We start from the raw sequence: 55353 nt of genomic DNA on the forward strand, positions 1-55353 counted from the left end.
GAAGCCATCCAGCTGGTGCTGGCCGGCGCGAAGAACCATGAACAGGGCCGCATCGCCACCCTCATCGCCAGCGCCCTGCTGCTGTTTGGCGCCACCAGCGTGTTTGCCGAACTGAAGGCGAGCCTCGATGAAATCTGGCAAGTCCCCCCCCTGAAGGAAGCGGGTGCCTGGGACATGGTCCGCACGCGCCTGCTGTCGTTCGGCCTCGTGCTGGTGCTGGCCTTCCTGCTGATGGTGTCGCTGGTGGTGAACGCCGCCATGGCCATCCTCGCCAATTTCTGGGAAGGCGTGTGGAAGGACACGGCCGTTCTGTTTACCATCCTGTCGAACCTGATCGGCTTTGCCGTCATCGCCAGCCTGTTTGCCGTCATCTACAAGATGCTGCCGCGCGTGCGCCTGTCCTGGCGCGACGTGCTGATCGGCGCCATCGGCACGGCTTTCATGTTTTCTCTGGGAAAATACGCGATCGGCGTGTATATCGGCAATAGCGGCGTGGCCAGCAGCTATGGCGCGGCCGGTTCGCTGGTGGCCCTGCTGCTGTGGGTATATTACTCGGCGCAAATCTTCTTCCTCGGCGCCGAATTCACGCGCCAGTTCGCCCTGCAGCTGGGCAGCATGAAGGACATGCCGAAGACGGCGGACGGCGATGTGCAAGTGAAGATATTGAAACGCCACCAGTCCTGAGCTCCTGCTCCGCATGCAACAACGGCGCCCGCGGGCGCCGTTTTCTTTGCGTTGCCGCAAGCTACTCGCCCAGCAGCTCGGCCACCACTTCCATGCCCTGCACGCGCTCGGCGACGACTTTCACGATGACGATGATGGGCACGCCCAGCAGCAAGCCCCAGACGCCCCACAGCCAGCCCCAGAACAGCAGGCTGATGAAGACGGCCGTGGGATTCATGCGCGCGATGCGGCCCGTCATCCAGGTGGTGACGAAGGTGCCGACGAGGGTGGCGATGGCCATGGAAGTGCCCGTCACCAGCAAGACCATTTCCAGCGATTCGAACTGCAGGAAAGCCACCAGTCCCGTGGCGATGGTGATCAGGAGCGGGCCGAAATACGGCATGATGTGCAGCAAGCCAGCCACGATGGCCCAGGCACCCGCGTTTTCCAGGCCGATCATGCGCAGGGCGATCCACATCAGCAGCGCCAGCAAGCCATTCGTGACCAGCAACATGAACATATAGTTCTGGATCGAGGTATTGATGTCTTCCAGGATATGCACGGTGACCTTCTTGCGGCTCAGCGACGGCCCCGTCAGCTTGACGAGCTTGCGCTTGAAGGTATCGCCCGACAGCAGCAGGAAGAAGACGAGGAAGATGACCATGGTGGCCTGGCTGAGGAAACCCACGAGGCCCAGCGAACCGGCCCAGACCCAGTCCATGATCTTGAAGTTCGGTGCCTCGGCGGCCGCCGCGCGGCGGTTGTTGCGGCGCGTCTCGGCGCCGGCGGCCACCTGTTCGATTTCATTGGCCACGGCCTGCATCTTCTGGAAGGTGCTGTTCTTGCCGCCCGTATTGGCGGCGATCAGGCGCGACAGCTTGTGCGTGGCGGCGGGCAACTCTTCGACGATGGACTCGAATTCGCCCTGCACCCGCTCGACGACGACGAGCGAGCCGAACAGGATCAGGGCCGTCACGGCCGTGGCGCCGATGGCGCGCGGCACGCGCAGTTTTTCCAGCCAGGCGACGACGGGGTTGAGGGTATAGGCAATGAAGATGCCAAAAATGACGGGAATGAGGAATTTCTGCGCCCATTGCAGCGCATAGATGAAGCTGACGGTGGCGATGATGCCCAGCGCCAGGCCGCGCGCATTGACATGCAGCGGCAGGCGCAAGGTGGGATCCGCCTCCGCGGGCGCACTCGGTGAGGGCGCCACGGCGTCGCTCGATGCCAGCTCTACCGGCTCGGGCGGGATATCTGAAGGCTGGGTATGCATGAGAATCCCGCTACGGTCGGTGGAGGGCCACAGCGCCAGCCCATGGGCCGGACGCTGCGGCAGGTCGTGCCATTACTTGACGCGGATATCGTTTTTCACCGATTTCACGCCTTTGACGCCGCGGGCGACTTCGCCAGCCTTGGCGGCATCCGACGGCTGGGCCACGAAGCCGCTCAGCTGAACCACGCCCTTGAAGGTTTCAACGTTGATTTCCGTCGATTTCAGGGTCGGCTCATTGAAGATGCTGGCCTTGACTTTGGTGGTGATCGCAGCGTCGTCGATGTATTCGCCCGTGCCTTCTTTGGTCGGGGTCGAAGCGCAACCTGCCACAGCGAACAGGGAAGCGACGAAGAGGCCAGTAGCGATAGATTTAGTGAATTTCATGGTTTTTTCCTTAGGAGTGGTCAATCAACGTGCTCACAATGAGCTTCTTATACCAGTCTGGTGACAGCGCGCCGAGTCGGCGTTCAGTAGCCAAACTGGGTTTTTGCAGCCTTGACACAGTCGTCTTTGGCTGCGCCGGCTAATGCATCGCATTTTTCTGCTGCGACCTTGTACTCGGCTTTTCTTTTTGCTTCACGCGCATCGCTGCGCGCTTCGATGACTTTCTTGTCCGCCTTGGCATCGGCCAGGGCCGCCACCTTGGTGGACTTGGCCAGCTTGACGCAGACATCCTTGTCGTTGCCCGTCAGCGCATTGCAGCGCGCCAGGTCGACGTCGTAGTTGGCATCGGCAATCTTGATGCGCGCCTTGGTGTAGGCACGCAGGGTATTCGTGTATTGCGCCTGGGCCACCGCTTCATCGTAGGCGCGCACGGCCTTCGCTTCGGCGATGCAGACATCCTTCGGGTTGCCCGTGATCTTGTCGCATTCGGCGTGCGCCTGCTTGTAGTTCAGGGCTGCCTGTTCATTGGCCGCCTTGTAGGCCGCCTTCGCTTCCGGGCTGGCCGCCATGGCCTGGCCGCCCCATGCCGCACAGGCCAGACCGATGACGATGGCGGCGTAGCGTTTATGGTTCTGCATCTTCTTGTTCATCTGCTGCTCCCTGGTGGTGACAAGCATGTCTGCTTGGCATGACTACCGTTTTACGTGGATAGTCGCCACTCTTCTGTACGCTGCCGTACACAAGCAATTTATTTTGAAACAAGCAGGCCAGTAAGGAGAAATAACAACGTTTCTGCGGAAATCGGGCGCCGGCGTGACCGTCCACACGCCAATAAGTGCGTGCGGCAGCGTACAGACCGGGCATGGGGCCGTGGCTAAGATGGCGCTACACCCTCACCACGTCAGGAGAATAAAATGAAAACCAACGCCACCTTGGCTGCACTGATGCTCGCCGCCACCGCTGTCCTCAGCGGTTGCGCCAACACCGGACCATCGCAGTCGCAGTATTACCCGGCCAATCAGCCTGAGTCCGCCAGTTACGGCACCGTCGATTCCATCCAGCTGGTGCAGGGCGGTGGACAAACCAGCGGCGCCGGCGCCGTGGTCGGCGGCATCGCCGGCGCCCTGCTGGGCAACACCATCGGTTCGGGCGGCGGCCGCACGGCGGCCACCGTGGCGGGCGCCGTTGCCGGCGGCGTCGTCGGCAACCAGGTGGAGGGGCGCCGCCAGCAAGCGCAGAACTACCAGATCAGCGTGCGCCTGGACAACGGCGAATACCGCACGGTAGTGCAGGACAGCGCCCAGGACTTGCGCCCAGGCAGCCGCGTGCGCGTCGTCGACGGCCGCGTCTACCGCTATTGATCATTCGGCGCGGCGGGTACGCCAGCCCGCGCCCCAGTTGCACCACATGCAAGACTACAAGGAGATACCATGGGCACCATCATTCTGGTCATTTTGATCCTGGCCCTGGTCGGCGTCCTGCCCACCTGGCCGCACAGCCGCAACTGGGGCTACGGCCCCAGCGGAATCGCCGGCCTCGTCGTTGTGATACTGATCCTGCTGCTACTCACGGGCAGGCTGTAAAAAGAGGCGCTACGGCGCCTTTTTTATTTCAAGGAGGAAATATCATGACTATCCACACCACATTCCTGGCCGCCGTGCTGGCCTGCAGCCTGTCGCCATTCGCGCTGGCACAGACGGCCAGCCCGCAACCGGGCGACCCGGCCCGCTGGTACCAGGAAGACAGCACGGCCCAGGCCCAGCTGCGCACCTTGCGCAAGGAAATCGCCGCCGCCCTGGCCGAAGCCAAAAAAGCCTGTCGCCTGGAACCGTCCGCCACGCGCACCGCCTGCCTGAAGGACGCACAGGACACTTACCGGCAAGACATGGCCAACGCGGAAAAACTGCGCGTAGCGGCCCATCCGCAGTGAGGGGCTGTTGCGACGCTGGACAAAACCGTCGCGGGCGGAAGAGAGAGGTGGCCAAGTAGCGCAACCGTACTAAGAGTCTATCCCGCTAGGGAGCGTCTTCTGCTGGCAGCGTATCAGGAGCGCGGACAAGGCGTGAGGAGGACGTGTGGCGAGCCACGCGACGACGATCAACGCAGCCCCCCCCTTCTGAGGGGCGGCAGCAGGGGATGTATTCATCTACCGGGATAAGCTCCAAGTACGGGGGCGCCGAGCCGGTGAGCATCGCAGGCCGCCCATACCCACGCGCGACAGGGGTGGACGGGTGTCGCTAGGCAACGTCGCGCTCGTAGGGCGGCAACTCGTGCACCACGAGCGGCGTGTCTTCCGTGACAAACGCCAGCCAGCCGGCCGCCTTGATCGCGCGCAAGGCATCCTGGTAGCCCTGTTCCCAGCGCCACTCGATGGAGCCCTTGGAGAAATTGATGTCCTTGGCCGCCATGTGCCAGTCGCGGCCCGCGTACGGCAGGCGCACGATGTGCATGGTGCTGTCGCAGCCGAGCGCCACCAGCTCTTCCGCCTGCCGGTGGCTGTGCGCGTCGTCGGGCAGCCGGGCATACAGTTCACGCAATTTATGCTGCAGGGTATGCGTGTTGACGTAGTCTTCGATATGGCGCTTCGAGCGCGAGGCGAACGTGACGTCCTTTTGCCGCGTCTGCACTTCATCGAGCGTGGTCGGCTCCGGCCCTTCCGAGCTCCACAAATCGACCATGAAGACCAGCGTGTCGACGTGGGGAGTATCGTCGAGCACGGTTTCCAGCGGCGTATTCGAATACAGGCCGCCATCCCAGTACAGGTCGCCATCGACGCGCACGCCGGCAAAGCCGGGCGGCAAGGCGCCGCTGGCGCGGATGTGGTCGGCCGTCAGGCGCTGCTTCTGGCTGTCAAAGCTGGTCAGGCTGCCGCATTTCACGCGCAGGGCATTGACGGTCAGGCGCATGCCGCCGGGCTGGTTCAGGTAATCGAAGTCGACCAGGTCCTCGAGCGTCCCGGCCAGCTCGCTCGTGTCGTAGAAACTCGCTTCCTCCGGCTTGACGGCGATTCCGGCAGGAAACAGGCTGAACGCGCGTGGCTTGAAGAAGCCGGGCACGCCGCGCATGATGGTGTCGAGGGTGGCCAGCCAGATGTTCGAGCGGCGCTGCTGGTCGGACACGAGGTTCATGTCGATGCTGTCGCGGTGCGCGATGCGCTGCCAGAACTGTTTCAGGCGCACGAGGCGGTCTTCCTGTTTGTTGCCAGCCAGAATGGCCGCATTGATGGCGCCGATCGACGTGCCCACCACCCAGTCGGGCGCCAGCCCATGTTCGTGCAGCGCATGGTAGACGCCGGCCTGGTAGGCGCCCAGCGCGCCGCCGCCCTGCAGCACCAGCACGATGCGCAGGCGCGAAGGATTCAAGGAATTGACCGGTGTCTTCGAATGCATCATCAAGATAGCCCCTGTGTCCGCCGCGCGGAATGCGGCGTGAATCATTGTAAGGGATTGTGGCCCGCACTTGTGCGCGCGCTGGCGCCCGCGCGCGCAGGATGCCGGATGCGGGCAAAAAAAAGGCTCTGTCCTCGGTAAATAGGGGAAATGATGGAATCATTCCCCGGCTGCGCTGTCTGACTCTGCAGACTCACCATGCAGGGAGCAGATCATGCAGCCAGCCGAATGGATCAGCTTTATCGCGCAGTTTGCTCATCTGAGCAGACGCCAGCGGCAGGCTGGAATCGCCTTGTTGCAGGGCAATACATCCCACGACGCGACCGTGGCGCTGCTTGAAAAGGTCGCGCAGGCGCGCTTGGCCTGTCCCGCCTGCCGCTCGGCTCACCTGCACCGACATGGCCATGCGCACGGCCTGCAGCGCTACCGCTGCGTGCCCTGCGGCCGCACCTTCAATGCCTTGACGAGCACGCCGCTTGCCCGCTTGCGCCACAAGGCGCTATGGCTCGAGTATGCCGATTGCCTGCTCGACTCCGCCTCGGTGCGCCAGGCCGCTCTACAGCTGGGATTGCACCGCAACACGACGTTTCGCTGGCGCCACCGCTTTCTCAGCATAGCGAAGACGGACCGGCCGCATGGCTTGCATGGCATCGCCGAAGCTGACGAGCTCTACGTGCTGGAGTCGGAAAAAGGGGCGCGACAGATGACGCGTCCGGCCCGCCACCGGGGTGGCCGTGCGCACAAACGCGGCATATCCAATGAACAAGTCTGCATCCTGGTGGCGCGCGACCGCACCGGGCAAACCCTGGATTTCGTCACGGGCAAAGGGGCGTTGACGAAGGCACAGCTGCACCGCTGCCTATCGCCCGTGATCGACAAGGATATCCTGCTGGTCACCGATGAGCATGCGGCCTACCGGGCTTTTGCCAGCGAAGCGGGCATCAGCCACCAGACTGTCAACTTGCGCGCCGGCATCCGCGTGCAAGGCGCCGCCCACGTGCAGAACGTCAACGCCTATCACAGCCGCTTGCGGCAATGGCTACGGCCATTTCACGGCGTGGCGACGCGCTACCTGCCGAATTATCTGGGATGGCGCTGGATACTCGACGCCAGGCGCATCCGTTCACCCGAAACGTTATTGAAAGCAACGTTGGGTGCATTCCCACACTTGACAGTGACATAGCCAAAAAAAACGCCGTCGATGACGGCGTTCCTGCGCAACGGAGGCTGGCGATCAGCGCTTGCGGCGCAGCCAGCCCGTGGCTATGGCGGCCACGGCCACCAGTATCAGGGCCGGCTTGACCAGCTTCTTGCGGCCGATGAAGGACAGCGCCGTCAGCACATACGGCATCGCACCTTGCAGGCGCATGCCGCCCGGCGCCAGCAGGGATTCGACGCGGTGGCCGGCAAAGCCGACAGCCGTCTCGACCACGCCCTGCAGCAGCGAATCGGGGCGCAGCGCGTAGCCCACATTGGCGCGCGCATGCACGATGCCCACGCGATACATCTCGCCCTGGGCAATGAGCAGGCGCTTGCGGGCGGCTTGCGCCGCCAGTTTGTCGTTATCCGACATGAATTCTCCTCGTAAGGCAGTGCGGAGCGGGCGGGCGCGGCGCCGGGACGCATCCGCGCGCTGCCCGCCAGCCGCCTACATCAGCATGTCACGGTCAGCCTTCAATTCCGCCATGGTGGCCGGCATGGACAACTTTCCTTGACGCAGCATGGCGCGCGCATACATGACCAGACCGATGGCCAGCAGCACGAACACGACCGTCATGATCGCCAGGATCTTCCAGCCCAGGCTATCCCAGGCGAGGAAAACGACCAGCACGCTGCCGTAAGCGATGGCAAACAAGCCTGCCACCGTCGCCAGCGCGAAAATGACAATCAGCTGTAACACGTGATTGCGCACTTCCGACAGTTCGATGGTGGCCAGTTCCAGCCGCGACAACATCAGTCCGACGGCGTTTTTGGCCAGGCCGGCAACCGAGCCGATCAATCCCGGCCCCTGGTGAGACGTAGCAGACTTGTCCATATCGCTCCTGACAGTGGATTACTTGCGGCCCAGGATGAAGCCGACCAGCACGCCGACGCCAGCGGCAACGGCCACCGTGCGCCATGGGTTTTCCTTGACATAACCATCCGCCTGGGCAGCGATCTGCTTGGTGGCAACGATAGCCGATGCTTGCGCTTCATGCGCCTTGGCCAGCGCGGCATCCAGGGTCTTCATGCCCTTGACGCGGACTTCATCGGCTTTTTCGCCCGTCAGCGCGGCAGCGGCGCTGAACAGGGCTTGTGCATCCTTGACCAAGGTTTTGACATCGTTATTAACGGTGGTGATATTGTTTTCCAACATGGTTTAGCTCCTTAGCTGTGGATGAATGTGGTTACTATACCTACTTTACTCAAAAACACTATTCCATTAGATCGCGCATATCATCGGCGTGCTCTTCCTCGACAGCCATGATCTTGATCAACAAATGGCGTGTCGTCGGGTCGCTGTCGCCAATTTTCACGATCATCTGGCGGTATGACTCGATCGCCACTCGTTCCGCGATCAGGTTGGCACGCACCATGCTTTGCACGTCCTCGGAGTCATCATACTCGGCATGGCTACGCGCGAGCAATGTTGCCGGATTAAAATCTGGCTTGCCATTCAATTGCACGATGCGCTCGGCCAGCCAGTCCGCATGCTCCTGTTCCTGCTGCGCATGCTCGAGGAACTCGGCCTTGATGGTGCCATTGTCGCGTCCGCTCACGGTGTAGTAATGGCGTTTATAGCGCGCAATACACACGAGTTCCGTGGCCAGCGCCCCATTCAACAGGGTAATCAATTCCTGCCGGTTGCCCTGGTAGCCGGCCGTCACGGCGCCGTCATCGAGGTTTTTGGCGGCGGCGCGGATGGCCGCCGTGTCGATGCCCGACGGAATATCAACAGATGTTTGGGTCATGATGCTTCCTTTCAAGTCTTACGTGGGTATCCACCGGCCAGGAAGCGGCCGGTGCTGCCTTTCTATGCCGCGCCAGGCGGCGCAGCTCAACGGCGGGCGGGAATCGCCGTGTTATCTTCCGACAAGACGATTTCCACCCGGCGATTCAACTGGCGGTTGGCCGCGCTGTCATTGCCGGCTGCCGGATACGCGGCGCCATAGCCCTTGGTGGCGATGCGGTCGCGGCTGATGCCCTGCTCCAGCAGCGCATTGCGCACGGATTCGGCGCGGCGTTGCGACAGTTCCAGGTTGTGCGCGGAGCCGCCCGTACTATCCGTGAAACCTTCGATCAGCACGGTACGCTGGGGATTGTTTTTCAGCACGTCGGCCAGCTTGCGCGCCGTGTTCGCGCCATCGGCCGTCAAGTTCGCCTTGTCCGTACCAAACAGCACGTCGCCCAGCGTTATCACCATGCCGCGTTCGGTTTTCTTGGCGGCCAGGTCGGCCAGCTGCACTTCCAGCGCGGCGGCGCGCGCCTGCGCATCGCGGGCCGACGCTTCCGCCGTCTGCGCCTGGGCCTTGGCCGCTTCCGCATCCGCTTGCGCCGCCTGGGCCCGTGCCGTCGCCTGGTCAGCCTGCTGCGTGCGCGCATCGAGGCGCAGCTGGTCGCGCTGCTTGCCTGCATTGGCGATGTCCGCCTCGGCCGCCTTTTGTTTGGCTACCTCTTGTGCGGTCGCAATTTTTTGCTTGGCCAGGTAGGCCAGCTTGTCGACTTTCTCGCTATCGTCCTGGCGCGTGGCGGCCGCGTTGGCCGCATCGAGCGCGGCGCTCGCTTCGCGGAATTCGCGTGGCGCATAGGTCGACACCATCGGATTCGACTGCGCCGCCATGTAGTCGCCGCGCGTCTGGTCGAGCAGGCTGGTGGTGGTCGGCGCGGAGCTGCAGGCGGCAACGAGGGCGGCCATGGCCAGCAGGCCGGGGATGGTGGTGTAGGTAGCTTTTTTCATGATGGAATCCTGTTCTTATTGTTTCGGGGCTTGCTGGTTGGCACGGTCGAGCTCTTCGCGCATGACGCGGATGTTCTCGTTGATTTCATCGGCGGCCGTGGTGGCCTTGGCCGAATTGGCCTTGCTTTGCGCCAGCTTGGCATCCGCCTGCGCCTGGTCAGCCAGGTCGCGCGCCGTCTTGTAGTCGCGGTCCTTCAAGGCCTGGTTGGCCATGCGCATCTTTTCGCGGGCCGAACGCATTTCATCGGGTGCCAGGTCGGCGGCGCCGGCGCTGGCGGCATTGTCGACGGCGGCGCGCGAAACGGCCACATCGGCCGTGGCCGGCGTTTTCAGGCTGGAGCAGCCCGTCATGAAGACGAGGGCGGCGGCGCAGGCGGCCAGTGCGGCCAAGGGGGTTTTCAAGGAATCTCGGTTTGTCATTTTTCTTCTCCTGGAGAATGTATAAGCGGTGGGTACCATGTGCATCTGAAATCAGGAACTGCGTTTGATGTATGACGTTATAGGCCCGGCCTCTGCGCATATCCGTTCGGTGCCGCACATAGGGTAGGAAATCGACAATACTCTCCGCGGCAACGTGCGCCAGCGCACGTGCCCGCTAGCAATACATGAAACGAACCCGGCTTTGGAGCGATTCCTGTAGCATCGCAAATACTTGTCCAGAAAGAATCGCCCGATGCCACGCACTATCTCGCTCTCCCGCCGCCAGAAAATCGCCCTCGCCAGCGCCGCCGTACTAGTCGCCCTGCCCGTCGCTGCCGCCGTCACTCTCCTGAACATGGATTGGAACCGCGCCAAGCCGTGGCTCAATGCGCGCGCCAGCGAAGCGCTGGGTAGGCCGTTCGCCATCGCGGGCGACCTGTCGCTGACATGGCGGCAGCCGGCCCGCAACGTGGCAGAACGCACGTGGCGCGATTCCCTGCCATGGCCCCATCTGCAGGCACAGGATGTGCGCCTGGGTAACCCGAGCACCCTGGCGGACGCGGACGGCGGGGAGCCGCTGGCCAGCGTCGGCCAGCTGGCGTTCTCGCTCAATCCCCTGGCCCTGCTCGACAAGAAAATCGTCATTCCCGAATTACGCTTCGACACGCCGCAGGTGCGCTTGCTGCGCAGCAAGGACGGCAAGAACAACTGGACCTTCGACCCGCAGGACCAGCCGTCGCCATGGAAGCTCGACTTGCAAAGCGTGGTCTTCAGCAAGGGCACCGTGGTCCTGACGGATGGCCTCACGCACACGGCGATGCGCGCCGATGTCGATACGCTCGCGGACGATAAACGCTATGGCATCGCCTGGAAGCTGTCGGGCACCTACCGTGGCGAAACCGTCCAGGGCGGCGGCAAGGCGGGCGGCGTGCTGTCGCTGCAACAGCAAGGCACGCCCTTCCCCATCCAGGCCGACATGCGCGCGGGCGGCAGCAGCGTGGCCATCGAAGGCACGCTGACGCGCCCGGCCAGCCTGGCCGCGCTCGACGTACGCCTGAAGCTGTCCGGCCCCAGCATGGCGCGTTTGTATCCATTGACGGGCGTGCTGCTGCCGGAGACGCCGCGCTTCAGCACGGAAGGCCATCTGACGGGCACCCTGGCGCCCGGCGGCGGCGAATGGGTGTACGAGCAGTTCAGCGGCAAGGTCGGCTCGAGCGACATCAGCGGCAAGCTGGCCTTTTCCGCCAGCAAGCCGCGCAAGCGCCTGACGGGCGACGTCCACTCGCGCCTGCTGCAGTTTTCCGACCTGGGACCGCTCGTGGGCGCCGATTCCAGCGCCAGCAAGAAGGAGCGCGGCGTGCCCTCGACGCAGCCGGCCGGCCGCGTGCTGCCGGTGGAAACCTTCAAGACGGAGCGCTGGACCAGCCTGGACGCGGACGTGCGCTACACGGCCGACAAGATCACGCGCGACGCCGAATTGCCGATCAGCAAGCTCGACACGCATGTGGTGCTGACGGACGGCGTGCTGTCGCTGACGCCGCTCAACTTCAATGTGGCGGGCGGCACCCTGACGTCGCAGATCAAGCTTGACGGCAGCGGCAAGGTCATCGCCAATGGCATCGCCGCCGAGCTCAAGGCCAGCGCCCGCCATCTGCACATCAAGCAGCTGTTCCCCCGCCTGCCGGCGCTGCAGGCCAGCGTGGGCGAGATCAATGGCGACGCCTCGCTGTCGGCCACGGGCAATTCCGTCGCCACCTTGCTGGGCACGTCGAATGGCGAAGTGCGCGCGCTGATCAACCGGGGCAGCATCAGCAAGCTGTTGCTCGAGGAAATGGGCTTGAATATCGGCAGCATCGTGCTCACCAAGCTGGCCGGCGACAAGCAGGTCAAGCTCAATTGCATGGCCGCCGATTTCGTCGTCAACAAGGGGCTGATGCGCACGCGCCAGTTCATCGTCGACACCGATGACGCCATCCTGCATGTCGACGGCACGGTGAACCTGGCCGATGAACGGCTGGACCTGACCTTGCAGCCGGACAGCAAGGGGCTGCGCATCTTTTCGCTGCGCTCGCCCCTGTATGTGCACGGCACCTTCAGCAAGCCGGACGTGAGCGTCGACAAGGGCGTGCTGGCCCTGCGCGCGGGCGGCGCGCTGGCCTTGGCCGTGGTGGCGCCCGTGGCGGCCCTGCTGCCGCTCGTCAATGCCGGCCCCGGCGAGGACAGCGAATGCGCGGCGCTGCTGGCGCAGGCGCGCGTCAAGCCGGTGGCGCCGAAGCCGGGCAAGAGCGTGCGCAAAGGCCGCCAATAAGCTGCGCCTGGGTGCATTTACAATTGTTACACACCTATGTGCGTTGCCGAACAGACCCTATCTTGTCGCAATCCTATCCTGTGATCGTGCCTGAAACACCCAAGACGTGGCGTCACGAACTACCTTCCGGCCCCTACCTTGCCGGCGCCACGAGGTCCGAATTCACAGGAGATTTATCATGCAAACCATCAAAAAACTCGCCGCTACCACTTCCGTCGCTGCTCTGCTGCTGAGCCTTACCGCCTGCGCCAACATGTCAGGCCAGGATAAAAACACGGCCATCGGCGCCGGTGTCGGCGCCGTCGCCGGTTCCGTGCTGACGGGTGGCAGCGCCGTCGGCGCCGTCGGCGGCGCCGCCGTCGGTGGCGTGATCGGCAATCAGGTCAAGCCGAAGTAATCGGCAGGCAAAAAGCGGGGTGGGTGCGCAGGCGCCCGCCCCGCTTTTTTGCGTCCAGGTCCTGTCGGGAAAGTTTCGAATGGCTTGCCGAAGGCAGCGATTAAACGAAGACGTTGGCCATGCCGATGGCGCCCGTATCCTTGACCAGCTCGTAGCAGCGGCAAGACACGGCTTCCAGGCCGGCCGAATCGAGGATCTCGATATTGCCGCGGCTGTAGGTGATCAGTTTTTGCTGTTGCAGCGCGCTGGCCGCCTTGGTCACGCCGACGCGCCGCACGCCCAGGGTATGGGCGAGGAATTCATGCGTCAGGTGGAACTTTTCGGACTGCAGGCGGTCGCGCGTGATCAGCAGCGAACGCGCCAGGCGCGCCTCGAGCACGTGGAAACGGCTGCACACGGCGATCTGGATGGCTTGCGCCAGCAAGGTGTCGGTGTAGCGGTACAGCAGGCGCTGCAGGGAGTCGAGCTGGGCGAATTCGGCGCAAAAGTCGCTGCGCGCGATGCGGCTGGCCGTGCCGGAACGTTGCACCACGGCACGCACTTGCGCCAGGTCATGCCCCAGCGCGACGGATGCGCCCAGCACGCCTTCGCGGCCGACGGAACCCACTTCCAGGGTCATGCGGCCTTCCGCCACGGCCAGCAGCGAGATCAGGCAATCGCCGGGAAAATAAATGTAGCCGATGGGCTGGCCCGGCTCGTACAGCACGTCGCCCACGTCGACCGTGACGGTGTCGAACAGCGCCGTCAGGTGCCGAAGGTCGGACTCGGGCAGGCTGGCCAGCAAGCGGTTGCTTGCGGCGGGCGTGCTCAAGCCGGAACGGCCTGTGTCGCGGGACAGGTTCATGCTGGCGGTCATGGGTGGCATTGCCTTTTCCTGGGTGTCGTTACAACTCGACATAATTTTTACCTAGCCTACGGTGCGCCACCGGTCCTGTATGTACGGTGACGCACGGAAGCGAAGGAGACAGCACCGCACACTGGCCTGACTGGCCTGCGGCAGCGCATGCGGACGGCCTGCATCACTGATTTGCATCACTTATTTATATGCAGCACCCATTATTAAAAACCAAGGAGCACTCCATGACTACCACCACCAAATCCCTCCATCCGCTGGTGCTTGCCGCCGCCGTCGCGGTCCTGCTGTTCTGCGGCGTCGGCACGGCCGCCCTGATGGGCTGGCTGCCCTCGTCGCAGGGCGATGCCCAGCCCCTGAGCGGCAATGCCTCGGCGGAACAGCTGGCCAGCCTGCAGGCGAACCAGCCGAACCAGCCGGCAGCGGGCATGCAGCCGCTGGCCGCCCTGCCGCCGCAGCAACAGCAGCCACAGCCGCAAATGCAGCAGCCCGTGCGCCAGCCGCAGCCACAGCCACAGCCACAGCCACAATATGTGGCGGCAGCGCCGGCGCCGCAGGTGTGCGGCAATTGCGGCGTGATCGAAGCCATCCATGAAGTCAATACGCGCGCCGAAGGCAGCGGCGTGGGCGCGGCCGGCGGCGCCGTCGTCGGCGGCTTGCTGGGCAATCAGGTTGGCGGCGGTCACGGCAGGCAGCTGGCCACCGTGCTGGGCGCCGTGGGCGGTGCCGTCGCCGGCAACCAGATCGAAGGCAGCGTGCGCGCCACGCGCAGCTACAACATCGTCGTACGCCTCGACAACGGCAAGACGCGCACCGTGCACCAGAGCGCCGCGCCGAACTGGCGCCAGGGCGACCGCGTGCGCGTCGTCAACGGCGGCTTGCGCGCCATCGGCTAAGCCCGCCACGGCGACAACATGCGCGCAGCGCCGCCACGCAACTGAATGTTGCCAATTCAACACACGCCCGGCCCGTCCGGGCGTTTTCTTTTTGATAATGTTCGTTGGCGTACAGATGAGCTACCCGTGGCGCGAGATGATGCATTCAGGAAAGTTCAACGGATGTCCCATCACCACAGGAGAAGCTATGGATAGCGACAAGACAGGCGGCAACAGGATCTGGCTGGGCTTTATCGGTGGCGGCATGCTGGCCACCGCGCTCGGCTTCTGCGCGCTGGACCTGGCGCCCGCGTCCGCCAGCGCGCCCGTGTTCGGCGTCATGCTGCTGCTTACCGGCGGCCTGCTCAGCTGCCTGGCCGGCGCCGTCGGCATGGCCGGCATGCTGGCCTGGATACCGGGCATGGCCAGCGAGCCGGAACGGGCCGCGCGCCGCGCGCCGGCCGGGCACCGGACTAAATAGGTGTTGTGTACGGCAGCGTACAGATCATTTCAGAAATAAACTAGACAATAAGTCATGGCATCAACGTTGCGCGATCAACATGGCAACGTGAATGGCAAACATATGATGGCAGCGCCCGCAGCTACCGGCTTGCAAGCCGGAATCAGGCCGGCGCCGCCATCCACACACTACTCTCGGAGGACGCATCATGCTCTATACAATCGCAGTAGTACTCATCATTCTCTGGCTGCTGGGCCTGGTTACTTCCTATACCATCGGCGGCTTCATCCACATCCTGCTGGTCGTCGCCGTGATCATGGTCCTGTTGCGCCTGATCAGCGGACGCGGACTATAGACATGCCGGCTGATGCAGGCTGACGGTGGCGGCGCGCGTGCAAACGGGCGCCGCCCTTTTGCGTGCCGCTTGTGCCTGCCTTGCGCGCGATTTTCCGCGCGCTGGCAAACCGGCCCATTTTGCAGTAACGTGTGCAGGTAGTTTGCAGATAGTTCCTGGGTATGTCCCAATAACAAAACAAGGAGAAAATCCATGAAAGCATACAAAAACGGCCCTGGCGCCAAATCCCTGATCGGCATGCTGGTCCTCGCGCTGGCCGCCACGGGCTGTGCTGATATGTCCTCCACACAACGTGGCACGGCCACCGGCGCCGGCGTTGGCGCCGGCCTGGGCGCGCTGATCGGCGGCACCACGGGCGGTGGTGGCGGCGGACGTACGGCCGGCGGCGCCCTGCTCGGTGCCGCAGCCGGTGCCGTGGTCGGCAATATCTGGTCGAACCGCATGGAAAACCAGAAGCGCGCGATGGAGCAAGCCACGCAAGGCACGGGCGTGCAAGTGACGCAGACGGCCGATAACCGCCTGAAAATGGAAATCCCCAGCGATATCTCGTTCGACACCAACCGCGCCGACATCAAGGGCAACTTCCGCCCGATTCTCGACCGCTTTGCCGCGACCCTGAATGAAAACCCGAACACCACGGTCAGCATCATCGGCCACACGGACAGCACGGGCAGCGATTCGATCAACGAACCGCTGTCGGTGGAACGCGCCGCCCACACGCGCGACTACCTGTCCATGCGCGGCGTCTCACCGACCCGCATCGTCACCGAAGGCCGCGGCGCGCGCGAGCCGATCGCCTCGAACGCCGATGCGTCGGGCCGGGCGCGCAATCGCCGCGTCGAGATCTACGTCGCCGAAATGGCTCCACGGGGGTAACACCTGTCCAAACCTGCTGCGCGTAGCGACTTGCGGCCTGCGATGCTCACCGTACCTCCGTACGGTTGCGCTTCTCGGCCACAATTCGCAGACGCTCGCGAGGTTTTGTCAGGCGGTGTAACGTTCAGGCCAAAATCAACATCGCAGAATAAGAAAAGCCCGCTGGCAAGGTGACTTGCCAGCGGGCTTTTCTATGTACGGCTAAGGTTTACTTCGACGTCGTCGCCTTGGCGCCGCTCTCGCCCTCTTTCGCCACCTTGGCGAAGTCGCCGGCCGTCACGATCGAGACGGCGGCGGGTTTCAGGTGCTCGCGCAAGCCCTGGTTCACTTGCGCCAGGGTCAGGGCGGCCACCTTGGCTTCCAGGTCCTTGTCGTAGGCCATGGTGCGGTCCTGCGCCAGGTAGCCGGCCAGTTCGCGCGCCAGGCCGGCGTCCTGCGTGCGGCCCACTTCTTCCGATTGCAGCCAGCCCTTCTTCGCTTCGGCCAGTTCCTCTTGCGTGAAGCCGTCGGCCAGCACCTTGGCGATTTCCTCGCGCAGGGCCGCTTCCACCTTGCCCGTGTTTTGCGGCGCGCTGATGGCGTAGGCCATCCAGTAGCCGGCCGGCTCGCGCGACGGCACGGCCACTTGCGAACCGACGCCGTACGACAGGCCTTCCTTCTGGCGGATGCGGTCGGCCAGGCGGCTGCGCAAGGCGCCGCCGCCGAGCATGTGGTTGGCTATCAGCAAGGCCGGATAGCTGGCGGCGTCATCCTTGAGGGGGATCGGCTGGATGGCGAACAGCACGCTGTTGGCCTTGTCCGGGGTTTCCAGCGTCACTTTCTCGCCGCTGACGGCTTTGACGGCGTCGGGAATGCGCACATACGGCTGCTGCGCCTTCCAGTTGCCGTACAGGCTGGCCACTTGCGCCTTCAGCGCGGCCGCATCGAAATCGCCCACGGCGGCAAACGTGGCGTTGGCGGCGCCATAATAAGCCGCGTGGAAAGCCTTCACATCGGCAACCTTGATGGCCTTCCATTGCGCCAGTTCGGCCGGCAAGGTGGCCACGTGGCGCACATGGCCTTCCGGCGTGGCGTCGAGCAGGCGGCGGAAGGCGTTCACGGCCAGCGGTTGCGGCTCGGGCAATTCCTGCTCGGCGCGGCCGACGCGCTCGCGCTGCAACTCGAGGAATTCCGTTTCGCTCAGGGCCGGCTGTTGCAGCACTTGCGCCAGCAGGTCCATGGCGGCCGGCAAGTTCTCGCGCTTGCCCGTGAGCATTGCCGTCACGCCCTCGGCGCCGCCCGCAATCGCCACCTGCATGCCCAGCTGGTCGAACTTGTCCTTCACTTCCTGGCGCGACAGCTTGTCCGTGCCGCGCGACAGCAGGTTGGCCGTGTAGCTGCCGACGGCTGCCTTGCCGCGCAGGCTGTCCTCGCTGCCGATCTGCAGTTTCAACACGACGCTGACCGTGCTGCCCTTGGTTTTCTTCGGCAGCAAGGCGCCCTTCAAGCCGTTCGGCAAGGTGAAGCGCGTCGTGCGCGCCTCGATATTATCGGGGCTGGGGTCGAACGCCTCGCCCTGCGCCACGACGGCGCGGCCCGTGTAGCCGGCCAGCTGCGGCGCCACGTCGGCATAGGCCGGCACCACCGTGCGGTCCGGCGCGTCGGTGGGGATGAAGCGTCCCAGCGTGCGGTTCGACGTCTTCAGGTATTTCTCGGCCGCCGCCTGCACCTGCGCCGCCGTCAGCTTGTCGAGCTGATCGCGCTGCAGGAAGAACAGGCGCCAGTCGCCGGCCGCCAGCGATTCCGTCAGGGCGATCGTCAGGCTCGCCGTGTTCGAGGTGGCCAGTTCGATCTGCTTGTTCAGCTGCTGCTTGACGCGCGCCACTTCCGCTTCCGTGACGGGCTGCGACTTCAAGTCTTCCAGCACTTTCAGCATGGCGTCTTGCGCCGCATCGAGGTTGCCATCGACGGGGACGAGCGCGCCAAACAGGTTGTAGCCCGGCTCCAGGTTGCTCACGGAGTTGTATTCGATCTTGCTGGCCAGCTTGGTTTCCACCAGCGCCTTGTGCAGGCGGCCGGCCGGCGCGTCCGTCAGCACGTGGCCCAGCACTTCGATGGCGACGGCGTCCGGATTGCCGGACGGCGCCACGTGGTAGCCGGCGCCGACGAATTGCGTGCCGCCGCTGCGGCGCACCGTCACGGCGCGCTCGCCATCCTGCACGGGTTCGGCCGTGTAGGTCGGTTCGATCACGCGCGTCGGTTTCGGGATCTTGCCGAACAGTTCATTGATCTGCTTCAAGACTTTTGCTTCATCGAAGCGGCCCGCCACCATCAGCACGGCGTTATCTGGCTGGTAATATTTATGATAGAACGCGCGCAGGCGGGGAATGTTGACCTGCTCGATATCGGAACGGGCGCCGATGGTCGACTTGCCATAGTTGTGCCAATCGTAGGCGATGGCCTGGATGCGTTCGCTGGTGACGCCGATCGGGTCGCTCTCGCCCATCTCGAACTCGTTGCGCACCACCGTCATCTCGCCCTTCTGCGTCTTCGGATTCCACAGGTCGTTCTGGTCGATGGCCGCGTTGACCATGCGATCCGCTTCCATGGCCAGCATCTGGCGCAGGTTGTCGTCGTTGGCGGGGAAGGTGGCGTAGTAATTGGTGCGGTCATACCAGGTGGTGCCGTTGAACTGGGCGCCCGTCGAGTTCAGGATCTCGACCGGGGTCTTGCTGCCCTTCTTCACGCCGAAGTTGGCGCTGGGCTTGAACAGCAAGTGCTCGAGCAAATGGGCCATGCCCGTTTCGCCATAGTTTTCATGGCGCGAACCGACCAAATAGACGATATTCGTCGTCAGCGTGGGTTTGCTGGCATCGGGAAACAGCAGCACGCGCAAGCCATTAGCCAGCCGGTATTCGGTGATGCCTTCGACGGACGTGACTTTGACGGCGGCGCGGGCGGAGGCAGGCTGGGCGGTTTTCTGGGTCGGCGCGGCTTGCACCGGGGTGGCGGCAAAGGCCAGCGAAGGCGACAGGATGCCGGCGGCAAGCAGGAGGGCGGGAATGGGTTTCAAGGCGGAGTCCTGGTAACACTACGTTATAGACGCGCGCAAGCTGGAAGTGCCAGCGCGATGCAATACGAACGCAAGAATGCTCACGGGGCCCGCGCTGCGTCTTCGCCGCCACGTGAAATAATTGCTCTCATAATTTACGACATGCTTGTCACTTGCGCAAGCCCCTGTCATCAAGCTGCCATACGGGCGTGTTATACTCGACCGTTCCAGAACTATCTGCCTGTATATGAGACGAGCTCTCGTCCTGCTCTGCCTTTTTGTTTTCATCGCTTTACCCCAGGCGTTTGCCAGCATGGCTTACGCCAGCCCTTCCCCATTCCAGCATGCAATCGCGGCCGGCGCTACCGCCACGCCCGCCTTCGGCATCGATTGTCCGGACGCCAGCATCCATGCGGGACTGCCCGCCGACAGCTGCGATACCGAAGAATGCGACAACGACCCCATCACGCTGTACCCGAGCTCGCGCCAGGCCGTGCCGTTTTACGCCATCATTTGGCAAGCGGGACCGGGCGCACTTGCCGAAGCGGACGTGCGGCTGGCCACACAGCCGCCGCGCGTCCGCCACTGAATACATGCATGCTGCACCCACGCGCCCGGGGCAATTAGCCATCGGGCACGCTTTACACTGATCGACTTTACAAGGTTACACACATGGAATGGTTATTTGACCCGACAATCTGGGTCGGCCTGCTGACGCTGGTCGTACTGGAAATCGTACTGGGTATCGACAACCTGATTTTCATCGCCATCCTGGCCGAGAAGCTGCCACCGCACCAGCGCGACAAGGCGCGCGTGCTGGGCCTGACCCTGGCCCTCGTCATGCGCCTGGGCCTGCTCTCGCTGATTTCCTGGCTGGTCACGCTGACCACGCCGCTGTTTTTTGTCTGGCAATTCTCGTTCTCGGGGCGCGACCTGATCCTGCTCGTGGGCGGCCTGTTCCTGCTGTTCAAGGCCACCACCGAGCTGCATGAACGGCTCGAGGGCGTCACGCACGCACAGACGGGTCCCAAGGTGTATGCCGGTTTCGGCCTGGTGGTGGCGCAGATCGTCGTGCTCGACGCCGTCTTCTCGCTCGACGCCGTCATCACGGCCGTCGGCATGGTGGAAAACCTGTACGTGATGATGGCCGCCGTCGTCATTTCCATCGTCGTCATGATGCTGGCCTCGAAGGTGCTGACGCGCTTCGTCAACGCCCACCCGACCGTCGTCGTGCTGTGCCTGAGCTTCTTGCTGATGATCGGCCTGTCGCTGGTGGCCGAAGGCCTGGGCTTCCACATTCCGAAAGGCTATCTGTACGCCGCTATCGGTTTCTCGATTGTCATCGAGTTCTTCAATCAGCTGGCGCGCCGCAACTTCCTCAAGCTGCAATCGAACGCGCCGCTGCGCGACCGTACGGCGCAAGCCGTGCTGAGCCTGCTGGGCGGGCGCAAGGGCCGCGAAGCCGTCGAAGAGCACGAAGTCAAGGAACTGCCGGACGTCTCGGCCTTCGGCGTGGAAGAGCGCAACATGGTCAGCGGCGTGCTGACCCTGGCCGAACGCTCGATCCGCTCCGTGATGACGCCGCGCGGCGACGTGTCGTGGGTCAACCTGAACGACAGCAGCGACAAGATGCTGCGCCTGCTGCGCGACACGCCGCACAGCATGATTCCCGTCTGCAATGACGACCTCGACAATGTGGTCGGCATCGCGCGCAGCAAGGACCTCATCGAGGACCTCGTCTCGCGCGGCAAGATCGATCCGGCGAATATGCGCGAAGCCATCGTCGTGCCGGAAGCGGCCGGCGTGCTGAAGGCCATGGACACCCTGAAACGCTCGCGCGGCCAGCTGGTGCTGGTGGTCGACGAGTTCGGCACCGTGCAAGGCGTGCTCACGCCGATCGACATCCTCGAAGCCATCGCCGGCGAATTCCCCGACGAGGACGAGCAGCCCGACGTGGAAGTGCTGGGCCCCGGCCACTGGCGCATCGACGGCGCGACTGACCTGCATTACCTGGAGCAGGTATTCGAGACGGAATCGCTGGTCAGCGAAGACGGCGAGTACAACTCGCTGGCCGGCTTCCTGCTGGCGCATTTCGAGAACATGCCGGCCGTTGGCGAAGTGCTGGAACTGGACGGCTTGCGCTATGAAATCGTCGAGGCGGACGAGCGCCGCATCGCCTGCGTGGACGTGCGCCGCATCGAGCCCGATCACAGTTTGTAACACAATGGCAAGCGTGCCGCGCTTGCCATGCCGTATGCTGGGGTCTGCCTATACGGAGACCCCGCAATGAAACTATCCCTGCTACGCCTGACCCTGCTCGCCTGCGCCGCCATCGGTGCCCAGGCCAGCGCACAGACCCCCACCATCAAGCCGGGGCTGTGGCAAGTCGACAGCAAGATGGCGTCCCCTGACGCCGCCACCGACAACGCCATGTCGTTGGTGCTGCAGCAACTGGGCAACCTCCCTCCCGATCAGCGCAAACAGCTCGAAAGCATGGCCGCCAGCCGCGGCATGGCCATGCCCACCGTCGCCGCCGATGGCGCCGTGCGCGTCACGGCGTGCGTGACGCCAGAGATGGCGGCGCGCAAGCAGATTCCCACGGGCCAGCCCGGCGACTGCAAGTCGAAAAATACCGACATCGCGGGCGGCATGCAGGTGGCGTTCACGTGCGCGAACCCGAAATCGAGCGGCGAAGGCAAGGTACTGTTCAGCGGCGACCAGGCCTTCAGCATGCAGCTTGCCGTGACCACCAGCGCGCGCGGCGCGCCGGAACAGGTGAATGTGACGAGCAACGGCAAGTGGCTGGGCGCCAGCTGCCCGGCCCCATCGGCCAGCGCCGCTCAGAAACCGGGATGAAAGCCCAGGTGAAGGCGCGCTGTCATCCTGCAGCGGCCGCCTGGCGGGCGCGGCCGCTCAGAAGCCGTGACGGAAGCCCAGATTAAAGGCTGCGTCGCCGCGTCCGCTGTCGCTGGCGTTGCCCACCGTGTAGCGGGCGCCGTTCTTGTTGTGGATCTTCGCGTAGGACGCGTAGAAATCGCTGCGTTTGGATAAGGAATACGTGAGGCCGACGGCCACCTGGCTGGCGTCGCGGTTGGCCAGGTCGCGGTCGTCCTTGTGCACCCAGGACGCCAGCAGCTTGAAGCCGCCCACGGGCACGGACACGCCGAGCAAGGTGTCGCGGCTGTCCGAGGACGACATCGACAGGGCCAGCGAGCTGTAGTCATTGCTGGGATCCCACGGCGAACTGCCATAGCCCTTGTTGATGCCGATGGCGGCAAAGGCCGTCGCCACTTTCAGGTCGATATTCGCCGCGATCAGCGTATTGCGGGCCGACATGTCGATGGCGGGCGAGGTGCCGGCCGCCAGGATGAAGTTTTTCTTGCGCTGGTGCGACACGCTGAGATTCACGGCGCCGTGCGAATAGCCGAGCGTGGCGCCATACGCGCGGTTGTTCGCGCTGCTGTACGGCGACTCGCCAAAGCTGTAGATGGCGCTGGCCGACATGCCGCGCAAGGCGGGCGTCACGTACTTGACGGTATTGTCGTAGCGTTTCACGCCGTAGCCGGCCAGATTGCTGGCGCTGCCGGCCATGCCGCCCTTGAACGGGTCGGCCACGTCGGTCAGGGCCTGGTATTGCAGGTTGTACTGGCGTCCCAGGGTCAGCGCGCCGAGGCGGCCATCGAGGCCCACATAGGCCTGGCGGCCGAACAAGCGGCCCTCTTCGGACTGCCCCGTATCGTTTTCAATGCCCGTTTCCAGCGTGTAGACGGCGGCCACATCGTTGCCCAGCGCTTCGCGGCCCTGCACGCCCAGGCGCGAGCCGGAAGCGACGCCGCCCGATACCTTGGTGCTGGCGCAATTGACCTGGCAGCCGCGCTCGGCCACGATGCCCGCGTCGAGTACGCCGTACACGACAACATTACTGGATGCCGCACTGCCGGCGCCGTCGGCAGCCTGGGCCTGTCCGCAGAACGGCCACGGTGCCAGCCCTATCACAGCAAGCGCAAAATACGAGGTCTTCATGATAAATATCTCGGTAACGTGAAATGAAACTTCCCGGTATTGATCAGGACATGCGCTGTGTGTCACGTCCTAGTGTTACCTTATCCACGCTTTTTGGCAAGCAATCTGTGCGTTGTACAACAGAAACCCCAGCTTAGCGCCGGGAAAGCCGTCGCGCACTGACAACACGCAAGAGTGACCATGATTCCCGTTTTTGTCGCAAAATAAGGACGGAAGCGGGCCCTGCTTTAAAGCAATGTTCGGTGGCGAACGTTGCGCGATTTGACGCAGGCAGTACACTATTGGTTTTACCGACAGCGGCTCGCCCGTTTTTTCTGCATGCTAGCTATCCTCGAACGCATTGATCCCAACTCCAGCAATATCGACTTGCTGGTGGAATTGTTTAACTCACTGCGTCCCAAGCGCCCCCACGACAGCGCTACCGCGATCGCCAACGTGCGCACCCTGCGCCAGCTACTCAAAGGCAACCCCGCCCAGGCCCGCGCCCTGCATGAATACGTGCTGCGCGTGCTGGCCGCGCGCCGCCACGCCAGCCTGTACACGGACATCGGCGTGCTGTCGAACAGCGGTTTCTTCACAGAATTGAAACGCCGCATCGCCTACCGCATGCTGCCGCCCGCCCTCGGCGACGAATACCTGAACGACGCGCTCGACCAGGTGCTGTACCTGAATACCGATTACCTGTGGATCAGCAACGTGCCGGCCACGGACTGGCTGGAACTGTTCGACGTGCTCACCAGCGACGACATCGAACTGGCCGTCGGCGACGGCAATATCATGCTGCCCGGCATGCTCGATGCCATCCGCACCCTGTCCTACCGCGTCTGCGCCATGGGCCTGGAGCCGGAGCTGACGCGCTTCCACAGCGAAATCGAAGTCTTCCATTCGCCCTTCATGGTGCAGAACACGGAAGTGAACGCCTACCTCGATGCCTACACGAATCTGCTGCACGGCGAGATCGAACACATCGAGGACGCGCGCCACCTGCTGGTGATGCTCGACCAGTGCGACGCCGTCATCGCCAAGATCCGCAAGAAAGCCCTGTACCAGGGCACCAGCATTCCCCTCACGTATTTGCTGGTGGCGCTGGCGCAAAGCATCGAGCGCCTGCGCAAGCTGCTGTTCCTCGTCGACACGAGCGGCGAGCTGCCGGCGTCAAGCAGCGTGGACATCGACGCCATCACGGTGGACGCCACGCAAGACTTGCTGCACCCGCAGCCGGTCAGCCGCCGCCGCGCGGGCGCCGTCGGCCTGGCGCTGGAACTGATCCAGGCGCACAACAACAAGTACAAGGTCAGCGACCTGTTTTCCGACAATATCAACTTACTCGCGCGCAATGTGACGGAAAACGCCAGCCGCACGGGCGAGCACTACATCGCGGAAAACCGCCGCGAGATGGGCGCCATGTTCCTCTCCTCGGCGGGCGCCGGCATCATCATCGGCTTCATGGCCCTGTTCAAGATACTGATGTCCTACCTGCGCTCGGCGCCGCTGGTCGAAGCGTTCATGTTCAGCATGAATTACTCGATCGGCTTCATGTTCATCCATTTGCTGCACTTCACGGTGGCCACCAAGCAACCGGCCATGACGGCCTCGCGCATCGCGGCCGGCCTGCACAGCAAGGATGGGCGCAATATCGACCTCGACAGCATGGCGGAACTGATCAACAAGGTCTTCCGCACGCAAAACATGGCCGTGCTGGGCAACCTGGCGACGGCCATTCCCACGGCGTGGCTGATCGCGCTTGGCTACAAGGCAATTACCGGGCACAACCTGGTGACGCCGGAAAAGGCCATGCACCTGCTGCACGATATCGACCCCATCGGCAGCCCCGCCATCTTCTACGCCATGATCGCCGGCGTGTGCCTGTTCGTCGCCGGCCTGATTTCGGGCTACTACGACAACCAGGCGCTGTACACGCGCTGGGCGCAGCGCATCGCGCAATTGCGCGGCCTGGGCCGCGTCATCGGCCAGGAACGGCTGCAGCGCCTGGGCCTGTACCTGGAAAACAACCTGGGCGGCCTGATGGGTAACTTCTATTTCGGTATCCTGCTCGGCTCCATCGGCACCCTGGGTTTCCTCATCGGCCTGCCGATCGATATCCGCCACATCACCTTCTCGGCGGCCAACTTCGCCACGGCGCTGGTGGGACTCGACCACAACATGAGCTGGCAACTGGCCGTCAAGTCGCTGTCGGGCATCTTCGCCATCGGCACGGCCAACCTGCTGGTCAGCTTCGGCCTGGCCCTGTGGGTAGCCCTGCGTTCGCGCCAGGTACGTTTCAAGCACGGCATGCAATTGTTGAAGATCCTCGGCAAGCGCTTCCTGAAAGCGCCCATCGTCTTCTTCTTCGGCTCGAAAAACCCGCCACCCCTGGCATTGGCCGATGACTCGGCAAACCTGTCACCCACGACCAAGGCTCAAAAATGACCGCAAGGCGCATGCAACCCTGCCTCACCGCCCTCCTGCTGTGCTGGACCCTGGCTGCATGCGCCTCGCTGCCCAATGTCAAGAATCTCAATACCACGCTGGAACCGGTGGCCAAGCCCAAGGTGATCACGGGCAAGGGCGCAGTGCTGAACGTCAACAGCCGCGCCGCCCTGCTCAACAAGCGCTGGGCCAGGTCCGGCATGGACTTGAAGACCCAGGCCGCGCTGGAAGAGGCGGCCACGGGCGTGCCTTTGATCAAGGGCAACAAGGTGACCCTGCTGTTTGACGGCCCGCAAACGATGGACGCCATGTTCAAGGCCATCAGCGAAGCGAAGGACAGCATCAACCTGGAAACATATATCTTCGACCAGGATCCGCTGGGCCTGAAGTTTGCCGACATGCTGATCGAAAAGCAGCAAGCGGGCGTGACGGTCAACGTCATCTACGACAGCGTGGGCACGCTCGGCGTGCCGCAGGCGTTTTTCGACCGCATGCGCGCGGCCGGCATCCACCTGGTGGCCTTCAACCCCGTCAATCCGGCCAAGCTGAAGGGCGACGACTGGAAGATCAACAACCGCGACCACCGCAAGGTGCTGATCGTCGACGGCAAGACGGCATTTACGGGCGGCATCAATATCAGCGATACCTATGCCAAGAGCTCACTGTTCCGCTCGAAATCGAAAGCCACCGACAAGAAAGACGTGGGCTGGCGCGATACCCACGTGAAAGTGGAAGGCCCGGCCGTGGCCGCCTTCCAGTGGCTGTTCATCCGCACCTGGGCCCAGCAAGACCAGGCCGACTTGCCGGATGCCAATTATTTCCCCACCCTGTCCGAAGTGGGCGACAAGCTGGTGCGCGTCGTGGCCAGCGAGCCGGACGGCGGCTTTGAAATCTACAAGGCGTATATCCTGGCCATCCAGGAAGCGAAGAAATCCATCCACATCACGTCCGCCTATTTCGTGCCCGACCAGCAAACGGTCGACGCCCTGATCGCGGCCGCCAAGCGGGGCGTGGACGTCACCGTGGTGCTGCCCGGCGTCTCCGACAGCGGCCTGGTGTTCCATGCGGGACACGCGCTGTACGACCAGCTGCTGGCCGGCGGCATCCGCATTTTTCATCTGAAACTGGCCGTGCTGCACGCCAAGACGGCCGTCATCGACGGCGCCTGGTCAACCGTGGGCTCGACCAACATCGACATGCGCAGCTTCCTGCATAACAGCGAACTGAACGTGATCGTGCTGGGCGACAGCTTCGGCCGCGAAATGGAAAACGCCTTCCAGGAAGACTTGCGCGACTCGGAAGAGATCACCAGGGCAAAATGGGAAACCCGGCCCATCTCCGACCGCATGAAGGAGTGGGCGGCCCGCTTCATGAACTACTGGCTATAACGGCGTAGCCATCAAAAAGTCCAGGGCGTTGTTGCATTGCCTCGCCGTACTGTTCGCACTGTCTTCGGCAACGCGCCTGGCCCTGGCCATTTTGCCGGCCACTCCTGATGCCGCTTGCCGCCTACCCCATTAATTCTGACTACAGCGGCCGCAAGCTGGCCCACACGCCGCCCTCGCGCGCGAACGCCTCCGTGCTGACTTTTTCAAAGTCGGCCTGCTCTTCATTCCAACTGTAGCGCTCGACGCGGATGCAGCTGTTTTCCACGCGCAGCACATTGAACGAGTTCGACTCGCCCCTGCCCCGTGTGGACGTGGCCGTGCCCGCCTGCACCATCAGCGCGGCGTAACCGGCGATCTTGTAGCGCTCGGCCGTGTTGGCCGCCACGCTGGCATGCAAATGGCCTGCCAGCAATAAATCCACGCCGCATTCGGAAAACATCTGCAGCGCCTGCGGCGCGCGGTCGACCAGGTCATCGTCATCGAAATGCTCGGGCAAGTCAAACGGATGGTGCGTGACGATGATGCGCGTCAACCCGGGCGGCAAGCTGCCCAGGCGCCGGCGCAGGAAATCGATCTGTTCGTGGCTGATGCGGCCATCCTTGAACGTCAGCGAGCGGGCCGTGTTGATGCCCAGCACGGCGATTTCCTCGTCGATATATTCAGGCGTCAAGTCGTCCGTCACATGGCGCCGGTACTTGACCAGCGGGGTGAGGAAACGGGAAAAGACGTTGTAGAGCGGCACGTCATGGTTGCCCGGCACCACGATCTGCGGCCCCGGCAAGCTGTCGAGAAATTGCCGTGCTTCCTGGAACTGGGCGCTGCGCGCGCGCTGCGTCAGGTCGCCCGAGACCACCACCACGTCCGGTTCCAGGCGCTCGACCAGCGCGCGCAAGGGCGCCAGCAAGGCCGCATCGACCCTGCCGAAATGCAAATCCGATAAGTGCACGAGGGTGCGCATGGGCTACTCCCTGGCCGGGGCCGTGACAGGCGTGGGTGCCGGCACCAGCACCTGCAGCGCGGCGGGACGGATACGGTAATGCAGCGGCGTGTTCATGATGGTCACCTCGCCATCGGTGGCCACGCGCAGGCGCCTGTGCCTGGTCGCAATTTCCAGGTCGGTGGCCGTCAGCACGTCAAAATCCTTGGCCTGCGACAACTTGCCGAACAGCGCATGCAAGGCCAGCTTCAGCAAGCCCAGGCGGCCGGGACGCTGCGCCACGTACAGGCTCAGCTGCCCGCCATCAAGCCGCTCGCGCTCGCCGATATTCAAGCCTTCCATCAGGTATTCATTATTGCCGATGAAGACGAAGGGCGTGCGCCGCGCATGCACGGCATCGTTGAGTTTCAATTGCACGCTGAGAAACGGATAGCGGCGCAAGGCCGCCACCAGGGCCCAGCTGAAGGCCAGCCACTTGCCGCGGCCCAGCCGGCGCTGCTGCTTTTCGCGGTCGCGCACGATGTCGGGATACAGGCCGAGGCTGGAATTGTTCAGGAAGATGCGGCCATTGACCTCGCCCACGTCGACCTTGTGCGGCACGCCCTGCGCCACGTTGGCGATGGCCGCATCGAGGTCCAAGGGAATGTTCAAGTCCTTGGCAAAATGGTTCAAGGTCCCCAGCGGCAAGACGCCGAACGGCGTGCCGCTGCCGACGACGACGGAGGCGACGGCATTGATGGTGCCGTCGCCTCCGCCGGCCACGACGACAGGCGCGCCATCGCGCAAGGCTTGCCCGGCCGTGGCGATCATCTCGGCGCCGCTGGCGGCCAGCGTGATGGCGGCATCGAGCCCCACGGCCGCAAATTTCGCTTCGAGCTGCTGCGCCCAGTCGGGCGCGTAGCCGCAACCGGCTCCCGCATTGATGATGACGGCAATCTTGGACAGGACAATTCCCCTTATTTGGTGAGCCGGATATGCCGGCGGCGGCGCAGGGTCGACACGCCGGCGATGCAGATGGCCAGCCAGCCATAGCTTTCCGCCATCGCCGCCAGCACGTCGCTCAGGTAATGCGCGCCCAGGTAAATGCGGCTGAAACCCACCAGCGCCGCCATGAAAAAGGCGCCCAGCGCGATGGCGATGCGCTTGCCCCACGCACCCGGCGCCGTCTGGCAAATCAGGTAGGCGCCCAGCAAGCCGTACAGCGCCGTCGAGGTCGCCGTGTGGCCGCTGGGGAAGCTGTACGTGCTGAGGGCCGTCTGCAGGAGGGGCTCGTCAAAGCTGGGCCGCGCGCGGACAAAAATGTACTTTAGCAGCAGGTTCAAAAACATGGCGCCCGGCATGGTAATCACCAGGGTAAACAGCCAGTAGGTGGCGCCCTTGCGGTACAGATACCAGCCCAGCAAGGTGGCCAGGGTGATGGCGCCGATCACGCCATGCAGGTGCGTGACGACCAGCAGGCCAGCGGTGATCCACGGCACCGCGTGCTGGTTGAACCATTGCGCCACCTGCAGGTCGATCACCGTGATCTGCTGCATGCCCATGACGGCTTCGGCGATCTCGTGGAAGACCACGATGGCCACCAGCATCAGGGCCACGCCCACCGTCATATGCAGGCCCAGCTCGCCTTCGGGCGACAGTCTGGCCTCGACGAAGCGGCGCAGTTTCGTGGTCACGCCCATGTCATTTTTCTCTTGCAAACTGCTTACTCCTCAAATCAGGCGCGGTGATCAAAAAAACCACACCAGTAAAAAAAATACTGTTTATTCATACAGTAGCTGTGTATTCATACAGTAGTTATGCTATTCTGATGACTCGTTCAACACATCTCCCTCAAAGGAATTGTCATGGCAACATTGAATAGCGGTTTTGGCTCACGGTTCGGCCTGGAATACGCCCCAAGCTCTTTCCTCGTCCGCATGGGCAAGCGCGAAATCCTCGTCTGCCGCGACTTCCGCAAGCGCTACTACACCGTCAATCCCTTGATCGAGTGCGGTACGGGCATCGAGCCGGGCTATGTTGAAGTGCTGCTGATGCGCCGCTGGTTGTTGATCTTATCTAAAGCGCATTAAATACGCCTTAAAATCGACTGCGCAGCGCGATGCGCGGCCTGCGATGCCGCTGTCTGCAAGTACAGCTGCGTTTTCTGGCCACAACAGGCTGCCGCCCTCCACGATTTTTTCGGCGTATTCCGGGGCTTTCAACGACCTTTTGAAAGCCCCGCCCGGCCACGCCGGAGACGCCCCGGTACCGGCCAGCGGCAACGCTGGCCGACCCCTCATTACTGTGTGCGTTCCGGTGCGGCCGGGCTGGCAGGTGTATCAGCAAGTGCGCTGGCAGGTACGCTGGCAGGTGCGCTGCCAGCAGGCGCCTCGCCGAACACATTCGCTTCATACCACAGGGTGACGAACAGCACCATCACGACGGGGCCGATGAACAGGCCCACGAGGCCCAGGGTTTCCACGCCGCCCAGGATGCCGAACAGCACGGCCAGGAAGGGCAAGCGGGTAGCGTTGCCGATCATGCCAGGCCGCACGAAATGGTCGGCCACGAACAGCACGATGGTGCCCCATGCGGCCACGCCGATGGCGGCGCCCACATTGCCCTGGAACACCAGCACGGCGGCGGCGCACAGGTAAGCCAGCGGCGCGCCAAACGGGATGATGGCCAGGATGCCGGTGGCGAACGCCCACAGGGCCGGCGACGGCAAGCCGGCGATGGCGTAGGCAATGCCGATCAGCACGCCTTCGGCCAGCCCCACCAGCACCAGGCCGTTGACGGTGGCGCGTATGGCCGTGGGAATCTTTTGCGCATAGCGGCCCCACCGTTCAGGACGCAGGAAATGGCTGCCGACGGCCGTGATCTGGCGCGTCAGCGCTTCGCCATCCTTGTAAAAGAAAAACAGGCACAGGAAGGCCAGGCCAAAGTCGACGAGGCGATGGAACACGTCCGCGCCGAGGATTTTCAGCATGTCGCGCGCGGAATGAAAACCGCCCACGGCGCTGCCCGCAAAGAAGTGGCTGAGGCCGTGCGGCTGGCTCAGGGTGGCTTGCCACCAGTCGCCGATGGCGCCGCCGGCCAGCGGAATATGCGCCACCCAGTCCGGCACGGGCAAGCCGTCGGCATTCGCATGGACGATGAAATTGGCCAGCACGGGCACTTCGCGCGCGGCCTGCGCCACGCCGAACAGCACGGGGATGATGAAGATGCAGGCAAACGCCAGGGTCAGCGCCGCGGCCGCGATGATGGTGCGCTGCCCCAGCGCCGCGCGCACGCGCAGGTACAGGGGCCAGGTGGCCACGCACAGGATGCCGGCCCACACGAGCGGCAAAAAGAAACGCTGCATGACGAACGCCGTCACGGCGATCAGTGCCAGGGAAAAGCCTGCGCTGAGCATATCGCGCTGGGTATCGGTCATACCACTCCATTCGTGCCGCGCACCGGGAACGGTGACGGGGCTTGGCTACGCGCCAGTTGCGCAGGCGTAGCGTAACACGGAGATTCGCTGAGTCACACGAGCCCCAGCTCCGCCGGCTTGACGCCGGCAAACACGTGCTCGAGTTGCGCCGGCGTCAAGCCGAAGGTGCGGCGCAGCAAGCCGCCCAGCACGGCGCGGTATTCGTTCAGCACGGGCATGTCGCGGTTCTGGAACAGCGTCGCCTGCGAAATGGCCACTTGTTCGCCCGCCACCTGCCTGCCGTTGATGCCGCCGCCCAGCACCCAGAACACGCTGCCGTGGCCGTGGTCCGTGCCACGGTTGCCATTTTCGCGGAAGGTGCGGCCAAATTCGCTGACGACGACGACGACGGTCTTGCGCCAGGCGCCGCCCATTTCCTGCGCAAACGCGGCCAGGCCACGCCCCAGCTCGTCGAAGCGCCCCGCCAGGTAGCCATTCGCGCCGCCCTGCCCCACGTGCGTATCCCAGCCGCCCACGTCGACGAAGCCGAGGTTGTATTTGTCCTTCATCAAGCGGGCGATGCGCTGCGCTTCGAGCTCAAAACCCTTGGTGCTGATGGCGTTGCGGTTGGCCGCCTGCATCTCTCCCGTCAATTCCTTCGTCACGTCGTCGCGCACGACAAAGCCCGCGCTGACCGGTTGCTGCAGGGGCGTGCCCCGGTACATGGCGGCGATGATCTGGCTTTGACGCGCATCAATGCCGGACTTGCCCACGGAGCGCAGCGCCATGTTCGGCACTTGCACGCCGCCCTGGAAAATCAGCGGCAGCTGGTCCGTGAAAGCGATGGCATGGCTGGCCTTGTCGCCGTTCAGGCTTTGCGCCAGCCGGTTCAAAAAGCCCGAGCGGAAGTCGCGGCGCTGATTGATTTCTTGCCCCAGCTCTATCGTATCCTGCGTCTCGAAATGGCTGCGCGTTAAATCCGTCGTGCCGGCAAACGGGATGAAGGCCGCCTCGCCGCCTTGAAACAGCGGATAGACGGTCTCGCGCAGCGATGGATGCAGGGCCCAGTCCCCGTTCAGGGGCAGCGCGCCATTTTCCGCGCCAGGCTTCGCGATGGCGATATTCGGCCGCGCCGCATAGTAAAAATCGCTGCCGACCGGCACCAGCAAGTTGTTCGCGTCATAGCCGCCGCGCAGGAACACGAACAGCAGCTTCGCATCCGTGGCGGGCGCGGCCAGCAGGCTGCCCGCATGGGATAGCAGGGGCGCGGCGGCCAAGGCTTTCAACAGGTCACGACGGTTCATGGCGACTCCTTTCAGTAGTTAACGCCTGAACAAAACCGCAGCGAGCGGCAGTGCCTTGTGGCGAGGAAGCGCAGCTGTGCTTTGGCGCAGTGAGCATCGCAGGCCGCAAGTCGCGACGCGCAGCAGGTTTTGGCAGGCATTTTCAACGGTGCATCATCTCTGGCGAGGACAGGAGGAAAGTATTCCACTCCTGCGGCGAGGCGGCCTGTTCCAGGGCCTGGCGCGTGGCGGGGCTCAGGGTCGCTTGCAGCGACTGGTAATACAGGGCGCTGGCCAGTTGCGGAAACGCGACTTTTTCCTGCGGCTGCGGGCCATCCGTCTTGAACAGGCCGGCGCTGCCCGAACCGATGGTGCGGGCGATATCGAAGCGCGTCGTCATCTGGCCGGGGCTGGCCCAGGACGCATCGGCCAGCGGATAGCCGTCCGGCGTCTGGCGCCCGTACAGGGGCTGGCCCATGCGCGACAGCCAGTTCAGCATCGGTCCCGCATTCAGGATGGGCTTGTCGTCATAGCTGAGGCGCACGGCCGACACCACATAATGCATGGGGTCCTTGAATTTCTTCCCCAGCGACAGCCTGAATTCGGGACTGGCAAACAGGGTCTGCAGCACGTCGGCGATCATGCCGTCGCTGTGCTCGAACGTGGCCGCCATGCGCGCCACCAGCGCGTCAGGCGGATTGTCGCCGACGAAATACTGGGCCAGCTTGCCGCTGATAAAGCGCGCCGTGGCGGGGCTGCGGCTCAGGCGGTCCAGCGCTTCATCGAGCTCGGCCAGCCCCCTGCCCTTCACGGTTTGCCCCAGGAATTGCTTGTCGCCGTAATCGTGGCGGTTCGGATTGAACTCGAACAAGCCGCGGCGCACGTACTGCGATTGCAGCGCCGGCTTCACTTTCGGCGCCTCCGTGCCCAGGTTCACGCCCACCCCGGTCAGGATGCGCGCCAGTTCCTGGACGTCGGCCTGGCTGTAACCGCCATTCACGCCCAGGGTATGCAGCTCCATCAGCTCGCGCGCATAGTTTTCATTGATGCGCTTGACGGCATTGGCTTCATTGTCCAGATAGCGCAGCATGGCCGGATGGTGGACGGTGGCGCCCAGCAAGTCGCGGAATTTCCCCAGAGCATGCGGGGCGATGGCGTTCGCTTCGTAATCGCCGACCATGGCGCGCAAGTTGTGCTTGCCCTGGTGCACGCTGAAATGGTTGAGCCAGAACCAGCTCAGCTGCTGCTGCAACTGGTTAGTCGAATACACGTCGAGCAGCAGCGAGCGCGTGGCCGCCTCGCGCGCCAGGCGGTTCAGTTCCTGCTGATAATCCTTTTGCGCCTGCTGCTTCGCCGCGTCGTCCGGCACGGCGGCCGCATCCCTGCGCTTCTGCTCCATGGCCATGACCAGTTGGTCGAGCGGCACCTGGCTGATGCTCATGGCGTCGATCTGCGCCTGGATGGCGGGCGGCAGGCTGGCCTTGCCTGGATGCAATTGTCCCTGCAGGTAGCGCGGCCACCCCTCCTTTTGCAGCTGGCGCACGCTGCCCGCATTCACGCCCCAGCTGGCACGCTCGAGCATGGCGATGCCTTGCGCGGCATGCTCGGGCGGGGCGACAGGCGCGGTCGCGGCGCAGCCGGCCAGCAAGAGCAGGGAAATGACGGTCGTTGGCAGCAGTCGATGGTGGAACATGGCGATCCTTCAAGCGATGTCAAGCAGAATGCATGAGGGTACGCCCAGGTTGACCTGCGCATGATTGCCATTTGCAACGAGTTGTAATGAAGCATGTATTTATGCCAAGGCTGCGCACTGTTCCCGCAAGAAATCGCGCAACTGCAGCACCAGCGGCGTCGCCTGCGCCCGGTGCATGCAGACGAGGTGCAGGGGCGTGGCTTCGCCCGCCACTTCGGGCAACAGCACCTGCAGGCGGCCGGCGGCCAGGTCGGCGGACAGGTCCAGCCGCGATTTATAGGCAATGCCGAGGCCCGCCACGGCCCAGCGGCGCACCAGGTCGGCATCGTCGGCGCTGCGGTTGCCGCGCACCTGTACCGTCACCTGCTCGCGCTGCGGCAGGCGGTAAAACGTCCAGCGGTCGTGCAAGCCATCCTCGAGCGCAAAACACAGGCAATTGTGCTGCGACAAGTCTTCCAGCGCCAGCAGGGGGCCATGCGCGCGCAGGTAATCGGGCGAGGCGACCAGCACGCGGTCGTTGGCCGGCGCAATGGGCATGGCGATCCTCGTCGAATCGTCCTGCTGGCCATAGCGCAAGGCAATATCGACTTGCTGGCGCACCATGTCGGCCACCCGGTCGCTGACGCTGAGCTGGTACTGCAGCTTCGGATGGCGCGACTGGAACTCATCCAGCCAGCCCAGCATCAGGTTGCGGCCGAGATCGGATGGCATGGCAATTTTCAAGGTTCCGCCGAAACTGTCCTTGCCGGCCAGCAGTGCGTCATGGCCCGCGCGCAGCAGGCGCAAGGCTTCCCGCGCATGTTCGAGGTATTGCGCGCCTTCGACCGTCAGGCTCAGCGAACGCGTCGTGCGGGCCAGCAGGCGCAGGCCCAATTCCCCTTCCAGGCGCTTGACGGCGGCGCTGGCCAGCGCGGGCGAGATGCCGAGCTCGCGCGCGGCGGCCGACAGGCTGCCCCGGTCGGCCGTGCGCACAAACACCTGCAAGTCATCGAGTCGCAGCAATTTTCAGCATTCCTTTGAAAGTGTTTCGGTACGCGCCCTCTTTTTCTCGGGCGGGAAAGCCACCATCATACGTCATCCCCTGTTCACTCTTAGTCAAGGACACCCATGAAAGCCATCGCCTACCGTCACAGCCTGCCCATCGCGGATGCCGACGCCCTGCTCGACATCGAGCTGCCCACGCCCGTCGCCACGGGCCGCGACCTGCTCGTCGCCGTGCACGCCATTTCCGTCAATCCCGTCGACACCAAGGTGCGCAAGAATCGCCAGCCGAAAGAGGGCCAGGCCGAAGTGCTGGGCTGGGATGCGGCCGGCGTCGTCACGGCCGTGGGCCCGGACGTCACCCTGTTCCAGGTCGGCGACAAGGTCTGGTATGCGGGCGCCATCAACCGCCCCGGCAGCAACAGCCAGTTCCAGCTGGTCGACGAGCGCATCGTGGGCCACATGCCGGCCAGCCTCGATTTCGCCCCCGCCGCCGCCCTGCCGCTGACGGCGATCACGGCCTGGGAATTGCTGTTCGACCGCCTGCAGATCAGCCGCGACAAGAATCTCGGCGGCAAGTCGCTGCTGGTGATCGGCGCGGCCGGCGGCGTCGGTTCCGTGCTGGTGCAGCTGGCGCGGCAGCTGACGGGCGTGACCATCATCGGCACGGCGTCGCGCCCGGAAACGGCGGACTGGGTCAGGGAACTGGGCGCCCACCACGTGATCGACCACAGCCTGCCGCTGGCCGCCGAAATCACGCGCCTCGGCTTGCCGCCCGTCGACTATGTGATCAGCCTGAACCAGACCGACAAGCACTTCGAGCAGATCGTCGAGCTGATCGCGCCCCAAGGCAAGTTTGCCCTGATCGACGACCCCGAACACATCGACGTGCGCAAATTCAAGGGCAAGAGCGTGTCCCTGCACTGGGAGCTGATGTTTACCCGTTCCCTGTTCCAGACTGCGGACATGATCCAGCAACATGAATTGCTCGAGGAACTGGCGCAGCTGGTGGACGCGGGCGTCATCAAGACCACCCTGGCCGAGCGCTTCGGCACCATCAACGCGGCCAACCTGAAGCGCGCGCATGCCCTGCTCGAAAGCAACACGGCAAAAGGCAAGATTGTGCTGGAAAATTTCCAGTAATCAGGTAATCAGGATGGCCCGGAAATCGTTGACATTCGTCAAGGTCGGGCCCGTGACCACGGAATCTCCCAGCGCCTGGAAGAAGCCGTGGCCATCGTTGTTGTCCAGGCTGTCGCGGGGATGGATGCCCAGCGCCCAGGCGCGCCGCAGGGTATCGGGTTCGAGATAAGCGCCGGCGATGTCTTCCTGGCCGTCGACGCCATCGGTGTCGCCGGCCAGCGCGTGGATTCCCTCCTGCCCTTCCAGCGCGATGCCCAGCGCCAGCAAAAATTCCACGTTGCGCCCGCCGCGGCCGTTGCCGCGCACGGTCACCGTCGTTTCACCGCCCGACAGCAAGACGCAGGGGGCGGGAAACGGCTGGCCCCGCAGGGCCGTCTGGCGCGCGATGCCGGCCATCACCGTGCCCACGTCGCGCGCCTCGCCTTCCAGGCTGTCGCCCAGTATATACGGCGTGACACCGGCCGCGCGCGCCACGCTAGCTGCCGCTTCGAGCGCCAGCTGCGGCGTGGCGATCAAGGTCGTTCGCGTGCGCGCCAGGCGCGGATCAGCGGGTTTCACGGATTCGCCACGTCCGCTCTCCAGCGCTTTTTGTATATTATCCGGCAAGACCAGGCCATAGCGGCGCACGATGGCCAGCGCGTCCGCGCAGCTCGTGGCGTCGCCCACCGTGGGACCGGACGCGATGTCGCCGAGCTTGTCGCCGGGCACGTCCGAAATCGCCAAAGTGATGACTTGCGCCGGGTGGCAGGCGGCAGCGAGGCGCCCGCCCTTGATGGCCGACAAGTGGCGGCGCACGCAATTCATTTCGCCGATGGTGGCGCCGGATGCCAGCAGCGCGCGGTTCAGGGCTTGCTTGTCGGCCAAAGTGATGCCGTCCAGCGGCAGGGCCAGCAGGGACGAGCCGCCGCCCGAGATCAGGCACAGCACCGTGTCATCAGGCTGCAAGTTGGCCACCAGATCGAGCATGCGCCGCGCGGCCGCCATGCCGGTCGCATCCGGCACGGGATGCGACGCTTCCACGATGTCGATGCGCGCGCACGGCACGGCATAGCCGTAGCGCGTGACGACGAGGCCCGACAGCGGCCCCGGCCAGTGCTGCTCGACGGCCTGGGCCATGGCGGCAGACGCCTTGCCGGCGCCAATGACGATCAGGCGTCCCTTCGGGACGGGCGGCAGATGGGGCGGCACGCAGTGCGACGGCTGCGCCGCCTCGACGGCGGCATGGAACATGGCTTGCAGCAAGGCGCGCGGCGCTGGGGTCGTCGTCATTTTGTCTCCTCGGGATGCGAACCCGATCATAGCAGTGCCGGCGCCGTCCGCGCCAGCGGCTGCCAAATTGCCTGTCAGCTACAATGACGGCTTGACCACATCACAGGAATACCATGAACGACGCCATCGAATGGACCAGCCTGGCCCGCACCTTCGGCCTGTTTACCGTCACGGCCGTGGCGGAACTGCTGGGCTGCTACCTGCCCATGCTGTGGCTAAGCAACAAGGGCAGCGCCTGGCTGCTGTTGCCGGCCGCCATCAGCCTGCTGATCTTCGTGTGGCTGCTGACCCTGCATCCAGCCGCCAGCGGCAGAGTCTACGCCACGTATGGCGCCATCTATATCGCCACGGCCCTGGGCTGGCTGTGGCTGGTGGACGGCATCACGCCGGCCTGGACCGACATCGCCGGCGTGGGCCTGGCCCTGGCCGGCGCCGCCGTCATTGCCATGGGGCACAAGACGGCGTAAGGCCCATCAGGCGGCATGGCGGCGGAAGTTCGTTTCCGCCGACCAGGCCGCACCGGCGCGCGACAGCAGCACGGCTTCGCCATCGGCCAGCCAGTCGTCGGCGTCGGCGATCTTCCACATGGCGTGCAGCAGCTTGCGGCGTAGGTCCGGGTCGCTGATTTCTTCCAGCAGGCTGTCGATCACGCCATGGCCCAGCTGGATGGCGCCATGCACGGTCGAGGTCAGCATGTCGTCGCACAGGTCTTGCAGCAGCTGCTGGAAGGCGGCAGGCTCCAGGTCGATATGCTCGAGGATCTTGCTGCTGTGCAGGGCCTGCAATTCCGAACTGTCGAGGTTGCCATCGACGATCATCATCAGGGCCAGGATACGTCCCGCTGCCTGGGGACTGTTTACCGAATACGTACGCATGATTCCATTCTTTCATTGTGATTGATTAAAAAGCGCGCCACCGCCATGCGGGGCGCGCGGTACTGCGGTTTACTTTTTGTCGCCAGGCTTGATGAACACGCTGGCCACGCAGCTGGCCACGATCAGCACGGCCACCACCAGCAACGATGCTTCGACGGGCACGTGGTACCACGGCATGATCAGCATTTTCGAGCCGATGAACACCAGCACCATCGCCAGGCCATACTTGAGCATATGGAAGCGGTCAGCCACGTCCACCAGCAGGAAGTACAGGGCCCGCAAGCCCATGATGGCGAACAGGTTCGACGTGAACACGATGAACGGATCCGTCGTGATGGCAAAGATGGCCGGGATCGAATCGACGGCGAAGATCAGGTCCGTCACCTCGATCAGGATCAGCACGAGGAACAGCGGCGTGACATAGCGCAAACCGCCCTTGGCCACGAAGAACCGTTCGCCGTGGTCGCCATCGGCCACCCGCAAGTGGCGGCGGGCAAAGCGCAGCACCGGGTTGTTCGCCACGTCCGGCTCGGCATCGGCCGCCACCAGCATGCGCATGCCGGTAATCAACAGGAAGGCGCCAAACAGGTACAGCACCCAGCTGAACTCGCTCACCACCCATGCGCCGGCCAGTATCATCACGGCACGCATGACGATGGCGCCCAGCACGCCGTAGATCAGGACCCGGCGCTGGTACTGGAGCGGCACCTGGAAGGCGCTGAAGATCAGCAGGAAGACGAAGACGTTATCGACCGACAGCGCTTTCTCGATCAGGTAGCCGGAAAAGAATTCCAGCGCCTTCTGGTTCGCCACCTCGGCGCCGGCCGTGCCGTTCAGATACCACCACAGGCCGCCGTTGAACAGCATGGCCAGGCTGACCCATACCAGCGACCACGTGGCCGCTTCCTTGACGCCGACCTTGTGCGCCTTGTTGCCGCCGAAGACGAACAGGTCCAGCGCCAGCATCAGCAGCACGAAGACGATGAAACCGGCCCACATGGGGGCCGTGGCAATGCTCTCCAGGCCGTTCATCGTTGGCCTCCGCTACAGTCTCTGCCTGTATTCCAGCACATGGTGTTCTCCTTGCATGAATGAAGCAGTCATCATATGCCGAATCAAAACATCGAACAAATCGAATATAATTTACGAATACATCGAAAAATTCGATGCATCAATACAAGGATCCGCGATGTCCGCACTCAACTTCAAGCATTTGCGTTACTTCTGGATGGTGGCCAAGACGGGCAGCATCGCCCGCGCGGCCGAGCAGCTGCACCTGACGCCGCAGTCGATTTCCGGCCAGCTCGGCGACTTCGCCGACAGCCTGGGCGTGGAACTGTTCCGCCGCAGCGGGCGCAAGCTGGAATTGACGGACACGGGCAGGCGCATCCTCAGCCATGCGGAAGAAATCTTCAGCGCCGGCGATGAATTGCTCGAGATCGTGCGCGACCAGTCGCGCACGGCGACGACCACGTTCCGCGTCGGCTGCGCCGATTCCGTGTCGAAGCTGATCGCCTGCCGCCTCGTCGAACCGGCGCTGGGCCTGGCGGAGCCGCTGCGCATGATTTGCCGCGAGGGCCGGCTGGCCAGCCTGCTGGCGGACCTGGCCGTGCACCGGCTGGACCTGATCATCGCCGACCGCCCCATGCCGTCCCACCTGAGCGTGCGCGGCTTCAATCACCTGCTTGGCGAAAGCGGCATGACCGTGTTCGGCACGCCGGCCCTGGCCGCCACCCTGGAAGGCGGCTTTCCCCAGTGCCTGAACCGCGCCCCGCTGCTGCTGCCGGGCGAGGACTTCGCCATCTACGGCCGCCTGCTGCAGTGGCTCGGCGAAAACAATCTGCACCCGCGCATCGTCGGCGAGTTCGACGACAGCGCCATGATGCAAGCCTTCGGCCAGTCCGGCGCCGGCCTGTTCTTCGCCCCCACCGTGATCGCGCCCCAGGTGTGCGAACAGCATGGCGTGGTGGCGCTGGGCCGGGTCGACAGCCTCGTCGAGCAAGTGTATGCGATCACCACGGAGCGGCGCCTGAGCCATCCGGCCACCATCGCCATCAGCCAGAGCGCGCGGCACGAACTGTTCGTGTGAGTCCTACTCGTCGCTGAGCACCACCTTGCCCGCCTGCCCGCCCCGCTCCAGCAGCGCATGGGCCTGGCGCAAGGTGGCCGCATCGATGGGCGAGAAGCGCCGCCTCACGGTGTGGCGCAGCACGCCCTCGTCGATCAGCCCCGCCACGCGGTGCAGGATGCGCTGCTGCTCCAGCAGGTCGGCCGTGCCGTACAGGGGCCGCGTGAACACCATTTCCCAGTGCAGCGACACGCTCTTGCCCTTCAGCGGCGCCGCATCGAACATAGCGTGGTCGTCGATGACGGCCAGCTTGCCGTGCGGCGCGATGAGTTCCACCAGCGCCGCGCAGTGCCGTGCCGTGTGCGACAGGGCGGCAACGTGCGCGACCGGCGCCACGTTCAATGCCGCCACCTGCGCCGGCAAGGGCAGCGTGTGGTCGATCACGTGGTGCGCCCCCATGGCGCGGCACCACTCCATGCTGTCGCCGCGCGACGCCGTGGCGATCACCGTCAGGCCCGTCAACTGGCGCGCCAGTTGGATCAGCATGGAACCGACGCCGCCCGCACCACCGAGCACGAGCAGGCTGCCGCGCGGCTGCCTGTCGCCAGGCGCGATGGCAAAGCGCTCGAACAGCAGCTGCCACGCCGTCAGCGCCGCCAGCGGCACGCCGGCCGCCTGGGCAAAATCCAGGGTCGCCGGCATGCGCCCCGCGATGCGCTCGTCGACCAGGTGATAGTCGGCGTTCGCGCCCGCGCGGTCGAACGAGCCCGCGTAATACACGGCCTGCCCGGGCGCGAACAGGGTCACGGCGCTGCCCACCGCATGCACGACGCCGGCCGCATCCCAGCCCAGGGTGACGACGCCGTCCGGCACCGGCACCAGCCCGGCGCGCACCTTGACATCGAGCGGGTTGACGCCGACGGCGCGCACGCGCACCAGCACGTCGCGCGGGCCGGGCACGGGCATTGCCCCCATCGTGTCGAACAGGCCATGCTCGTCGTCCACGCCGCTGCCCTTGCTGAAACCGATCATCTTCATTGCATGCTCCTGCAAATTAAAACCGCATGGTAGGCAATCGCGTCACAAAGAAAAATATGCTTCAATACGTTTCACTACTGACCAAACTGTCATGAATCATGAAGATTGAACCCAACGACAAACTGTCCGGCGTGGCCCTGTTCGTGCAACTGGCGCAGGCGGGCAGCTTTGTCGCCGCCGCGCGCCAGGCCGGCGTCTCGCCATCGGCCGTCAGCAAGAGCCTGGCCCGCCTCGAACACCGGCTGGGCGCGCGCCTGTTCCAGCGCAGCACGCGCCAGCTGAGCCTGACGGCCGAAGGCAAGCTGTTCCTCGCGCGCAGCGAGCGCATCCTGGCGGAAATGCAGGCCGCCCAGGAGGAACTAACGGGCAATCTGGCACCACAGGGAAGGCTGCGGCTGGGCTTGCCGGAACTGGGCGGCCTGTTCCTGCCCGCGCTGGCCGATTTCGCCGCGCGCTATCCGGCCATCGCGCTCGAGCTGGACTTTTCCGACGCGCTGGCCGATGTCGTCGGCGACGGCTTCGACGCCGTCATCCGCATCGGCGCGCCGCGCGATTCGCGCCTGGCCGCGCGCAAGCTGGGCCAGTTCCGCTCCTGCCTCGTGGCCTCCCCCGCCTACCTGGCGCGCCACGGCACGCCGCAGCACCCCCTTGAGCTGCAACAGCATGCTTGTCTGCACTACCGCTTCCGCCACAGCGGCAAGGTCGAACCATGGCAGCTGCGTCAGGACGATGGCGAGGCAGCGCCGGACTTGCCGCAGTCCATGATCTGCAACAACGTCGAAGCGCGCCTGCACTTCGCCCGGCAAGGCCTGGGCATCGCCTGGCTGCCCGACTTTTATGTGCGCAGCGCCATCGATGACGGCAGCCTGGCCGAGGTGCTGGCCGGGTACGCCATCGTCGGCCATCCGGCCCACAGTTGCTGGCTGCTGTGGCCATCCGGGCCGCACCTGGCGCCGAAGGTACGGGCGCTCGTCGATTTCCTGGCCGCAGCGGCCATTCTGTCGCCTGCTGCCCACACATAAGGCACGCGAAATACATTTGAACAAATACATCTATATAATGGGAGGTCTCCCCGACGCCCTGCGCGCCCCTTCCTGGACTTGCCGCAATGAAGCACTTGCACGACATCCCCTCTGCCTTCAAGCATGAATTTGCCAACCCGCGCCTGTGGTGGTCGCGCGCCGTCGTCGTCGGCATGGCCGCCATCGCGGGCCTCGTCGTCGTCGGCTTTACGTGGCTGGCGGAGGAAGCGCTCGAGCTGTTCCTGTTCTTGAATGGCAAGGCCTGGTGGTTCGCCCTGCTGTGGACGCCGGCCTGCGCCGCCCTGCTCGTCTGGCTGACGCGCCGCTACGCGATGGGCGCGGCCGGCTCCGGCATTCCGCAAGTGATGGCCACGCTGGACCCGGCCGTGGCAGCGGAGCAGCATTCGCTGTTTGTGTCCCTGAAACTCAGCGCCGCGAAGATAGGCCTGACGGCGGGCGGCTTGCTGGGCGGACTGTCGCTGGGGCGCGAAGGGCCTTCCGTGCAGATCGCCGCCGGCGTGATGCTGGCCGCGCGCCGCTGGCTGCCGCGCCATTCCCAGGTGAGCGCCCATTCGCTGCTGGTGGCCGGCGGCGCGGCCGGCATCGCGGCCGCCTTCAATACGCCGCTGGCCGGCGTCATGTTCGCCATCGAGGAACTGTCGCGCTCGCCGGAGCAGCGCAACAGCGGCCTGATCGTGGCAGGCATCGTACTGGCCGGCATGATGGCCGTTTCCATCCACGGCAACGCCACCCATTTCGGCATCATTCATCCTGGCCCCATCGGCCTGGCGCTGGCCCTGCCCGGCTTGCTGGTGACCCTGGTGGCGGGCGTGGCCGGCGGCCTGTTCGCGCGGCTGCTGCTGGCGTCCGCCCGCGGCAACCCGCTGGGCAGGCTGTCCGCCTGGCGCACTAGCCGGCCCGTGCTGTTCGCCGCCGTCTGCGGCCTGGCTGTGGCGGCCATCGGCATCGCCAGCCACGGCGCCACGTTCGGCAGCGGCACCGTGGCCACGCGCGCCATGCTCGACGGCGCCAGCGAGGCCACGCCCGCCTTTGTTGCCTTCAAGTACGTGGCCACGTGGCTGACCGTCTGGTCGGGCGTGCCGGCCGGCATCTTCGCCCCCTCGCTGGCCATCGGCGCCGGTATCGGGCATGACATTGCGCAACTGCTGCACTACCCGCACGCGCCGGCCCTGATCGCGCTGGGCATGGTGGGTTTCCTGGCCGCCGCCACGCAGGCGCCGCTGACGGCCTTCATCATTGTCATGGAAATGGTCGATGGCCACGGCATGGTGCTGAGCCTGATGGCTTGCGCCGTCGTGGCCAGCACGGTGTCGCGCGTGCTCAGCGAGCCGCTGTACGGCGCGCTGGCGCAGCTGCAGCTGCAACGGCTGCCGCAGACCAGCCGGGACGCTACATCGTAAACGGAAACGGCTGCAATCCCGCCTTGCGGTCGTCGGGAGCGACCACGGCCAGCAAGGCGTTCAAGCCCTGGTTCAGGTGCGCCAGGCTGTCGGCGTCGAGCTGGCCCAGCGCGCTGGGCAGCAAGCCCCGCGCCGGCTGCGGCGCGCCGGCGATGACGGCCTGACCCTCGGCCGTCAGGGTCAGGGTCACGACGCGCTGGTCGGGCTGGTCGCGCGCCTTGCGCACATAGCTTTTCTTCACCAGCGCGTCGACGAGGTTACTGGCCGTCGTCTGGTGGATGGACATCTTGACGGCCAGTTCGCCCATGCGCAGGCCTGGCCGCTCCAGCAGTTCCTGCATCACCCATAATTGCGCGCCCGACACGCCGCACTGCTTCTCGATCTGCGCCGAGTGCCGCTGCGCCGCGCGCATAACGACGCGCATGTTTTGCAAGGCCAGGCTTTGCGCCTTGGCCAGCGCCGATACTTCCGCTTCCACCACCATTGCCTCCAGTTATCAGATCCGGCATCGCGCCTGCTGGCGGACCGGAATCCCTACATGATACCTGCATCGGCTAGCGCGCTCCCACTTCCGCCTGGCCGGCAGGCAGTAACTGCCCAGCCTGCCAAGCCTGCTCCTGCACCAGCCTGCCATTCCTGTCCCAGTGGCGCTCGATGCCGTGCTTCTGGCCGTGCGCGTACGGCACGAGCTGCTGCAGGCTGCCGTCGTCGTACCATGTCTGCAGCAAGCCGTGGCGCTGGCCGTCGCGCATGGGGGTCACGCTGGCGCGCACGCCGTTGTCATGCCACTGCGTCACGTCGCCCTGCTCGCGCCCCTGCGCATCCTGCCGCCAGGCGACCGATGGCTTGCCGTTGCTGCCCCACTTTTGCATGCTCAAGAGCCTGCCCTTGCGGTACAGGGCCTTTTGCGCCAGCTGGCCATTGTCATGGCTGTCAAACGACCAGCCATCGGGTTCGCCGTCCACCCAGACCTTGCGCGCGCGCAAGCTGCCGTCCTGCGCATAGGTGAGGAACTCGCCATCCTGCTTGTCATGGATAAAATGACTGCGCTGGAACAGCGTGCCATCGGCGTAAAACACGTCTTGCCGCCCATGCATCCTGCCGCCCTTCAGGAAGGCGCGGCTGCTCACCTTGCCATTCGGCCCGTACGACACATATTCGCCATCGGCCATCTGCCTGCCGTGGTAGCGAATGCGGTGCATCAGCTGGCCATTTTCATGGTACGTCACGGCGATGCTGTCGCGCCCGTTCGGCAGCCGGGTCACCTTCTGCCTGACCTGCCCATTTTCATACAATGACGTGCCGCCGGCCAGCGCATCCGGAACCTGCGCCTGCGCCGCCAGCGGCACGGCCGTCATCAGCGCCGCCATCAGCGCCAGGCGCATGGTCCGCATAGTCTGTCCATACCGCATGCTGATCCCTGTCATGAAATTGAGCGCTATTTGACGGCCACCGGCTGTCCATCCTGCCACGCCTGCTCCAGCACCAGCTTGCCGGCCTTGTCCCAGTGGCGCTCGATGCCGTGCTTCTTGCCGTGTTCATAGGGCACGATCTGCTGCAGGCTGCCATCGGTATGCCAGATTTGCAGCAGGCCGTGGCGCTGGCCTGCGACAAACGGGGTCACGCTGGCGCGCACGCCGTTTGCATGCCAATCGGTCGTATCGCCGTGGTCGCGCCCCTGCGCGTCTTTCTGCCACGCAAAATTGGGCCGGCCATTCGGGGCCCATGTTTGCAAGCTGAGCACGGCGCCCTTCCGGTACAGCGTTTTGTTCGACACGACGCCATTGTCATGGCTTTCAAACGACCAGCCGTCGGGCTGGTCGTGCACCCAGACGGTCATCGCCAGCACGCTGCCGTCCTGGGCATACCGGACAAACTCGCCCTCGCGCTTGCCATCGACGAAGCGTCCGCGCCGGTGCAGCTTGCCGTCCGCATAAAACAATTCCTGCACGCCATGCATCTTGCCATTGCGTTGATACGAGCGGCTGCTGACGGCCCCATTCGCGCCATACGACACATGCTCGCCATCGGCCATCTCGTCGCCGTGATACAGCGTGCGGTTCATCAGCTGGCCATTCTCGTGATACGTTTCCGAGATGCTGTCGCGCCCGTTCGGCAGCGCGGTCACCTTCTGCTGCACCTGGCCATTCTCGAAGTACACGCAGCCGCCGAGCAGCTCCTCTCCCTGGGCATTGAAGTAGGTCTCGCGCAGCAGCTGGCCACTCTCGTAGTAATACTTGCGAAAACGCACGAACTTGATCTGGCTCAGGTCCAGGTCGGTGGCATAGGTTTCAAAGGCCGGCACGCCCGGCGTGTCGGGAAATTCGAGCCGCACATGCCAGGCGCCCAGCGCCTCGTCGCGCACGGGCGGCGTGCGCAGCGCGTACGCGGCGCGGCGCTGATTGCTCGGTACGAAATTTTCATCCAGATACATGGTCTGTTCTTCCTCTTGCGCCTGATCGGACGCCGTCGCCGGCAATGCTGTCTGCGCCTGCCCCATCAACGGCAAGGCCGTGCTCATGCCCATCGCGGCGGCCAGCAGCCAGCGCATCGTCTGTCGGTTCTTCATGTTGCTCCATTGCTCATATTGCCTTGCGGCTGCCATCATAAAGGCAAGCGCCGTTCGCCACGGGCACGATTGCCGCTCCCGACAAAAAAAAGCCGGAACCGGACCTGCTGGTCCGGTTCCGGCCTCGTGGCTGGCTGGCGCGGCAGGCGCGCCGCACGTCAAGCCACGCCGTCCTTGACGGGCGACAACTGGCTCGCATGCAGGCGCGCATACGCGCCGCCCTGCTGCAGCAAGGCCGCATGACTGCCCGATTCCACCAGCCGCCCGCCCTGCATGACGACGATGCGGTCGGCGCTTTCGATGGTCGACAATCGGTGGGCGATGACGATGGTGGTGCGGTTGCGCATCAGCACTTCCAGCGCCGCCTGCACCGAACGTTCCGACTCCGTGTCCAGCGCGCTGGTGGCCTCGTCGAGCAGCAGGATGGGCGCATCCTTGTACAGCGCGCGCGCGATCGCCAGGCGCTGGCGCTGGCCGCCCGACAGGCGCGAACCGTTCTGGCCCGCCTGCGTGGCGTAGCCTTGCGGCAGCTGCATGATGAAGTCGTGCGCATAGGCGGCGCGCGCCGACGCTTCGATCCTGTCCTGGTCCGGCGCCGAGTCGCCATAGGCGATATTCGCCGCCATCGTGTCATTGAACAGGATCACGTCCTGGCTGACGAGGGCGAACTGGCGCCGCAGGGCCAGCAAGGCGTAGTCGCGCAAGTCGACGCCGTCGAGCAGGATCTGGCCGCCGCTGACGTCATAGAAGCGCGGCAGCAGGCCCAGCAAGGTAGTCTTGCCGCCGCCCGAGCCGCCCACCAGGGCCACCGTTTCGCCGGCGCGGATGTCGAGCGAGATATTGCTCAGGGCCGTGGGCGCATCGGGATCGTCGCTGTTGTAGCGGAAATCCACGTTCCGCAGCGACAGGTTGCCCTGCACCGTGGCCGGCGCGATGGCGCCCGGGTCCGGTTCCAGCGGCGTGTCGATCAGGCTGAACACGGATTCGGCCGCCGCCAGGCCACGCTGCAGCGGCTCATTGATCTTGGTCAAGTTCTTGATCGGCGACTGCATCGCCATCAGCGCGCCCATGAAGGCGACGAAGGCGCCCGGCGTGATGGCGCCGCTTTGCGCGCGCAGCATGGCGAAATAAATCACGGAGGACAGGGTAATGCCGACCAGCATCATGATGAAGCCGGAATTCATGGCCGAGGTGGCCGCGTGCTTGACGGCCAGCTGGCGGTTGCGCTTGACCACGTCGACGAAGCGCGCCTGCTCATAATCCTGCCCGCCGAATATTTTCACGACGCGCTGGCCGCCGATGCTTTCGTCGAGCACGGAAGTCAGCTCGCCCACGGCTTGCTGCGAACTCTTGCTCAGGTGGCGCATGCGCCGTCCCGCCAGGGTCACCACCAGGGCCACGATGGGCATCGACGCCATGCAGAACAGGGCCAGCTTGACGTCTATGCTGAACAGCAAGATCAGGTAGCCGATGGTGGCGACGGAATCGCGCACCATCACGTTGAGCACATTCAAGCCCGCCTGCGACACCTGGCTGGCGTCGAAGGCCACGCGCGACTGCGTCAGGCTGGTGGTGGTGGTGTCGAAAAAGCGGCTGGGCAGGCGCATGATGGTGGCGAACATCTTTTCGCGCAGGTCGGCCTGCACCCGGCTCGATAGCCATACGGAACCGTAATCGCCGGCAAAGCTCGACACCATGCGCAGCACGGCCAGGCCCAGGATGGTGGCGGGTATCACCCAGATATCCACCTGCCCCGCCTGTGCCGGCAGGAAGCGGTCGACCCAGCCCTGCAACATGCCCATCACGCCGGACACGGGCGCCACCTGTGCGCTGGCCGTGTCGCGCATGGCGTCGACGACGTTTTGCAATTGCCGGATCAATAACACATCGGTGGCGGACGCCACGCCCACGGCCAGCAGGGTGCCGGCTACGATGGCGCCATAGCGGCGGAACTGGCTGGCCAGGCGGAAAAACAGGAGGCGACTTTGCTGCATGCGGGGGAAAGATGAAGGTAAAACGTGATTCTAACCGCTGTGTAGCTTGCCTATGAGAAAGTCGCCGCCCTGCCGGGAAAATACACGGCAGGGTGTGGCGCAATCAAAACAGGGGCATCAGACCTTCGCCACTTTCCACGCTTCGGCGCCGCTCTTGCACACTTTCAGCTTCAGGGTCTGTTCCTGGCCCTTGGCGCTCAAGGCCACCTGCACCTTGCGGCATACCTGGGCATCGGTCTTTTCCGTGTCGCTGGCCGTGATGTCGGCGTGGATGCGCACGGAATTGCGCAAGCCTTCATTGCTCCATGGCGTCGTTTCGCCATCCTTTTTCTCGTTCAGCACGGCCGTCACGGCCTTGACGAACACGGGCTTGTCATTCTTGTTCAGATACGCCATGGGCGTGTCGGCGAGAAAGCCCAGGCCGACGGCCGAGGCGCCGGCGCTGACGACGACGCTGCCGACGATCAGGGCGGACAGCAGTTTTTTGGTAGGGATACGCATCGGAAGACTCCTGTGGGGTGACTGGTCAATAATTGGCGATTGTACCGGCAACGGCAGCTTAACCGGGATCCGCAGGCGAAACACCCATCTTCAACAGGGCGTCGATGCCGGGCACGAAATAGATGGCCGACGACAGCGCCGTGGAAAAATCGAGCAGCCGGTCCGTCCTGGCGACGCCGTCGTCGCCGACGCCATACATTTGCCGCAACATGCCCATGGTCACCGTGATGTCCTTGCAAAAACCGACAAACATGATGCCCGCTTCCGTGGCATTGCCGTAATTGGCATTGCGGCGCACGATATCGACTTCCTCGCCGTTGCGCCGGAACTGGTTGCGCCCCACATGGCTATCCTCGGGCTGCGGCGACAATTCGTGGCTGCCGGCCTTGGTGCGGCCCCACACCTGCTCGGCCGCGTGCACGGGCAAGGCGCGCAGGCGCTCCACGTCCATCCGCCATTTCTGGAGCAGCACGGTGGAACCGCCCGCCCCCTGGTCGCCGTCGGCAATGATGGCCACGCCATTGGCGCGAAACGGATTCGGATTGGCGACGCCGTCGGCAAAGCCGTCGAACGTCACATTGTTATGGTACGGGAAACACACCTGCTCGCTGGCCAGGTCGGCGTAAGGACCGAGCAACGTCACGGCCGCGCGCATGCTGTCATACAGGGTGGCCGCGTTCGATTGCGTGATCCACACCCACAGGTCGTGCTGGGTGGCGGGCGCGCGCATGCCGTTGATGCCGACGAGATCGTCGGCAAACGAGTGCAGATTGTCCGGCAGGCCGGCCGCGGACGCGGCGCGCCACAGCTCGGGCTTGAATCCCAGCACGATATTGGCCGTGCCGCCCGTCAATTGATGATGGCGGTTGAGGGTGGGGTCGCCGATGCCCGTCGTGCCCGCGTTCCACAAGGCGCCCAGGGCCTTGAACAAGGATCCCATGGCGACGCCCGCCTTCAGCGTGAACTGCAAATGCACTTCGTCGCGCGCGACGATGGACAACATGCTCTGTGGAATAGCCATGGCCAGTGTTTCCCTTTCATTCTGTCTATCGATCTTAAACCAGGAAGCGGCAAATGCCCGTTTCATTTCGGCAACATGCGATGGCACGCAGCCGCCTTACCCCCGCCAGCGCCGACAAAAAGCCATTCCCGGCCATGATTTGGCAGATAATGCAATGACGTAGAGCAAGAATACAAACACGGATACCACTGCATGAAACTGTATGAAAAGCTCGTTGGCGACATCGAACAACTGGTGGCCAAGGGCGTGCTGCTGCCCGGCGAACGCATTCCCTCGGTGCGCCAGACCAGCCAGCAGCACAAGCTGAGCATCACCACCGTGCTGCGCGCCTACGTCAAGCTGGAGAGCATGGGCGTGATTGAAAGCCGGCCCCAGTCCGGCTACTTCGTGCGCCAGCGCGCCAGCGACGCGGCCACGCCGGCCATGTGCATGCAGGCGTCGCATCCCAGCCCCGTGCCGGCCGAAGTGCACGTCAGCCGCCTGGTGCTGTCGACGCTGCGCTCGATCGGCCTGAACGACGCCATCCCGCTCGGTTCGCCCTACCCCGACCCGTCGCTGTTTCCCTGGGAACGCATCAACCAGTATGCGGGCAGCGTGGCGCGCCGCAACCGCGCCTGGAGCGTGACGGACGACCTGCCGCCGGGCAACCCGCAACTGATACGCGAAATCGCCCGCCGCTACCTGGAAAACGGCCTGGCCGTCGATCCGGATGAAATCATCGTCACCGTGGGCGCCACGGAAGCGATCAACCTGTGCCTGCAAGCCGTGGCCAGGCCGGGCGACACCATCGCCGTCGAATCGCCCACCTTCTATGCCATGCTGGTGGCCGTCGAGCGGCTGGGCATGAAAGTGGTGGAAGTGTCCACCGACCCGTATGAAGGCATCAGCATCGAGGCGCTGGCCGACATCATGGCCCAGCAGCCGATCGCCGCCGTCATGGTGATGCCGAACTTCCAGAACCCGCTCGGCTTCCAGATGTCCGACCAGCGCAAGCTGGCCCTGTACCAGCTGCTGGAGCGGCACGACGTGCCCGCCATCGAGAACGGCGTCTACAACGAACTGTATTTCGGCGACGCCCACCCCTCGTCGCTGAAATCGTTCGACCGCAAGGGCCTGGTGCTGCACTGCGCCTCGTTTTCCAAGAGCCTGAGCGCGGCGCACCGCGTGGGCTGGGCGCTGGCCGGACGCTACCGCGGCAAGGTCGAGGAACTGAAATTCCTCAACACGCTGACCACCTCGTCGTTTCCGCAGCTGGCCATCGCCGAATACCTGCAAAACGATGGCTATGAACAGCACCTGCGCCGCGTGCGCAAGGCCTATGCCCAGCAGGCGCGCATCATGGCGGCCGCCGTGCAGCGCTTCTTTCCTGCCGGTACCAAGATCTCGCACCCGCAGGGCGGCTACGTGCTGTGGGTGGAATTGCCCGGTAATGTGGATTCCATGCAACTGTACCGGCGCGCGCTGGAATGCCGGATCACGGTGGGGCCGGGCCGCATGTTTTCCGTCAGTCATGCCTACAAGCATTGCATCCGCCTCAATTACAGCTATCCGTGGAGCGTGGGCGTCGAGCAAGCGATCATCCTGCTGGGCAAGCTCATCACCGAATTCCTGTAGCCGTTCCCGCGCCGTCAGCCGCCCACCAGCGACATGCGCACGGTGCGATACTGCTTGCGCTCGCCGAGCTGGGCCAGGGCGCCGCGCACTTCCGAATAGCGGTCGCCGCGGCGCTGCCAGTGCTGGCGCAGCACGGTTTCCAGCCCTGGTGCGGAGTCAAGCTGGGGCCGCAGGTCGACGCCATCATGGGCGAACAGGCACAGGAACATCTTGCCGTCCGACGATACGCGCACCCTGCTGCAATCGCCGCAGAACGGCTGCGACACGCTGGAAATGAAACCCACTTCGCCGCCGCCGTCGCGGTAGTGAAAGCGGCTGGCCGTCTCGTGCGACACGGGTTTGCCATCCGCCTGCGCGAGCAGCGGGAACTCGGCTTCGATCAGCGCGCGCGCCTCGTCCGAGGTGACGACATGCGTGCGCGACCAGGCACCGATGCCGCCCACATCCATGAATTCGATCAGGCGCAGCACCACGCCCGTATGGCGGAAATGGCGCGCCAGCGGCAGGATCTGGCTGTCGTTGACGCCTTTTTGCACGACCATGTTGACCTTCACGGGGTTCAGGCCCACGGCTTGCGCTACCTCAATACCGTGCAACACTTTCTCGACGGGAAAATCGACGCCGTTCATGCGCTGGAAAATGCCATTGTCCAGGCTATCGAGGCTGACCGTGACGCGCGCCAGGCCCGCATCCTTGAGCGCGCGCGCCTTGGCCGCCAGCAAGCTGCCATTCGTCGTCAGCGCCACCGTCACGGCGCGGCCATCCGGCGTGGCCAGGCGCGCCAGGCGCTCGATCAGCTGCTCGAGGTTCTTGCGCAGCAACGGCTCGCCGCCCGTGATACGGATCTTGTCGACGCCGAGGCGCACGAAGGCGCGCGCCATGGTCTCGATCTGTGCGAAGGACAGGCGTTCGCTCGATGGCAGGAAGGGATAGTCGCTGGGATACAGCTCGGCCGGCATGCAATAGGTGCAGCGAAAATTGCACTGGTCGATCACGGAAATGCGCAAGTCCGTCAATGGGCGGCCCAGCATGTCCACGCACGGTTCAAACGGTGCATGGACCGGCCCTGCGGCAAACTCGTCGGCGGCCAGCGGCATGCCGGGCTGCCAGATCGCCTGTTGCGGATACAGTATGGTGTTCATTTGCGCCCCCTGCTTATTCAATCGTCAGCGTCCAGCATAAGGCCGATGGCGATCCTTCTAGAGGTACAGTCCGGCCTCCGGCGATAGAGTACAGACGCGCGTCGTGGCCGCTATGGCGCGGGCGGCGCGGCAAATATGCTGGCGCACAGCTCGGCCCCCGCCGCGCTGAGCAACGCGCTGCCGCCGCCATTCTCGGCCGTGGCCACGACCGCCAGTCCCGCGCTGGACAGTGCATTGAGCTGGCGCAACAATGTGCTCATCTGTACTCCCGCCCGCTTGGCCAGCTTGGCCAGCGACCACGGCTTTTCCGGCGCGTCCTGGCGCGCTTGCCACAACAGCGCCAGCAACGCCACCAGCGCCTCGTCGATTCCCGCATTTTCCTGTTGCATCTTCTTCCTCGCGCAAGACCGGGCGCGCACGCTGCACTGCCCTCGCCTGCATCATAAATCAGGGACAGTGCCGGCGCGACGCAAATCGCCCGCGCCCCATCTGTACTCTGTTTTTTTGCCCGGAACTGTGCGCCTACGGGGCAGCGCGCCGCCCCTACCATGTGACTGTCCCATCGCATATCACCAGGAGAGTCATCATGAGCAAGCCAAAGTCCGACGCGCGCATCGCGCCCTACACCCATGCCGCGGCCGGCTGGGGTGCCCTCAAGTACGTGGCCATCAACCTGTTCAAGGAAAAAGTCAGCGCGGGCAACTACCGCTCGCTGTTCGAGCAAAACCAGCCCGATGGTTTCGACTGTCCCGGCTGCGCCTGGCCCGACCGCGAACACGCGTCGACGTTCGAATTCTGCGAAAACGGCGTCAAGGCCGTGGCCGCCGAATCGACGAGCAAGCGCGTGCGCCCCGAGTTCTTCCAGGAGCACACCGTCACGCAGCTGATGGAACAGTCGGACTATGCGCTGGAACAACATGGCCGCCTGACGGACCCCATGGTGTACGACGCCGCCAGCGACAAATACCAGGCCATTTCCTGGGACGATGCCTTTGCCCTGGTGGCGCACCACCTGCACGCGCTCGACGACCCCAACCAGGCCGCCTTCTACACGTCGGGCCGCGCCAGCAACGAGGCGGCCTTCCTGTATCAACTCTTCGTGCGCGCCTACGGCACGAATAACTTCCCCGATTGCTCCAACCTGTGCCACGAAGCGACGAGCCGCGGCTTGCCGGAAACGGTGGGCATCGGCAAGGGCACGGTGCTGCTCGACGATTTCGAGCATGCGGACACCCTGCTGCTGTTCGGCCAGAACCCGGCCACCAACCACCCGCGCATGCTGGGCGAATTGCGCGAAGCGTCGCGCCGCGGCGCCGTCATCGTCTCCATCAATCCGCTGCACGAGCGGGGCCTGGAGCGCTTCACGAGCCCGCAGCATCCGCTGGAAATGCTGACGGGCGGCAGCACGAACATTTGCTCGCTGTTCATCTGCCCCACCCTGGGCGGCGACTTCGCGCTGATCAAGGCCATGGCCAAGCGCGTGATCGAGCTCGATGACGCCGCCGTCGCCCACGGCCAGGAGCGCGTGCTCGACTGCGCTTTCATCGCCGAGCACACGAGCGGCTTCGACGCCTTCGCCGCCGACCTGCGCGCCGAAAGCTGGGACTTGCTGCTGGCCGAATCGGGCGTGGCGCGCGACAAGATCGAGGAATTGACGCAGATCTATGTGAAGGGCAAGGCCGTCATCGCCACCTGGGGCATGGGCGTGACGCAGCACAAGAATTCGCTGGCCACCGTGCAAATCCTGTCGAACTTGATGATGATGCGCGGCAATATCGGCAAGCGCGGCGCGGGACTGTGCCCCGTGCGCGGCCATTCGAACGTGCAGGGCGACCGCACCATGGGCATCGAGGAACAGCCGACCAAGGAATTCCTCGACCGCCTGGGCCTCGTCTTCAACTTCGAGCCGCCGCGCCACCACGGCTACGACGCCGTCGGCACCATCGAGGCGATGCTGGAAAAGAAAGTCAAAGTGTTTGTCGCGCTGGGCGGCAATTTCTCGATGGCCACGCCGGACACGCCGCGCACCTGGGACGCGCTGCGCTCGTGCGACCTGACCGTGCATATCGCCACCAAGCTCAACCGCAGCCACCTCGTGCACGGCAAGGATGCGCTGATCCTGCCCACCCTGGGCCGCACGGAAATCGACGTGCAGGCGGGCGTGGCGCAGGGCGTGACGGTGGAAGATTCGATGAGCATGGTGCACATCTCGTTCGGCATGAACCAGCCCGCCTCGCCCAATTTGCGCTCGGAAATCGCCATCGTGGCCGGCATGGCGCAAGCGACCCTGGGCAGCGCGAAGATCGACTGGCTGCGCTACTCG

The 55353-nt window shown here is 64.4% G+C and carries 56 protein-coding genes (2 of these 56 running past the window's edge); 24 read left to right on the forward strand and 32 right to left on the reverse strand.

Annotation, left to right across the window (positions count from 1 at the left end; translation table 11 throughout):
* Positions 1-684: the 3' portion of a YihY/virulence factor BrkB family protein gene (locus AC1RDJ_RS21315; RefSeq protein WP_071324609.1), read on the forward strand. 264 nt of this gene lie to the left of the window's left edge; the window shows 684 of its 948 coding nt (coding positions 265-948); its start codon lies beyond the left edge, outside the window; its stop codon occupies positions 682-684.
* Positions 685-745: 61 nt separating this feature from the next.
* On the opposite strand, the gene AC1RDJ_RS21320 is transcribed toward AC1RDJ_RS21315, so the two are convergent.
* The 3 genes from AC1RDJ_RS21320 to AC1RDJ_RS21330 form a co-directional block, all read right to left on the reverse strand.
* Positions 746-1837: an AI-2E family transporter gene (locus tag AC1RDJ_RS21320; protein ID WP_493028669.1), complete on the reverse strand. Its 1092-nt coding sequence runs from the start codon at positions 1835-1837 to the stop codon at positions 746-748.
* Positions 1838-2011: 174 nt separating this feature from the next.
* Complete coding sequence (locus AC1RDJ_RS21325; RefSeq protein ID WP_046682432.1) at positions 2012-2323, reverse strand: BON domain-containing protein; 312 nt, start codon at positions 2321-2323, stop codon at positions 2012-2014.
* 83 nt (positions 2324-2406) lie between these two features.
* Positions 2407-3000 carry a hypothetical protein gene (locus AC1RDJ_RS21330; protein WP_493028609.1) on the reverse strand — a complete coding sequence of 198 codons (594 nt, stop codon included), beginning with the start codon at positions 2998-3000 and terminating at the stop codon, positions 2407-2409.
* A gap of 237 nt (positions 3001-3237) precedes the next feature.
* Here AC1RDJ_RS21330 and AC1RDJ_RS21335 point away from each other — a divergent pair, with 237 nt between their 5' ends.
* The 3 genes from AC1RDJ_RS21335 (at position 3238) to AC1RDJ_RS21345 (ending at position 4253) form a co-directional block, all read left to right on the forward strand.
* A complete protein-coding gene (locus tag AC1RDJ_RS21335; protein WP_071324611.1) occupies positions 3238-3684 on the forward strand; it encodes an outer membrane lipoprotein in 447 nt (148 codons plus the stop codon).
* Positions 3685-3753: 69 nt separating this feature from the next.
* A complete protein-coding gene (locus tag AC1RDJ_RS21340) occupies positions 3754-3906 on the forward strand; it encodes a DUF3309 family protein (protein WP_071324612.1) in 153 nt (50 codons plus the stop codon).
* Between the two features lie 44 nt (positions 3907-3950).
* Complete coding sequence (locus AC1RDJ_RS21345; protein WP_289889214.1) at positions 3951-4253, forward strand: hypothetical protein; 303 nt, start codon at positions 3951-3953, stop codon at positions 4251-4253.
* Positions 4254-4560: 307 nt separating this feature from the next.
* On the opposite strand, the gene AC1RDJ_RS21350 is transcribed toward AC1RDJ_RS21345, so the two are convergent.
* Positions 4561-5715, reverse strand: a complete 1155-nt coding sequence (locus AC1RDJ_RS21350) for a patatin-like phospholipase family protein (protein ID WP_232250938.1) — start codon at positions 5713-5715, stop codon at positions 4561-4563.
* 211 nt (positions 5716-5926) lie between these two features.
* Between AC1RDJ_RS21350 and AC1RDJ_RS21355 the strand changes: the two genes are divergently transcribed.
* A complete protein-coding gene (locus AC1RDJ_RS21355) occupies positions 5927-6895 on the forward strand; it encodes an IS1595 family transposase (RefSeq protein WP_493028610.1) in 969 nt (322 codons plus the stop codon).
* Between the two features lie 51 nt (positions 6896-6946).
* On the opposite strand, the gene AC1RDJ_RS21360 is transcribed toward AC1RDJ_RS21355, so the two are convergent.
* The 6 genes from AC1RDJ_RS21360 to AC1RDJ_RS21385 all read right to left on the reverse strand — a co-directional run bounded on the left by AC1RDJ_RS21360 (position 6947) and on the right by AC1RDJ_RS21385 (position 10069).
* Positions 6947-7285, reverse strand: a complete 339-nt coding sequence (locus tag AC1RDJ_RS21360; RefSeq protein ID WP_071324615.1) for a hypothetical protein — start codon at positions 7283-7285, stop codon at positions 6947-6949.
* Positions 7286-7360: 75 nt separating this feature from the next.
* Entirely contained in the window at positions 7361-7747 is a 387-nt protein-coding gene (locus AC1RDJ_RS21365; RefSeq protein WP_289889215.1) for a phage holin family protein, read from the reverse strand.
* 18 nt (positions 7748-7765) lie between these two features.
* Positions 7766-8068, reverse strand: coding sequence for an ElaB/YgaM/YqjD family protein (locus tag AC1RDJ_RS21370; protein ID WP_071324617.1), 303 nt, complete (start codon positions 8066-8068; stop codon positions 7766-7768).
* Between the two features lie 58 nt (positions 8069-8126).
* The gene (locus AC1RDJ_RS21375; RefSeq protein WP_493028611.1) at positions 8127-8663 is read right to left on the reverse strand and encodes a ferritin-like domain-containing protein; all 537 of its coding nucleotides are present in this window, start codon (positions 8661-8663) and stop codon (positions 8127-8129) included.
* Between the two features lie 86 nt (positions 8664-8749).
* Positions 8750-9649 carry an OmpA family protein gene (locus AC1RDJ_RS21380; protein ID WP_071324619.1) on the reverse strand — a complete coding sequence of 300 codons (900 nt, stop codon included), beginning with the start codon at positions 9647-9649 and terminating at the stop codon, positions 8750-8752.
* A 15-nt stretch (positions 9650-9664) separates the two neighbouring features.
* Positions 9665-10069 (reverse strand): DUF4398 domain-containing protein, encoded by a 405-nt coding sequence (locus AC1RDJ_RS21385; RefSeq protein ID WP_071324620.1) that lies wholly within the window; start codon positions 10067-10069, stop codon positions 9665-9667.
* A gap of 253 nt (positions 10070-10322) precedes the next feature.
* Here AC1RDJ_RS21385 and AC1RDJ_RS21390 point away from each other — a divergent pair, with 253 nt between their 5' ends.
* Both AC1RDJ_RS21390 and AC1RDJ_RS21395 read left to right on the forward strand, forming a co-directional pair.
* Positions 10323-12377: an AsmA family protein gene (locus AC1RDJ_RS21390; protein ID WP_493028612.1), complete on the forward strand. Its 2055-nt coding sequence runs from the start codon at positions 10323-10325 to the stop codon at positions 12375-12377.
* Positions 12378-12555: 178 nt separating this feature from the next.
* Entirely contained in the window at positions 12556-12774 is a 219-nt protein-coding gene (locus tag AC1RDJ_RS21395) for a YMGG-like glycine zipper-containing protein (protein ID WP_071324622.1), read from the forward strand.
* Between the two features lie 100 nt (positions 12775-12874).
* Here the strand turns inward: AC1RDJ_RS21395 and AC1RDJ_RS21400 are convergent, their stop codons facing one another.
* The gene (locus tag AC1RDJ_RS21400; RefSeq protein ID WP_071326605.1) at positions 12875-13618 is read right to left on the reverse strand and encodes a Crp/Fnr family transcriptional regulator; all 744 of its coding nucleotides are present in this window, start codon (positions 13616-13618) and stop codon (positions 12875-12877) included.
* A 236-nt stretch (positions 13619-13854) separates the two neighbouring features.
* On the opposite strand from AC1RDJ_RS21400, the gene AC1RDJ_RS21405 reads away from it, so the two are divergent.
* The 4 genes from AC1RDJ_RS21405 (at position 13855) to AC1RDJ_RS21420 (ending at position 16193) form a co-directional block, all read left to right on the forward strand.
* A complete protein-coding gene (locus AC1RDJ_RS21405; RefSeq protein WP_493028613.1) occupies positions 13855-14523 on the forward strand; it encodes an outer membrane lipoprotein in 669 nt (222 codons plus the stop codon).
* A gap of 187 nt (positions 14524-14710) precedes the next feature.
* Complete coding sequence (locus AC1RDJ_RS21410) at positions 14711-14983, forward strand: hypothetical protein (RefSeq protein WP_071324624.1); 273 nt, start codon at positions 14711-14713, stop codon at positions 14981-14983.
* 187 nt (positions 14984-15170) lie between these two features.
* Positions 15171-15317, forward strand: coding sequence for a lmo0937 family membrane protein (locus AC1RDJ_RS21415; RefSeq protein WP_010396376.1), 147 nt, complete (start codon positions 15171-15173; stop codon positions 15315-15317).
* A gap of 192 nt (positions 15318-15509) precedes the next feature.
* Positions 15510-16193 (forward strand): YiaD family glycine zipper/OmpA-like lipoprotein, encoded by a 684-nt coding sequence (locus AC1RDJ_RS21420; RefSeq protein WP_071324625.1) that lies wholly within the window; start codon positions 15510-15512, stop codon positions 16191-16193.
* 208 nt (positions 16194-16401) lie between these two features.
* Here the strand turns inward: AC1RDJ_RS21420 and AC1RDJ_RS21425 are convergent, their stop codons facing one another.
* Positions 16402-19245 (reverse strand): M16 family metallopeptidase, encoded by a 2844-nt coding sequence (locus AC1RDJ_RS21425; protein WP_493028614.1) that lies wholly within the window; start codon positions 19243-19245, stop codon positions 16402-16404.
* A 292-nt stretch (positions 19246-19537) separates the two neighbouring features.
* Between AC1RDJ_RS21425 and AC1RDJ_RS21430 the strand changes: the two genes are divergently transcribed.
* The 3 genes from AC1RDJ_RS21430 to AC1RDJ_RS21440 all read left to right on the forward strand — a co-directional run bounded on the left by AC1RDJ_RS21430 (position 19538) and on the right by AC1RDJ_RS21440 (position 22080).
* Positions 19538-19813, forward strand: coding sequence for a hypothetical protein (locus tag AC1RDJ_RS21430; protein WP_493028615.1), 276 nt, complete (start codon positions 19538-19540; stop codon positions 19811-19813).
* 83 nt (positions 19814-19896) lie between these two features.
* A complete protein-coding gene (locus AC1RDJ_RS21435) occupies positions 19897-21444 on the forward strand; it encodes a TerC family protein (RefSeq protein ID WP_071324628.1) in 1548 nt (515 codons plus the stop codon).
* Positions 21445-21510: 66 nt separating this feature from the next.
* Entirely contained in the window at positions 21511-22080 is a 570-nt protein-coding gene (locus tag AC1RDJ_RS21440) for a DUF3617 domain-containing protein (protein ID WP_493028616.1), read from the forward strand.
* Between the two features lie 57 nt (positions 22081-22137).
* Here AC1RDJ_RS21440 and AC1RDJ_RS21445 read toward each other — a convergent pair whose 3' ends face one another.
* Positions 22138-23247, reverse strand: a complete 1110-nt coding sequence (locus AC1RDJ_RS21445) for a porin (protein ID WP_493028617.1) — start codon at positions 23245-23247, stop codon at positions 22138-22140.
* 318 nt (positions 23248-23565) lie between these two features.
* Between AC1RDJ_RS21445 and AC1RDJ_RS21450 the strand changes: the two genes are divergently transcribed.
* Both AC1RDJ_RS21450 and cls read left to right on the forward strand, forming a co-directional pair.
* On the forward strand, positions 23566-25677 hold the full coding sequence (locus tag AC1RDJ_RS21450) for a site-specific recombinase (protein WP_071326606.1): 2112 nt from the start codon (positions 23566-23568) through the stop codon (positions 25675-25677).
* 11 nt (positions 25678-25688) lie between these two features.
* Positions 25689-27065: a cardiolipin synthase gene (gene cls, locus AC1RDJ_RS21455; protein ID WP_493028618.1), complete on the forward strand. Its 1377-nt coding sequence runs from the start codon at positions 25689-25691 to the stop codon at positions 27063-27065.
* 139 nt (positions 27066-27204) lie between these two features.
* Here cls and AC1RDJ_RS21460 read toward each other — a convergent pair whose 3' ends face one another.
* From AC1RDJ_RS21460 to AC1RDJ_RS21470, 3 genes are read right to left on the reverse strand one after another with little or no spacing between them, the layout of a single operon-like run.
* On the reverse strand, positions 27205-28023 hold the full coding sequence (locus AC1RDJ_RS21460; protein WP_071324632.1) for a metallophosphoesterase family protein: 819 nt from the start codon (positions 28021-28023) through the stop codon (positions 27205-27207).
* Positions 28024-28026: 3 nt separating this feature from the next.
* Positions 28027-28953, reverse strand: a complete 927-nt coding sequence (locus AC1RDJ_RS21465; RefSeq protein ID WP_493028670.1) for a diacylglycerol/lipid kinase family protein — start codon at positions 28951-28953, stop codon at positions 28027-28029.
* A 5-nt stretch (positions 28954-28958) separates the two neighbouring features.
* Entirely contained in the window at positions 28959-29699 is a 741-nt protein-coding gene (locus tag AC1RDJ_RS21470; protein ID WP_493028619.1) for a phosphatase PAP2 family protein, read from the reverse strand.
* A 147-nt stretch (positions 29700-29846) separates the two neighbouring features.
* Between AC1RDJ_RS21470 and AC1RDJ_RS21475 the strand changes: the two genes are divergently transcribed.
* Positions 29847-30071: a hypothetical protein gene (locus AC1RDJ_RS21475; protein WP_010396348.1), complete on the forward strand. Its 225-nt coding sequence runs from the start codon at positions 29847-29849 to the stop codon at positions 30069-30071.
* Between the two features lie 209 nt (positions 30072-30280).
* On the opposite strand, the gene AC1RDJ_RS21480 is transcribed toward AC1RDJ_RS21475, so the two are convergent.
* The 4 genes from AC1RDJ_RS21480 to AC1RDJ_RS21495 all read right to left on the reverse strand — a co-directional run bounded on the left by AC1RDJ_RS21480 (position 30281) and on the right by AC1RDJ_RS21495 (position 35374).
* A complete protein-coding gene (locus AC1RDJ_RS21480; protein WP_083411940.1) occupies positions 30281-31417 on the reverse strand; it encodes an AI-2E family transporter in 1137 nt (378 codons plus the stop codon).
* A 92-nt stretch (positions 31418-31509) separates the two neighbouring features.
* Positions 31510-32700 (reverse strand): DUF1501 domain-containing protein, encoded by a 1191-nt coding sequence (locus AC1RDJ_RS21485; protein WP_071324633.1) that lies wholly within the window; start codon positions 32698-32700, stop codon positions 31510-31512.
* Positions 32701-32842: 142 nt separating this feature from the next.
* Positions 32843-34372 (reverse strand): DUF1800 domain-containing protein, encoded by a 1530-nt coding sequence (locus AC1RDJ_RS21490; protein ID WP_493028620.1) that lies wholly within the window; start codon positions 34370-34372, stop codon positions 32843-32845.
* A gap of 99 nt (positions 34373-34471) precedes the next feature.
* On the reverse strand, positions 34472-35374 hold the full coding sequence (locus tag AC1RDJ_RS21495) for a LysR family transcriptional regulator (protein WP_493028621.1): 903 nt from the start codon (positions 35372-35374) through the stop codon (positions 34472-34474).
* 105 nt (positions 35375-35479) lie between these two features.
* Here AC1RDJ_RS21495 and AC1RDJ_RS21500 point away from each other — a divergent pair, with 105 nt between their 5' ends.
* On the forward strand, positions 35480-36496 hold the full coding sequence (locus AC1RDJ_RS21500) for a zinc-binding alcohol dehydrogenase family protein (RefSeq protein WP_493028622.1): 1017 nt from the start codon (positions 35480-35482) through the stop codon (positions 36494-36496).
* Here AC1RDJ_RS21500 and AC1RDJ_RS21505 read toward each other — a convergent pair whose 3' ends face one another.
* Positions 36497-37765, reverse strand: coding sequence for a glycerate kinase type-2 family protein (locus AC1RDJ_RS21505; RefSeq protein WP_493028623.1), 1269 nt, complete (start codon positions 37763-37765; stop codon positions 36497-36499).
* Positions 37766-37878: 113 nt separating this feature from the next.
* On the opposite strand from AC1RDJ_RS21505, the gene AC1RDJ_RS21510 reads away from it, so the two are divergent.
* Positions 37879-38232, forward strand: coding sequence for a YnfA family protein (locus AC1RDJ_RS21510; protein WP_071324638.1), 354 nt, complete (start codon positions 37879-37881; stop codon positions 38230-38232).
* A gap of 6 nt (positions 38233-38238) precedes the next feature.
* Here the strand turns inward: AC1RDJ_RS21510 and AC1RDJ_RS21515 are convergent, their stop codons facing one another.
* Together AC1RDJ_RS21515 and AC1RDJ_RS21520 are read right to left on the reverse strand one after the other, a co-directional pair.
* Entirely contained in the window at positions 38239-38640 is a 402-nt protein-coding gene (locus AC1RDJ_RS21515; protein WP_071324639.1) for a tellurite resistance TerB family protein, read from the reverse strand.
* 69 nt (positions 38641-38709) lie between these two features.
* Positions 38710-39672, reverse strand: coding sequence for a TerC family protein (locus AC1RDJ_RS21520; RefSeq protein ID WP_071324640.1), 963 nt, complete (start codon positions 39670-39672; stop codon positions 38710-38712).
* Positions 39673-39829: 157 nt separating this feature from the next.
* Here AC1RDJ_RS21520 and nhaR point away from each other — a divergent pair, with 157 nt between their 5' ends.
* Entirely contained in the window at positions 39830-40729 is a 900-nt protein-coding gene (nhaR, locus tag AC1RDJ_RS21525; RefSeq protein WP_071324641.1) for a transcriptional activator NhaR, read from the forward strand.
* A gap of 3 nt (positions 40730-40732) precedes the next feature.
* Here nhaR and AC1RDJ_RS21530 read toward each other — a convergent pair whose 3' ends face one another.
* On the reverse strand, positions 40733-41746 hold the full coding sequence (locus AC1RDJ_RS21530; protein WP_493028624.1) for a zinc-binding alcohol dehydrogenase family protein: 1014 nt from the start codon (positions 41744-41746) through the stop codon (positions 40733-40735).
* 98 nt (positions 41747-41844) lie between these two features.
* On the opposite strand from AC1RDJ_RS21530, the gene AC1RDJ_RS21535 reads away from it, so the two are divergent.
* Positions 41845-42768 carry a LysR family transcriptional regulator gene (locus tag AC1RDJ_RS21535; RefSeq protein ID WP_493028625.1) on the forward strand — a complete coding sequence of 308 codons (924 nt, stop codon included), beginning with the start codon at positions 41845-41847 and terminating at the stop codon, positions 42766-42768.
* Positions 42769-42854: 86 nt separating this feature from the next.
* The gene (locus AC1RDJ_RS21540; RefSeq protein WP_493028626.1) at positions 42855-44189 is read left to right on the forward strand and encodes a chloride channel protein; all 1335 of its coding nucleotides are present in this window, start codon (positions 42855-42857) and stop codon (positions 44187-44189) included.
* On the opposite strand, the gene AC1RDJ_RS21545 is transcribed toward AC1RDJ_RS21540, so the two are convergent.
* From AC1RDJ_RS21545 to AC1RDJ_RS21570, 6 genes are all read right to left on the reverse strand, one after another.
* Positions 44179-44673, reverse strand: a complete 495-nt coding sequence (locus tag AC1RDJ_RS21545; RefSeq protein WP_071324645.1) for a MarR family winged helix-turn-helix transcriptional regulator — start codon at positions 44671-44673, stop codon at positions 44179-44181. The genes AC1RDJ_RS21540 and AC1RDJ_RS21545 overlap by 11 nt on opposite strands.
* Before the next feature lie 70 nt (positions 44674-44743).
* Positions 44744-45583: a toxin-antitoxin system YwqK family antitoxin gene (locus AC1RDJ_RS21550; protein WP_493028627.1), complete on the reverse strand. Its 840-nt coding sequence runs from the start codon at positions 45581-45583 to the stop codon at positions 44744-44746.
* Between the two features lie 44 nt (positions 45584-45627).
* Positions 45628-46758 (reverse strand): toxin-antitoxin system YwqK family antitoxin, encoded by a 1131-nt coding sequence (locus AC1RDJ_RS21555; protein ID WP_493028628.1) that lies wholly within the window; start codon positions 46756-46758, stop codon positions 45628-45630.
* Positions 46759-46916: 158 nt separating this feature from the next.
* Positions 46917-48752: a lipid A export permease/ATP-binding protein MsbA gene (msbA, locus tag AC1RDJ_RS21560; protein ID WP_493028629.1), complete on the reverse strand. Its 1836-nt coding sequence runs from the start codon at positions 48750-48752 to the stop codon at positions 46917-46919.
* A gap of 117 nt (positions 48753-48869) precedes the next feature.
* Positions 48870-49253 (reverse strand): hypothetical protein, encoded by a 384-nt coding sequence (locus AC1RDJ_RS21565; protein ID WP_071324649.1) that lies wholly within the window; start codon positions 49251-49253, stop codon positions 48870-48872.
* A gap of 58 nt (positions 49254-49311) precedes the next feature.
* Positions 49312-50274: a Dyp-type peroxidase gene (locus AC1RDJ_RS21570; RefSeq protein WP_493028630.1), complete on the reverse strand. Its 963-nt coding sequence runs from the start codon at positions 50272-50274 to the stop codon at positions 49312-49314.
* Between the two features lie 192 nt (positions 50275-50466).
* On the opposite strand from AC1RDJ_RS21570, the gene AC1RDJ_RS21575 reads away from it, so the two are divergent.
* Complete coding sequence (locus tag AC1RDJ_RS21575; RefSeq protein ID WP_493028631.1) at positions 50467-51888, forward strand: aminotransferase-like domain-containing protein; 1422 nt, start codon at positions 50467-50469, stop codon at positions 51886-51888.
* A 14-nt stretch (positions 51889-51902) separates the two neighbouring features.
* Here AC1RDJ_RS21575 and moaA read toward each other — a convergent pair whose 3' ends face one another.
* Together moaA and AC1RDJ_RS21585 are read right to left on the reverse strand one after the other, a co-directional pair.
* Complete coding sequence (gene moaA, locus AC1RDJ_RS21580; protein ID WP_493028671.1) at positions 51903-52985, reverse strand: GTP 3',8-cyclase MoaA; 1083 nt, start codon at positions 52983-52985, stop codon at positions 51903-51905.
* 155 nt (positions 52986-53140) lie between these two features.
* Positions 53141-53419, reverse strand: a complete 279-nt coding sequence (locus AC1RDJ_RS21585) for a helix-turn-helix domain-containing protein (RefSeq protein WP_071324652.1) — start codon at positions 53417-53419, stop codon at positions 53141-53143.
* 197 nt (positions 53420-53616) lie between these two features.
* Between AC1RDJ_RS21585 and AC1RDJ_RS21590 the strand changes: the two genes are divergently transcribed.
* Positions 53617-55353, forward strand: partial view of an FdhF/YdeP family oxidoreductase gene (locus AC1RDJ_RS21590; protein ID WP_493028632.1) — the 5' portion only. It continues 576 nt past the right edge of the window; only the first 1737 of its 2313 coding nucleotides appear in the window; its start codon is at positions 53617-53619; its stop codon lies off the right edge, out of view.

The organism is Janthinobacterium sp. GW822-FHT07H10 (assembly GCF_058798675.1).

Bases quoted from the DNA above. Each gene is read 5' to 3' on its own strand.
- AC1RDJ_RS21325 (WP_046682432.1), bottom strand. From the start codon at position 2,323: ATGAAATTCACTAAATCTATCGCTACTGGCCTCTTCGTCGCTTCCCTG.
- AC1RDJ_RS21330 (WP_493028609.1), bottom strand. From the start codon at position 3,000: ATGCTTGTCACCACCAGGGAGCAGCAGATGAACAAGAAGATGCAGAAC.
- AC1RDJ_RS21335 (WP_071324611.1), top strand. From the start codon at position 3,238: ATGAAAACCAACGCCACCTTGGCTGCACTGATGCTCGCCGCCACCGCT.
- AC1RDJ_RS21340 (WP_071324612.1), top strand. From the start codon at position 3,754: ATGGGCACCATCATTCTGGTCATTTTGATCCTGGCCCTGGTCGGCGTC.
- AC1RDJ_RS21345 (WP_289889214.1), top strand. From the start codon at position 3,951: ATGACTATCCACACCACATTCCTGGCCGCCGTGCTGGCCTGCAGCCTG.
- AC1RDJ_RS21350 (WP_232250938.1), bottom strand. From the start codon at position 5,715: ATGATGCATTCGAAGACACCGGTCAATTCCTTGAATCCTTCGCGCCTG.
- AC1RDJ_RS21355 (WP_493028610.1), top strand. From the start codon at position 5,927: ATGCAGCCAGCCGAATGGATCAGCTTTATCGCGCAGTTTGCTCATCTG.
- AC1RDJ_RS21360 (WP_071324615.1), bottom strand. From the start codon at position 7,285: ATGTCGGATAACGACAAACTGGCGGCGCAAGCCGCCCGCAAGCGCCTG.
- AC1RDJ_RS21365 (WP_289889215.1), bottom strand. From the start codon at position 7,747: ATGGACAAGTCTGCTACGTCTCACCAGGGGCCGGGATTGATCGGCTCG.
- AC1RDJ_RS21370 (WP_071324617.1), bottom strand. From the start codon at position 8,068: ATGTTGGAAAACAATATCACCACCGTTAATAACGATGTCAAAACCTTG.
- AC1RDJ_RS21375 (WP_493028611.1), bottom strand. From the start codon at position 8,663: ATGACCCAAACATCTGTTGATATTCCGTCGGGCATCGACACGGCGGCC.
- AC1RDJ_RS21380 (WP_071324619.1), bottom strand. From the start codon at position 9,649: ATGAAAAAAGCTACCTACACCACCATCCCCGGCCTGCTGGCCATGGCC.
- AC1RDJ_RS21385 (WP_071324620.1), bottom strand. From the start codon at position 10,069: ATGACAAACCGAGATTCCTTGAAAACCCCCTTGGCCGCACTGGCCGCC.
- AC1RDJ_RS21390 (WP_493028612.1), top strand. From the start codon at position 10,323: ATGCCACGCACTATCTCGCTCTCCCGCCGCCAGAAAATCGCCCTCGCC.
- AC1RDJ_RS21395 (WP_071324622.1), top strand. From the start codon at position 12,556: ATGCAAACCATCAAAAAACTCGCCGCTACCACTTCCGTCGCTGCTCTG.
- AC1RDJ_RS21400 (WP_071326605.1), bottom strand. From the start codon at position 13,618: ATGAACCTGTCCCGCGACACAGGCCGTTCCGGCTTGAGCACGCCCGCC.
- AC1RDJ_RS21405 (WP_493028613.1), top strand. From the start codon at position 13,855: ATGACTACCACCACCAAATCCCTCCATCCGCTGGTGCTTGCCGCCGCC.
- AC1RDJ_RS21410 (WP_071324624.1), top strand. From the start codon at position 14,711: ATGGATAGCGACAAGACAGGCGGCAACAGGATCTGGCTGGGCTTTATC.
- AC1RDJ_RS21415 (WP_010396376.1), top strand. From the start codon at position 15,171: ATGCTCTATACAATCGCAGTAGTACTCATCATTCTCTGGCTGCTGGGC.
- AC1RDJ_RS21420 (WP_071324625.1), top strand. From the start codon at position 15,510: ATGAAAGCATACAAAAACGGCCCTGGCGCCAAATCCCTGATCGGCATG.
- AC1RDJ_RS21430 (WP_493028615.1), top strand. From the start codon at position 19,538: ATGGCTTACGCCAGCCCTTCCCCATTCCAGCATGCAATCGCGGCCGGC.
- AC1RDJ_RS21435 (WP_071324628.1), top strand. From the start codon at position 19,897: ATGGAATGGTTATTTGACCCGACAATCTGGGTCGGCCTGCTGACGCTG.
- AC1RDJ_RS21440 (WP_493028616.1), top strand. From the start codon at position 21,511: ATGAAACTATCCCTGCTACGCCTGACCCTGCTCGCCTGCGCCGCCATC.
- AC1RDJ_RS21445 (WP_493028617.1), bottom strand. From the start codon at position 23,247: ATGAAGACCTCGTATTTTGCGCTTGCTGTGATAGGGCTGGCACCGTGG.
- AC1RDJ_RS21450 (WP_071326606.1), top strand. From the start codon at position 23,566: ATGCTAGCTATCCTCGAACGCATTGATCCCAACTCCAGCAATATCGAC.
- cls (WP_493028618.1), top strand. From the start codon at position 25,689: ATGCAACCCTGCCTCACCGCCCTCCTGCTGTGCTGGACCCTGGCTGCA.
- AC1RDJ_RS21460 (WP_071324632.1), bottom strand. From the start codon at position 28,023: ATGCGCACCCTCGTGCACTTATCGGATTTGCATTTCGGCAGGGTCGAT.
- AC1RDJ_RS21475 (WP_010396348.1), top strand. From the start codon at position 29,847: ATGGCAACATTGAATAGCGGTTTTGGCTCACGGTTCGGCCTGGAATAC.
- AC1RDJ_RS21480 (WP_083411940.1), bottom strand. From the start codon at position 31,417: ATGACCGATACCCAGCGCGATATGCTCAGCGCAGGCTTTTCCCTGGCA.
- AC1RDJ_RS21485 (WP_071324633.1), bottom strand. From the start codon at position 32,700: ATGAACCGTCGTGACCTGTTGAAAGCCTTGGCCGCCGCGCCCCTGCTA.
- AC1RDJ_RS21490 (WP_493028620.1), bottom strand. From the start codon at position 34,372: ATGTTCCACCATCGACTGCTGCCAACGACCGTCATTTCCCTGCTCTTG.
- AC1RDJ_RS21500 (WP_493028622.1), top strand. From the start codon at position 35,480: ATGAAAGCCATCGCCTACCGTCACAGCCTGCCCATCGCGGATGCCGAC.
- AC1RDJ_RS21505 (WP_493028623.1), bottom strand. From the start codon at position 37,765: ATGACGACGACCCCAGCGCCGCGCGCCTTGCTGCAAGCCATGTTCCAT.
- AC1RDJ_RS21510 (WP_071324638.1), top strand. From the start codon at position 37,879: ATGAACGACGCCATCGAATGGACCAGCCTGGCCCGCACCTTCGGCCTG.
- AC1RDJ_RS21515 (WP_071324639.1), bottom strand. From the start codon at position 38,640: ATGCGTACGTATTCGGTAAACAGTCCCCAGGCAGCGGGACGTATCCTG.
- AC1RDJ_RS21520 (WP_071324640.1), bottom strand. From the start codon at position 39,672: ATGAACGGCCTGGAGAGCATTGCCACGGCCCCCATGTGGGCCGGTTTC.
- nhaR (WP_071324641.1), top strand. From the start codon at position 39,830: ATGTCCGCACTCAACTTCAAGCATTTGCGTTACTTCTGGATGGTGGCC.
- AC1RDJ_RS21530 (WP_493028624.1), bottom strand. From the start codon at position 41,746: ATGAAGATGATCGGTTTCAGCAAGGGCAGCGGCGTGGACGACGAGCAT.
- AC1RDJ_RS21535 (WP_493028625.1), top strand. From the start codon at position 41,845: ATGAAGATTGAACCCAACGACAAACTGTCCGGCGTGGCCCTGTTCGTG.
- AC1RDJ_RS21540 (WP_493028626.1), top strand. From the start codon at position 42,855: ATGAAGCACTTGCACGACATCCCCTCTGCCTTCAAGCATGAATTTGCC.
- AC1RDJ_RS21545 (WP_071324645.1), bottom strand. From the start codon at position 44,673: ATGGTGGTGGAAGCGGAAGTATCGGCGCTGGCCAAGGCGCAAAGCCTG.
- AC1RDJ_RS21550 (WP_493028627.1), bottom strand. From the start codon at position 45,583: ATGCGGACCATGCGCCTGGCGCTGATGGCGGCGCTGATGACGGCCGTG.
- AC1RDJ_RS21555 (WP_493028628.1), bottom strand. From the start codon at position 46,758: ATGAAGAACCGACAGACGATGCGCTGGCTGCTGGCCGCCGCGATGGGC.
- msbA (WP_493028629.1), bottom strand. From the start codon at position 48,752: ATGCAGCAAAGTCGCCTCCTGTTTTTCCGCCTGGCCAGCCAGTTCCGC.
- AC1RDJ_RS21565 (WP_071324649.1), bottom strand. From the start codon at position 49,253: ATGCGTATCCCTACCAAAAAACTGCTGTCCGCCCTGATCGTCGGCAGC.
- AC1RDJ_RS21570 (WP_493028630.1), bottom strand. From the start codon at position 50,274: ATGGCTATTCCACAGAGCATGTTGTCCATCGTCGCGCGCGACGAAGTG.
- AC1RDJ_RS21575 (WP_493028631.1), top strand. From the start codon at position 50,467: ATGAAACTGTATGAAAAGCTCGTTGGCGACATCGAACAACTGGTGGCC.
- moaA (WP_493028671.1), bottom strand. From the start codon at position 52,985: ATGCCGCTGGCCGCCGACGAGTTTGCCGCAGGGCCGGTCCATGCACCG.
- AC1RDJ_RS21585 (WP_071324652.1), bottom strand. From the start codon at position 53,419: ATGCAACAGGAAAATGCGGGAATCGACGAGGCGCTGGTGGCGTTGCTG.